Below are 57101 nucleotides of genomic sequence, written 5' to 3' on the forward strand. Positions count from 1 at the left end.
TCAAGATGAGATTTCCCATTGCGCAAGCAAGTAAGATCCCTCAAAGACGATGAGGTAGATAGGTTCGAGGTGGAAGCGTGGCGACACGTGCAGCTGACGAATACTAATCGATCGAGGACTTAACCAACAAATTGTACGGAATCCTTGCATGTTCCGGTGTCGTGTATCCAGTTTTGAACGAACAAGAAAAAAGTTTTTGACAAAAAGCTTGAAAAAACCAGTTATAATGGTATAATAAATCTTGTCTTTCAAAATAAAATCAGTCTGGTAATGATGGCAAAGAGGCCACACCCGTTCCCATCCCGAACACGGCAGTTAAGCTCTTTTGCGCCGATGGTAGTTGGGGGTCTCCCCCTGTGAGAGTAGGACGTTGCCAGTCTGATCAATTATTCCGAAGTAGCTCAGTGGTAGAGCACCGCACTGTTAATGCGATGGTCGTAGGTTCGAGTCCTACCTTCGGAGCCAATTTTGGAGAGCTGTCCGAGTGGCCGAAGGAGCATGATTGGAAATCATGTAGGCGGGCAACCGTCTCAAGGGTTCGAATCCCTTGCTCTCCGCCAGAAGATAAATTCCAAAAACATATGGCCCCTTGGTCAAGCGGTTAAGACACCGCCCTTTCACGGCGGTAACACGGGTTCGAATCCCGTAGGGGTCACCAATTTCATGGAGGATTAGCTCAGCTGGGAGAGCATCTGCCTTACAAGCAGAGGGTCGGCGGTTCGATCCCGTCATCCTCCACCATTTACTCTTACATAATCAAGGTTGTACAGTGCGAATGTGATTTGTAAATGATATATTATTATCGCGGGGTGGAGCAGTTCGGTAGCTCGTTGGGCTCATAACCCAAAGGTCGCAGGTTCAAATCCTGCCCCCGCAACCAAATGGTCCCGTGGTGTAGCGGTTAACATGCCTGCCTGTCACGCAGGAGATCGCCGGTTCGATCCCGGTCGGGACCGCCATTTTTATGTAACAAAGTGGGTCAGTAGCTCAGTCGGTAGAGCATTAGATTGAAGCTCTAAGTGTCGGCGGTTCGATTCCGTCCTGACCCACCATTTTTTTATGAAATATCTCCATGCCGGAGTAGCTCAACTGGTAGAGCAACTGACTTGTAATCAGTAGGTTGAGGGTTCAAGTCCTTTCTCCGGCACCATTTTAAGGTGGGGTAGCGAAGTGGCTAAACGCGGCGGACTGTAAATCCGCTCCTTCGGGTTCGGCAGTTCGAATCTGCCCCCCACCACCAGTTTTTAGGGGCATAGTTTAACGGTAGAACAGAGGTCTCCAACACCTCCGATGTGGGTTCGATTCCTACTGCCCCTGCCAATTTTAAAATTTTATGATGGCGGTCGTGGCGAAGTGGTTAACGCACCGGATTGTGATTCCGGCACTCGGGGGTTCAATTCCCCTCGTCCGCCCCATGTTTTCATTTCAATAAATGTACTTTATAAATAATAAAGTGGCGGTCGTGGCGAAGTGGTTAACGCACCGGATTGTGATTCCGGCACTCGGGGGTTCAATTCCCCTCGTCCGCCCCATCTTATATTAATGGGGTATAGCCAAGCGGTAAGGCAACGGGTTTTGATCCCGTCATGCCCTGGTTCGAATCCAGGTACCCCAGCTTTATGCGGAAGTAGTTCAGTGGTAGAACGCCACCTTGCCAAGGTGGAGGTCGCGAGTTCGAACCTCGTCTTCCGCTCCAATATTTGGCGGCATAGCCAAGTGGTAAGGCATGGGTCTGCAACACCCTTATCACCGGTTCGAGTCCGGTTGCCGCCTCCATAATGATTTGCCGGCGTGGCGGAATTGGCAGACGCGCGGGACTCAAAATCCCGTTCCTTCACGGGAGTGTCGGTTCGACCCCGACCGCCGGTATCATGAAAGGGCCTGCCTGCCCTTTCCAAAAACCCCTTAACTATGATTAATCATAGTTAAGGGGTTTTTTTGTTGTTTGCAGTATTTCCAGCATCCCGATCTCTGCTTGGCTGTAGGCGATGTCGATGTAGGCTTTGGGTATGACTTCGAGAACTTTCATATGGCAATTCAGGGAGAGACGAGTTGCCAATGGATTAGCAGCGGAGGATACAGCAGCAGTAGTTGTTGATGCTGTCAGATTCTCTCATTGCTCCCAGCCTATTATTTTGACTTCTATGATGGAAAGTGGGACAAAATGCCAGATGAAAGGTATGGAATGGGAACTGTTAATCCCTACTTATTACTTCACTAATCGAAATAGGGTTTTCAGCAGTATTGGCAGCTAAGTTCTATTTTCTTCTTAGCTTTTCCTGCAGTAAAGTGATAAACAGAATTAATTAAAAATTTTTCTGTTATATTAATAAAGTATTGGCGTATGAAATAAGATGTGCTATAATAATTCTTGTCCGCTAAATCATTACTTGCCGGCGTGGCGGAATTGGCAGACGCGCGGGACTCAAAATCCCGTTCCTTCACCGGAGTGTCGGTTCGACCCCGACCGCCGGTATATTGCAAGTTGAGAAGCAAGGCCCTGACATAATTGTCTGGGCCTTTTTCTTTTCCCGAAATATTTTTTTCAGCGAAAAGGGCATTGAAAAGCCGATGCAAAAGGTTCTTTTGCATCGGCTTTTTTACGGTTCAGATACACAGGGAATTTGTACAGTTATTCAGCGTATTTACAGCTTACGCGCTTGTTCTCCGGTGTGAACATTCCATCTGGGTTCTTTTTGAAGAGCCATGCGTGCAAGTCGTAGTGCTGGCCTTTAGATCCGTCGTGATTGTCCATTGGACCTTGGAATTTCTGGTTGAATAATTTTGGGGTTTTGTCCGTTTCTTCTGCCGGTACATACCATTCAGCAGCGACTAGCTTATAGCTTCCGTCTTTTCTCGGTTCATAAACCAATATTTCAGGTTTTTTGATGTTTAGTTTCGCGTCATCTGCTCGACTCGGTTTGACTAAGTGAATCCCCATATTCGGTACACAGGCTCCAGGTACTAATCCGACAAACCCTTCATCTAAAGCGACATCGATATCCCGGTACTTCTTAAGTGCTTTTTTACTGATAGCTAATTCCTCCCGGACACTGTAATCATCATCGTCGTGATGCGGATGGGCACTGACACTGGATAGAGAGGACAGACTGAGAAACGCGACCATGAGAGCGACAATAAACCTTTTCACTTTACTCCCTCCTTGATGTATTTTTGATATATGTATTAATAATATGTTTTTTCACCATCAATTATAAACCTATATTTTAAAAGTGCAACATAAAAAATGTATAATCTAATTAAATTTAAAGAAATAAACGTAGGGAACCAGTTGTTAAAATATGTGAAAATGTAAAGAAACATGAAGGTGAAAGACCTAATGTATACTTTATTAGGTGTGAAATAACATGTTATACTGTTCTGAATAAAAAAAGCCAACAGCATCATTCCAACAATTGAAAAGAGGGACAGTCATGCAGGAGAGAAATTGGTATGGAATTGATCTGGTTGAACTACTGAAAATTTTAGGGACAGATGCAGACAAGGGTTTGAATATGGAAGAAGTAGCCAGACGGCAAGCAGAATTTGGAGCGAACGAACTTCCGGAACCTAAGAAAGACCCTGCACTCATTAAATTTTTCAAGCACTTTAATGATGTGCTGATTTATGTGCTGCTTGCAGCAGCTGTCGTCACTTTATTTTTAGGACATTATATCGATACTGCGGTGATTTTAATGGTGGTTGTCATCAATGCAATCATCGGTTATATCCAGCAAAGCAAAGCGGAAAAGGCATTGGACAGCATTCGTAAAATGTTGTCATTAAAAGCAACAGCGCTTCGGAGCTCAGTTAGGAGAGAAGTGGCATCTTCCGAATTGGTGCCTGGAGATATTGTCGTGCTTAGCGCAGGCGACAGAATTCCAGCTGATATTCGGATTCTTGAAGCAGATAATTTGAATGTAGAAGAATCTTCGCTGACAGGTGAATCAACAGCAGTTGAAAAGAATCCTGCGCTGCTGCCGGATGATACGGGATTGGGTGACCGCTTGAATATGCTATTTGCTGGGACAACGATTGCCTCCGGTTCTGGGACGGGAATTGTTGTGGCGATCGGAGCAGCTACCGAGCTCGGAAAAATCAGCTCTTCAATAGAAGAAGTAGATCAGCTGCAGACACCGCTATTAAAGCAGACAGCGGCTTTTGGTAAAGTGATTTCGCTGATTATTGTCATTAGTGCTGTTTTAATGTTTGGCATCGGCTATGTGTTCCATGATTACGGAACAGCTGATTTGCTACTGGCCATTATCGGTCTGACTGTAGCGGCGATTCCCGAAGGGTTGCCGGCTGTGCTGTCCATCATCCTGGCCCTTGGTGTACAGCGAATGGCGAGGAAAAACGCTATTGTCCGTAATTTGCCATCTGTTGAGACTCTTGGAGCCGTCACTGTAATTTGTTCGGATAAAACCGGGACGTTAACAAAAAATGAAATGACCGTCACGTCTGTGATGCTGAAAGGTGAAGAGTTTACAGTGACGGGAACCGGCTATTCGCCAAAAGGGACGATTCTTTATGATAATAAATCAGCAAATCTTGAAGATTATCCAGATTTACAGGAATTTTTAACAGCTGTTAAAACGGTCAATGAAGCCCATTTGAGATGTGATGAACAAGGACATTGGGTGATTAGCGGAGATGCGACGGAAGGCTGCCTTATTACACTTGCTGAAAAAGCGGAGGATGCTGTAGAGCGGCTTCCGATTCTATCAAAAATCCCATTTGATTCCAGCTATAAATATATGGCAGCTTTAGTCGAAAATGACGACGGTAAATGGATCTATGTAAAAGGGGCGCCGGAGCGTTTAGTGAAAATGGCCGATTTGGAATTTTCTTCTGCAGAAGAGCGACACTGGCAGGACAAGATGTATCAGCATGCCAATAAAGGCGAGCGGCTGATAGGAGCTGCTGTCAAAAAAGTCAGCAGTTCCAAACTCTCCATTGATCAGGAAGATATGGAATCCGGATTCAATTTGATCGGAATGGCTGGAATCATCGATCCGCCACGAGAAGAAGTCATTGAAGCCATACAGCAATGCAAAAAGGCCGGAATCATCGTGAAAATGATTACGGGTGACCACAAAGATACAGCCGTGGCAATCGGGGCTCAGATGGGCATAGGAGACGGTGAACGCGTTCTCGAAGGCATAGAGTTGGACCGTATGGACGACCGGCAATTGACGCATGCTGCATTGAATTACGATGTCTTCGCGCGCACCAGCCCTAACAATAAGCTGCAGCTGGTCAAAGCACTGCAGGCTGAAAATCATGTTTGTGCGATGACCGGGGATGGCGTCAATGATGCACCGGCTTTAAAACGCGCAGACATTGGTGTGGCCATGGGGATAAAAGGGACGGAAGTGTCGAAGGAAGCAGCTGGAATGGTGCTGGTGGATGATAATTTCAGTACGATTGTCAATGCGGTGAAAGAAGGCAGGCGCGTCTACGATAACCTGAAGAAGACGATCCTTTTTATCTTGCCGACGAATGTGTCGGAAGGCGCTTTGATTTTTGTCAGCATCCTGTTCGGTACGACGTTACCTTTGACGGCGGTACAGATTTTGTGGGTGAATATGATTTCCGCTGTCACCATCTCTTTGGCGATTGCCTTCGAGAAATTAGAACACGGTGCCATGGAGCGCCCTCCTAGAAAATCGAATTCCAAATTGCTGAGCCCTTATTATATTTTCCGGGTCGCTTTTGTTTCATTTGTCATCTGTGGTGGGATTCTATTGATGAATAGGCTTTTGGACAATCAGCAGGTGGATCCGGCGATCATCAATACGATGACGCTGCAGGCATTGGTGATGTCGCAATTGATGTATTTATTCAATTGCCGAAGTGAAACAGAATTTGCGTTAAACCGTGATTTTTTCTCGAATAAAATTGCGTTTTTGGTATCGGGAATTCTGATTGCTGTGCAGCTATCGGTTACCTACGTGCCATTTATGAATATCCTGCTTGGAACAGTTCCGTTGGAGGCGCGGTTTTGGATCTGGCCGATTATAATCGGTATTTCAGTGTTTATCATCGTGGAACTGGAGAAATGGATCGTCCGCCAGTACAGGAAATCTGGAAAATTCCTTAAAACTGTTACATAGCCACTGCACTTTTAGAAATTGAATCCCATTGAATTGCGGCGCGCATACGAAGGGTGAAAAGTGAATGCAGTGGCTGGTCCTGTCCTATTTGTTTATAGGACAGGATTTTGTAGTGGGATTAATTGCAGAACGGAGTTTTTGAGTTTCGTACAGGAAATGTGTATGCTAAAACATAATTGATGATTCTGCAGTGCAAAGGAGAATTCGATGAGACACATACATAGTAATATTTTGGAATTTAGAGGGAGCCATTACGATTTCGGTTTCAGACAAGGCGAACTTTTAAAGGACAGCATCACCCTGGACAATCGGACAAAGCAATGGAAGGCGAAGAGGCCGAGGTTTGAAATCGACTTAGAAGACACGGAACAGGCTTACCGTAAATTTGCCCCTGGAATCTGGGAAGAGCTGATCGGTCTGCAGGAAAGCCTCAAATTACCGATGGAAGATGTATTGCGTGATTTTGGAGGCTACCGGATCGACGCGATGCCATCGGGCTGCTCGATTGTAACCGGCCAGGATTTTATGGTCCGGAACTACGACTTTCATCCACAGACCTACGAAGGGCGCTTCAGCCTGTTTCAGCCAGATAACCAGGGTTATGCCATCATCGGGCCGACTTCACGAATTACGGGACGAATGGACGGCATGAATGAAAAAGGGTTGGCGATGGGCTATAACTTCACGCACCGGAAAAAGCCCGGCGATGGGTTCGTCTGTTACCTGATTGGCCGCATCATTCTGGAAACTTGCGCGACGATCGAAGAAGCGGTGTCGCTGCTGAAGGAAATCCCACACCGGGGGTCGTTCAGCTATATCGTGACTGACCCAAGCGGTGAAACGCGGATTATCGAAGCGAGTCCGCGGGCGGTCGATGTCCGGGTCAGCAATGTCTGCACCAATCATTTTGAAATCCAGCAGCACGAAAATCGCAACTACCTGAAGGACTCGTTTGACCGGCTGGAAGCCATCCACACCCAGAAAAGCCAGACAGAGGATGCGCTGCAGGCGTTCCGCCTGTTCAACGATACGGACAAAGGAGTTTTTTCAGAACTGTATAAAAGTTGGGCAGGGACCATTCACACATCTCTTTATTTGCCAAAGGAAAAGAGTGTCTGGTTTGCGCTTGGCGGCAATCAACAACCGACAGTTTTTGATTTTGACAGCTGGCTGAAGGGAAAAGATTTAGATATTCAGAAAGTACATGGAGCGATCGATACAGAAATCGGTTTTGCCCATATGGATAAGCAGTTTTTACCTAAACAAGAAAAAGGCGCCAGCATTTAAGTTGCTGGCGCCTTTTGTCATTAGAGCTCGACCATATGGGCAAATGGCAGATGCGTATCGATTTTTCCGTTGATGCGTTTGGCGTATAGCCTTTCACCCTGCAGCCATTTCTCAAAATCAAGCATGAGCGGCAGGCGGTCCGGGCCGATGGCGAATCCGACTTCCAGGCTATGCTGGAAATAAGAAGCGGTGTGCAAGGTACCGGAAGCCGTGCTGTATTTTTTCGAGAAGACGCCTTTATCCGAGTCGTTCAAGAGCCGAAAAGCACTGTAGGCGTTGATCTGGTTTTGCTGCTGCGCAAGCATCGTTTGTTCTCTTCTGCGGGAATCGTCTGTTTGGTAGCGGTTTTCCTCCACCAGCAATTCAAAATGATTGGTGGAAACCGCCGATTCACGAACCACTACAGAACGAGGTGAAGCTTCGACGACTACGGATTTTCCGGTGCGATCCAGCAGCACATAGCTGAAAGAGCGGCGATGTGGAAGTTCTTCCAGCAATGCAACTGCGTCTTCGATGGTCGCACAGTTTTCCAAAATCAGGCGGCCGATCATATTGCAGATAAAACCGTCTTCCGAATTTCGGCGATTGATGAAATTGTAGCCCATCACAAGGCCTTTCTCATTCATCCCATCGGTCCGTCCGGTAATCTGCATGGTCGGTCCGATGGTGGCAAATCCGCCGTCTGTCGGCTGATACAAGGCAAATCGCCCTTCATAGCCCTCAGGCGAACTATCGTAATTGCGGACCATGAAATCAGATTCCGTATAGATGGAGCAGCCGCTCCGCGTATATTCCAAGTAATAGCCGCCAAACTCCCGGATAGCCTCATCCATGGGCCATTCCAGCGCATCGGCCAAGCCGTTGATTTCTTCCCATACTCTTGGGGCTAATGTCAATAAAATATTTCTGGCACGTTGTTCGTCTATGATCAAATGGCGGCTGGAAGCTTTTCGTTGCTTTTGGCGGTTGGGAAGAATCAAAGATTCCTTCAGCAGTTCTCCCTGCATCCGGCCAAAATCATAATGGCTTCCCCGAAACTGGACAATGTCGCTATGCACTCGTTTCACGTGTTGATCCCTCTTTTACTCATCAATGTAAGAAGAGTTTACTGCATCTGTTTGCGAATGAAAAAGAATATGCCTATAGCTGAAGTTTGTAGAAGTTTTGGGGAGAAAAGACATGTAAGTATGCGTCGCATCGAAAGCTTTTTGAAGCTAGACGGTACCGGTGGAATAAGTTAGGGGGAAGGGGGAGCAGGTCAAGTGGAAAAAAATATTCCGTGAAAATAAAAGCATGTATCAATAAATCAATAGAACAGCAAAAAGACCGGGCTTCTCTAAGTCGAGAGGCCGGTCTTTGGGTTCATGAAGTCAAACGACATAAAATTCGGCATCTCCACCGTTGATGCCGGTAAACATATTGGAAGCAGCAGTCAGAAGCTGTAGAGCAGTATCGCGGTCCATGGATGGCCGCAGGTAAAAGATATGGACAGCATTTGTTGTCTGTTCAGTTACAGCAGTCCGCTTAGAATCGACGTAGGGGCTGCCGAATGCGCCTTCAGCATCTTTGGATACCAGAATGCCAGTTAATGTATTGACACGATTATTCAAGCCTTCATAGCGGTCTGAGCTGGTGCCGACGGCGATGTTGATATCACCTTTAATTTTATCAGCATCATAGAGGCCAAGTGGAATTTCGTATTGCAGCGACAGAAAGCTGTTCATGTCGACGGCTGAATCCACTGTGGATAAGTAATTCTGTTTTTTGACGCGCCGGTACAGCGCTTCCGCTGATGGGCGGTAACGGCTGGGATCAGCTCCCAGGGCTTTCCAGATTAATTGCCATTCGAGAAGGCCGGGAAATTCGGTTAGATCCTTATCTTCCAAATCGAAGTACAACTGTTCCTGAAAAAGCTGGAGACGGCCTTTTAACATTTGAGGTGAATCGGAAACGGTGATATTGTTATAATGAATGACGCCGATTTTAAAATCGCTTAGAATTTCGTTTATTTGAGGATCGATTGTCAGTTTCATTGCAATCTTCCTTTCGCCTAGGGGTTTTTATTATCGTATCATAGAAATGAGTGAGGGGTTACAACATGAATCTTGACCAGTTCCAAAAAGAGCTTGTTGCGTATGCCTCGGAGATCGGGATTGATAAAATCGGCTTTGCTTCTGCAGAACCTTTTTATAGCTTAAAGCATCAATTGATTCGCCAGCAGCAGCTGAACTACCAGTCCGGTTTTGAAGAAGCGGATTTGGAAAAACGCACGCGGCCGGAGCTTTTGCTGAATGAAGCCGTCAGCATCATTGCCATCGCAATCGCCTACCCGTCGCGGATGGAAGCTGCTCCGCAGGGAGTCAAAGGCGCGAGGCGTGGTATATTCTCCCGTTCGTCATGGGGCAAGGATTACCATGCGGCGCTTAGGGAGAGGCTCACGCTGCTGGAAGCGTTCATCGCTGCGCATTACCCGGACGCACGGATGCGGTCGATGGTCGATACAGGCGAGCTTTCAGACCGGGCAGTGGCGGAACGTGCCGGCATCGGGTGGAGTGCCAAGAATACCAATATCATCACGCCGGAATTCGGTTCCTATGTCTATCTTGGCGAGATGATCACCAATATTCCATTCCGTTTCGATGAAGCGATGGAAGATCAATGCGGCGATTGCCGTTTGTGCATCGATACCTGTCCGACAGGAGCTATAGTCGAAGGCGGGCAGTTGAACGCCCAGCGCTGTATTTCATTTTTGACGCAGACCAAAGGGTTTCTGCCGGATGAATTCCGAAGCAAGATCGGAAACCGGTTATATGGCTGCGACACTTGCCAGACCGTTTGTCCGAAGAACAAACGCAAAGCCAATCAAATTCATGCGGAATTCGAACCAGACCCGGAAATCGCCAAGCCATTGCTCGAGCCATTGCTGACCATCTCCAACCGGGAATTCAAGGAGAAGTTTGGATATGTGTCCGGTTCATGGCGGGGCAAAAAACCGATTCAACGAAACGCGATCCTGGCATTGGCTCATTTCAAAGAAACATCCGCCGTGCCAGCGTTGATCAATTTACTAAAGAGTGATGAGCGGCCGGTGATCCGGGGTACTGCTGCATGGGCAATCGGAAAAATAGGTACTGATGAGGGCCTGGAAGCATTAAAACAGGCAGAGCAGAAAGAAAAGGATTTGGAAGTTCAAGAGGAAATTCAAAAAGGATTGGCATTTTTTGCTGAAGGATTGAAAGGATAAGTGACAGATTTGGCTATTCACATTGTGTTGTACCAACCGCTGATTCCAGCGAATACAGGAAATATCGCGCGTTCATGCGCAGGGACGGGAGTAAAGCTGCATCTGATCCGCCCACTCGGGTTCTCGACGGACGATAAGATGCTGAAACGCGCCGGACTGGATTATTGGGAGCATGTCGATATCCATTATTACGATAGTCTGCAGGAGCTGTTTGACAGTTATCCCGATGGAGAGTTTTACTATATTACGAAGTTTGGTGCACAGCCTCATACCTCATTCGACTTCTCAGACAGAGGCAAAGACCATTTCTTCGTGTTCGGTCAGGAAACAAAAGGCTTGCCGAAGGAATTGATCGAGCAGAATCCCGATCATTGTCTGCGCATTCCGATGAATGACAATATCCGTTCACTCAATTTATCAAACACAGCGGCCATATTAATGTATGAAGCTTTGCGCCAGCAGGATTATCCAGGCCTGGAATAGAAAAAAGGACAGCGAAATTCGCTGTCCTTTTGTACTATTCTCTTTCGTTTGTTCCAGGCTTGTCATCGTATCCAGCAGTGAAAATAGCTACTAGAAACGAAACACAAATACCCAAAATAAGGATTAAGTTCATAAATAATGACCTCCTTGAAATGTGCATCTTTGTTTAGTATAGCTTACAATCGGGAAAAATGAAATATACACATCAATTGAAATATGGATAATTTCTGACGGTCTGAAAAGGATGTGGACCTTAAGAAAAACGAAACCTTTGCCGTGTTCATCCGTATAGTATAGATAAGCTAGTTAAAGAAGGGATGATAACGAATGAAAATGAAAATTTCTGTCGCTTTGCTTTGGATTACGGGTTTAGCTGAAGCCTTTCTGGCAATTCCGTTGATCGGTGGCGGCTTTGTCATCAGCACGGGTTATTCCGTTTTAGGCGTCATGTTCGTACTCCATGCGATTACCTTGTTCTTCTGTTTCCGTGAATATTCACCGAAATCGGGATCGATTCTTGGAATCATCACAAGTGCGATTGCCTGGATCCCAGGAATCGGCTGGGTGTTCCATTTGATTACAGCAGCCGTCTTGCTGATTACAGCAGCAATGTCAGGTGCTAGAGCACGAATCTAAACAAAAAACCGCCAATGGGCGGTTTTTTTATGTTATTAATGAGGCGCAATCAGCAATTGAATCACAAACAAGACAGCGAATACGTAAAGAATTGGATGGACCGATCTGCCTTTGCCTTTAAAGATTTTCATCAAAGGATACGAGATGAATCCGAAAGCGATGCCGGTTGCGATGCTGGAAGTCAGCGGCATTGCCAGAACAATCAGGAATGCCGGGAACGCTTCGTCGAATTCTTCCCATTCAATGTGTTTGACCGCACCGATCATCAAGCTTCCGACGATGATCAATGCAGGAGCCGTAATCGCCGCCACATTCGATAAGGCGCCGACTAAAGGTCCGAAAAATGCAGCGATGATGAATAGGATGGCGACGGTCAAACTGGTCAAGCCGGTCCGTCCACCAGCTGCAACGCCTGCTGAAGATTCAACGTAAGCGGAAGTTGGGCTGGTTCCGACCATCGCACCTGCTGTGGCCGCGACAGAGTCAGCCAATAAGGCTTGACGCATTCTCGGCATTTTATTGCCTTTCATCAAGCCTGCCTGCTTGGCCACGCCGATCATGGTGCCGGTCGTATCGAACAACGTCACCAACAGGAACGAAAAGACGACGCCGTACAGGCCGAATTCAATCACCAATTGAAGAGCTTCAACCGGATTCCAGATAAGGATGCCTTCAGGCAATGAGGGCAGCTGCATCAAGCCGCCTTCAAACTTTAATTGGCCAGTAAAAAAGGCGACGACGCCAGTCACGATCATTCCGTAGAAAATGCCGCCATGAATGTTCAGCGACATGAAGATGACCGTCACCAGCAGCCCAAGTAAAGTCAATGCCACAGCTGGAGAAGTCAAATCACCCAAGCCGACCAGGTTGGCTTCATTAGCGACAATTAAACCGCTCAGCCTCATGCCGATAAAAGCGATAAAAAGGCCGATGCCTGCAGTGATGGCATGTTTCAAATTTTCAGGAATGGCCTGGATCAGCACTTTTCGCATAGAGGTCAATGACAGCAACACAAAAATGAGGCCGGCGACAAATACTGCCGCAAATGCGGTTACGTAGTCGATGGCGCCGTCCGAACCCAGTACCATTGAAGTGAAGTAAGCATTTAATCCCATGCCCGGGGCAATAGCGATCGGGTAATTGGCTGCTAACGCCATCCAAAGTGTACCGATGGCAGCCGCGATGATGGTTGCCAAAAATACCTGATCGAATGGTACGCCGGCAGCGCCGAGGATGACGGGGTTGACGATGACGATGTAGGCCATTGTCAGGAACGTCGTCATTCCAGCTGTGATTTCAGTCTTTATAGTAGTATTATTTTCTTTTAAATGAAACATAAAAAAAGCTCCTCCTAAAACACGAACAATTTTAAACGACAAGATATATATTATTCGTTTTACTGCTTAAGCGCAAGAGGTTTTGGGGAAATCTTTAAAGTCGAATTTGTAAATTATTATTTGTACAATGGAAAAAGAAAGGATGATGAATATGAAATTAGCGATCGGCTCGACAAAAACCTTACATAATGGAGTGGAAATGCCGCGCTTCGGTTTAGGTGTATACAAAATGACCGATAAAGAAGCGGCCGTGGAAGCCATGATCACGGCAATTGGCGAGGGCTATGGAGCGATCGACACAGCCACGATTTATGACAATGAAGCAGAAGTGGGCGAGGCGGTGCGGAATTCCGGTGTCAAGCGGGAAGAGTTGTTCATCACCTCGAAGGTGTGGAACACCGACCAGGGCTATGATGAAACGCTGCGCGCATTTGAAGCTTCTTTAAAACGGCTTGGCTTTGATTATTTGGACCTCTATTTGACGCATTGGGCGATCGAAGGGAAGTACGTGGATACATACCGCGCGATCCAGCGCCTGTATGATGAAAAGCTGGTCCGTTCGATCGGCGTTTCCAATCACCAGCAGCACCACTTGGAAAAGATTTTGGCAACCGCGAACACCCAACCGATGGTCAATCAAATTGAATTGCATCCCCAGTTGACACAGGAACCGCTGCGGAGCTATTGTGCTGGTCACGGCATCGCGATCACGTCATGGTCTCCACTGGCACGCGGGCGTCTGTTGGAAGATCCGGTACTATCGGAAATCGCCAAAACGCATGGCAAGTCGATTGCACAAGTCATCATCCGCTGGCATCTGCAGAGCGATCTGATTGTCATCCCGAAATCAGTGACGCCTTCGCGCATCAAAGAGAACGCGCAAGTTTTCGATTTTTCATTGTCTGAAGAAGAGATGACAATGATTGATGGGTTGAACCAGGATTGGCGCTCCGGAACCCATCCAGACGAAATTAAAGCATAAGAAAAAGCAAGTTCCCCGAAAAGGAACTTGCTTTTTTTATCTTGCCGAATCTTCAACAACGACTTTTTCATTTGTGAACGGGTGGATAAACGACATGCGGAACGCATGCAGATGATAGGCACCGTCTTGTGTCGGTGGTCCGTCGTATAGGGTATCTCCGACAATCGGATGGCCGATATGAGCAAGATGGGTACGGATTTGGTGCGTGCGTCCTGTTTCAAGCGTCAGGTGAAGCAAAGATTTGCCTTCCATCAACTTGAGGACGCGGTAATGCGTCACAGCGCTTTGGCCGGTTTGTGAAACCATACGGCGTGTCGGGTGGTGGCGGTCACGGCCGATCGGGAAATCGATGGTACCGGATTTGTTGTGGACTTTGCCTTTGACGACAGCTTCATAATCACGGACCAGTTGCTTTTGTTCCAACATGCGGTCCAGTACATTTTTTGCGACAGGGTGCTTCGCGACCATCAACAGGCCGGAAGTTCCCTGATCCAGGCGATGGACGTGCTCGCCGTACGATCCGCCGTTGCGGATGATATGGCCTAGGATGGCGTTGATGAACGTATCAGTTTGCCCGATTTCATTGGGATGCGTAGCCATGCCTTTTGGTTTGCGGGCCACGATAAAGTGGTCATCTTCGAAGAGGGCTGGAAGCTCCACATCGTGTTTTGGCTCATAAGGCGAGTCGGCAGGCGGCAAGTCGAACTGCAGGACAGTTCCAGCCGGCAATGGCTCTTTCCAGATCACTTCCTGGAACTTTTCGTTTTTGACGCTCTTGGCCATACGCATTTGATGGACCACTTTCTTGCCAAGGCCCCATTCGGTTCTCAGTAATTCTTCGACGGTCATGCCGTCGTCTTTGATTTCATAACTCCACGTCATTCGGTTTCCTCCATAAAAAAGGATCATGCGCAAGGCACATGATCCCTTTGTCAGTTATTTTTTAACTACATCGTTGAAAAATTGTTCGATATTCTCTTTCGGCTGTGCGCCGACCCAACGTGAAACTTCTTCGCCATTTTCGTAATGGATCAGTGTCGGTGTTGCTTCGATCAAGTATTGCTGCCAGCCTTGTTCATACTCTAACAGATTATACTGCAAAACGTCTATATCCATCTCTTCAGCAACCGGCATCAAAACAGGTGTGGTCTGCTGGCAGTACTGGCAAGTTGGGCTGAAGAAATAAACCGTAGTCGGATCGCCACTGGCAATCTGTTCTTCCAATTCAGCCGGTACGACAATGTTCTGGTAGTTTTCATCGTCCAATTGATCAATCGTTGCTTGTTCCAAGTCTTCTGTATCGTACGGGTTGTTCGCCAACTTTTCATTGTTTGCCTGATTGGTCAAAAAGATAATGCCGGCAAAAACGACAACGACAATTCCCGCGATGATCAATAACTTCTTCATTGTGATTTTTCCTCCTTAAGGGACTTCAGTAAATAAATGCTCATTCCAGCGATCAGGATGAACGCGGTCAACGCCAAAAACGGAATAGTGATGAATCCGAGCACGTTGATATACTCCCCGGTACACGGAACCTGACCGCAGGACGGCGCGGAATCTGCCAGAAAATCGAGCTTCTGCAGACCGTAATGGTAAAGGGAAATCCCTCCGCCGATGATAGAGAAAATCAGCGTGGTAGCTGCGATTCGAACATTTTTCTGGACATAGGCCACTCCGAGGACGATAACCAGCGGATACATGAAAATGCGTTGAATCCAGCACAGTTCGCACGGAGCATAGCCGCGGATTTCAGAAAAATAAAGCGAACCTGACGTGGCGATGAGCGCCACAACCCACATGGAAAGCAATACATTTTCCTGGCGTTTCGTCATCTGGTGTTCCCTCTTTTCAAAAATTACTTCCATAGAATTATAATTGTTATGGTGATACAAGTAAAATAATATCAACCTGAGTGACATTGCTATATAATAAAGTTTGAAACTTTTGTGAAGGAGAGCTGTACTGTGGCAGAACAATTCGATTTATCCCATTTCGAAAAAAGCATGATCATTCGTGAAATGAATTATGCAGATATAGATGCGATCCTTGAAATGCAGCGTTTATGCTTTCCTGGAATGGATCCTTGGAAAGAAGAACAATTAAGAAGCCATTTGGGTGTCTTTCCTCAAGGCCAGATGGTTGCTGAATTGGACGGCACAGTGATTGGCTCGTGTTCAAGTTTGCTGATTAACTTTGATGAATACGATGACCGCCATACGTGGGACGATGTGACAGACGCTGGCTACATCACTAACCACAATCCCGATGGCTATAATATGTACGGCATTGAAGTCATGGTACACCCGGAATACCGCCGGATGAAAGTCGGGCAGCGTCTTTACGAAGCCCGCAAGGAACTGGCGCGCGAATTGAACCTGAAGTCGATCATCATCGGCGGGCGCATTCCAAATTACCATAAACATGCGGATGAAATGTCACCGCGTGAGTACGTCGATTCTGTCTCACGCCATAAAATATATGATCCGGTTTTAACGTTCCAGTTGATGAACGGTTTCCAGTTGATGCGCATCAACCCGAATTACCTGCAGGATGATTTGGCATCCGGCAAATATGCCACGTTGATGGAATGGAATAATGTCGATTACAAACCGATATCCAAACGCCATTTCAAAACCAGTTTGCCGGTTCGGATTTGCGTCGTGCAGTACTTGATGCGCGCCATCACATCTTTCGATGACTTGGCCAATCAAGTTGAATATTTTGTGGACGTAGCTTCAGATGCACATTCGGATTTCGTGGTATTCCCTGAAATCTTTACAACGCAGCTGATGTCATTCCTAAACGAGCCATCGCCGAGCCAGGCAGTGCGCAAATTGACTGAATACACGCCTCAATATATTGAGCTGTTTACAGATCTTGCTGTGCGCTACAACATCAATATCATCGGAGGTTCACATTTCGTCAAAGAAGAAGACGATGAGATCTACAACATTGCCTACTTGTTCCGCCGGGACGGGTCCATCGACAAGCAGTATAAAATCCACATCACACCAAACGAACGTAAATGGTGGGGAATTTCTGCGGGTGATTCTGTTCGCGTCTTTGATACAGACTGCGGTAAAATCGCCATCCAGATCTGCTACGATATCGAGTTCCCTGAACTTGCACGCATCGCAACAGATATGGGAGCGAACATCATATTCACTCCATTCTGTACAGAAGATCGCCAAGGCTACTTGCGTGTCCGTTATTGTGCACAAGCCCGCGCAGTGGAAAATCAAATCTACACCGTTATTTCCGGGACTGTCGGCAACTTGCCGCAAACTGAAAATATGGATATCCAATACGCTCAATCGGGTATTTTTGCTCCATCCGATTTTGAGTTTGCACGTGATGGAATTGTCGGAGAAACCAATCCAAACCTTGAAATGGTGTTGATTGGAGATGTCGATTTGGAAATTCTGCGTCGCCAGCGCCAAAACGGCACAGTCAAGCAATTAAAGGACCGTCGCCACGATGTGTACCGTGTAGAATATAAAAAAGACTAAACACAGCCGCTTCCCGAAATGGGAGCGGCTTTTCTTCTGACTATTTGCTAAACTGAATAGTACAGAAAAGAATTTTCCTTTTATATGGTGCTCCAGACAGAGCTGCTGCAGGAATGCACAGTTAGTTTGTAGAATATCAACATATGAGGATCATTAGTTCAATTTATACCACTATGGATGGAGGACTTTATATGTCATGGAAAGAACGCATTAAACGTTGGATGGACCACGAAGCAATCGATGAAGAAACACGCCAGTCATTGACTGTACTGATGGAAGATGAAAAATCAGCGGAAGACGCTTTTTATCAGGACTTGGTTTTTGGGACCGGAGGGATGCGTGGCGAAATCGGACCGGGCACAAACCGGATGAACGTCTATACCGTACGGAAAGCTTCTCAGGGAATAGCGGATTACATAAAAGAAAATGGCGAGGAGGCGATGGCACGCGGAATGGCCATTGCCTACGACAGCCGTCGCATGTCTCCTGAATTTGCGGAAGAAGCAGCACGGACGTTTGCAGCGAATGGAATCCACACCTATTTATACAGCGGACCGCGGACAACGCCGCAATTGTCATTCAGTGTGCGTTATTTGAATGCCTTTATGGGCATCGTCATTACGGCCAGCCACAATCCGCCGGAGTACAACGGCTACAAAGTATATGGGGAAGATGGAGCCCAATTGAATCTGGAAGATGCTGACCGTGTCATCGATTACGTCAGCCGGGTTCAGGACGAGTTGTCCATAGCTAATGAAGGATTTGAAAAATCTTTGCTGGTGCGGATCGATGAAAAGATGGATGAAGCGTATCTATCCAATGCACTGACGGTGCAGGAACATTCGGCAAGCCCGATTCAAGCCGTCTTCACGCCGCTCCATGGGGCGTCAGGCGCGACTGTCAAGAAGTTATTAGACAAAGCCGGCTACAACGAAATTACGTATGTAGCGGAACAGATGGAGCCGGACGGTGAATTCCCGACGGTAACATCGCCGAATCCGGAAGAAGGTTCCGCGTTTGAACTAGCGGAGCAGTACGGCAAGAAATCCGGTGCAGATCTGTTGATTGCCGTCGATCCTGATGGAGACCGCGTCGGCATTGCTGTCTGGAGCGGCAGCCAGTACGAATTGATGAGCGGCAACCAGACGGGTGCTATTTTGATTGAATACCTGCTGAGCCAGAAAAAAGCCAAAGGTACTTTGCCGACGAACGGCCGCATCTTCAAAACCATTGTCACATCTGAGTTCGGCCGCGTTGTAGCCGATTCTTACGGCGTCAGCAGTGAAGATGTTTTGACCGGCTTTAAATTCATTGGAGAAAAATTAAAGCATAATGATGCCAACCCACAATTCGAGTTTTTATTCGGCTATGAAGAAAGTTACGGCTATCTGATCCGCGATTTTGCACGGGACAAAGACGCTGTTCAGTCGGTACTGCTGTTGGTTGAAGCGGCTGCCTTCTATAAGAAACAAGGGAAAAATCTCCATGATGTCCTGGTTGAACTGTATAATCGCTTTGGCTGGTACCGAGAATCACTGGTATCCGTCACCAAAAAAGGCATTGATGGTGCGCGTGAAATCAATGCATTGCTGGAAAATTTGCGCAAACAGCCAGTTCAGGCGATTGCCGGCATTCCTGTCGTTTCCATTGAAGATTACGAAACTCAGAACCGCATCTTTGTCGATTTAGGCACCGATGAAAAAATTGAGCTGCCGCAGTCGAATGTCATCAAGTATTTCCTGGAAGACGGCTCATGGGTATGTATACGCCCGAGCGGTACGGAACCGAAAGTAAAGTATTACTTTGGCATCACTGCTGAAACCCAGCAGGAAAGTGATGAAAAGCTGGAACTGCTGAAGGAATCGTTTTTAGAGGAAGTAAATAGCCGTTAAGCACCCAGCTCCCTGAAAAGGGGGCTTTTCCTTTCAGCTTTTCTCGTCCAAAAGTACGAGGGAGGAAGTTTTTAAAAAAGTGTATGGTTAAATCAGCAAGAATGAGGTGAATGGGTATGGTGATGAGCGAACCTTCCAATATAACGTTACTGAAAGAAATAGCCGAATTGCTTAATGAAGAAACGGATATGGCCCGTATGCTGGATGGCGCCATCCATAAACTTTTGAGTGCATCGACTTTCGAGACTGCCTGGATTTTCTTTATTAATGAAAAAGGGAAACATCAATTGGTGGCTCAGGCAAATTTACCAGCTCCTTTGGAAGACAATAATTGCCGTCATCTGCAAAAAGGCGGCTGTTGGTGCGTTAAGCGTTACCACGACGGGGATCTGGATAAAGCGTCCAATATTATCGCTTGCCAGCGCATCGAAAATGCTATGCCGGCAAAAGCACGGAAACAAGGCAGCATTACGCATCACGCAACGGTGCCGCTTCAGTCAGGGAAAGAAAAGTTCGGGCTGTTGAATATTGCGGCACCGGACACTGTCGGATTTTCAAAAGACGAGTTGGCTCTGTTGGAATCGGTGGCTTTTCAAATCGGTTCAGCGATCAAACGGATCGGATTGACGAAACAAGAGCAGGAATTGGCGCTCGTCAAAGAACGGAACCGTTTAGCCCGCGACCTTCACGATTCGGTCAATCAATTGCTGTTTTCAGTGACATTGACCGCTCGGGGAGGCGTGGAGATGTCGGAAGATCCTACTGTTCAGGAAACTTTCCGCGACATCCAACACCTGACGCAGGAAGCATTGAATGAAATGCGGGCGTTGATCTGGCAATTGCGGCCAAAAGGGCTGGAAAGCGGGTTGCTGGATGCCATTAAAGGCTATGGTGAAATGCTGGGTTTAACAGTTGAAACAAAAATGACCGGCGTCATCCAATTGCCATCGCGCATCGAGGAGACCTTATTCCGGATTGCGCAGGAATCGTTGAACAATGTACGGAAACATGCAGGTGTCAATAAAGTCGAATTGTATTTGTCGGTCACCGCGACTGATGTCTTATTGGTATTAAGAGATGAAGGGCGGGGGTTTGCGTTTGATCATAATGTCAACCTGCCGTCCATCGGTATCCAAAGCATACGCGACCGCGCTATTGCAGAGGGCGGAACGGCGGACTGGTCCAGTGAAATCGGCAAAGGAACGGAAATCCTCGTGAGGATACCGTATTAATAGAGGAGTGGAGAACATGGTGAAAGTATTGATAGCCGATGACCATCATGTGGTGCGGCGAGGCTTGCTGTTCTTTTTGAAAACACAAAAGGACATTGAAGTGGTGGGGGAAGCCGTAAATGGCAAAGAAGCGGTGGAAATGGCTGCGGCACTTCAACCGGATATCGTCCTGATGGATTTAGTGATGCCGATTATGGACGGGATTCAGGCAACCCGGCTGATTAAAGAGCAGTTTCCGGATATGATTGTTTTGATGCTGACCAGTTTTTCAGATCAGGATCATGTAGTGCCGGCGATTGAAGCGGGAGCGGCAGGTTATCAATTGAAAGATATCGAGCCCGATGAACTGGTGGCTTCGCTCCGCAGCTTGATGCGTGGAGAAAACACCCTCCATCCGAAAGCATCATCCGAGCTGATGAAGGCACCAGCTGAACCGGCGCCGCATACCGTAAATCAGTTGACGCCAAGGGAACAGGAAGTGCTGGCCGAACTGACAAAAGGAAAAAGCAACCGGGAAATTGCCTCAGCATTATTTGTCACCGAAAAGACAGTGAAGACCCATATCTCCAACATCTTCATAAAATTGGCTGTCCAGGACCGGACACAGGCAGCGCTCTACGCTGTCAAGCACGGCCTGACAGAACCCGGGAGAATTTAAAAAGAGTGCGACGGAGGAATCCGTCGCACTCTTTTTTTAACGTTTTTTCACTGGGCGTTTACGGTTGTCTTTGGTTACTTGCTTCCATTTGCTGCGCTCGGCTTTTTGGGCTGCTGCATCGCTTTTCCGTTCCATATGGGCAAGCTCGCGCTTCAGCTTCAAGTAGCTCTGGTAACGTCTGGCATCCAGCTCGCCGTTTCGGAGCGCTTCCTGAACCCGGCATCCGGGTTCGTCATTATGAGCGCAATCTCGGAACCGGCAAGCAAGTGCCAAACTTTCGACATCGCTGAAGCCTGCTTCGACACCTTCTGAGTAATCCCCGAGCTGGAATTCGCGCATGCCGGGAGTATCGATCATCAAGCCGCCTTCGGGCAGTAGAATCATTTCCCGGTGGGTGGTTGTATGCCGGCCTTTGCTGTCATCTTCCCGGATGTCCTGGACCATCATGCGCTCGCTGCCGGACAGGGCATTGATCAATGATGATTTTCCGACGCCCGATGAACCAAGCAAAGCACCGGTCTTTGAACCGGCCAATTGCTGCTGCAGCTCTTCAATTCCTTCACCGGTCAAGGCAGACACGGCAAAGACGGGAACGCCGAATGCCACCGCTTCAACCTGGCGCAGATAAGGTCCGATGTCGGAGCATTGGTCTTTCTTGGTCAAGACGATAACGGGGTTCGATCCTGAATCCCAAGCAGCCAACAAATAACGTTCGAGGCGCCGGACATTGAAGTCATGATTTAAGGACATTGCCAAAAAGACATAGTCCACGTTCACAGCAATCAATTGGATGTCGGATGTTTCTCCCGCCATTTTTCTTGAAAACTGTGAAGTGCGAGGCAGCACTTGATGGATGATGCCTTTTTCTTCTCCAGGCATCTGTTCGACCATGAGCCAATCGCCGACACACGGGAATTCTATGCGAGTATGCTGATGGCGGTATTTGCCGGACAATGAGCAGAGCCATTCTCCATGGTCTGTTACGACGCGGTATAAATTTTTATGTTCTAAAGTTACGCGGCCAGGGATTCCTGGCGCAGTTATTTTTTCCTGCCAGCTGGAGTTCCAGCCGTACTGTTCAATCTTCGTCAATGTTGTTTCCTCCTAATTATGCAAAATAAAAAACCACGGATGCGCGCAATTCGCAGTCCGTGGTCCCCGGGCATAATGGAAGAAGCGTATCGTCAGCGATACACATGGGGAGACACTATGGACTGGAATTGCGTATTCAAAAATAAAATAGCCATAATGCCTCACCTCTTTCTTCAAGTTAAATTAACCATACTGTATGGCCATTTGAACGTCAAGTAATTTTTCTGAAGATTTGATTCGTTTATTTAAAAAACATGCTTAAAGCAGAATGGCTACTATACAGAGATAGAAAACCAAGTATTTCTAACGTTAAATTACTTTGAAGTCTTGCATTTATAAAATGAAAACGTTAACATAATGGTAATATTCTGAACATACCGACTGGTTAGTATCGAGTCGTGTGTTGTAAGAATTTTTAATAGGATAAGGGGGACAGAAAATGACGATAGAACAAGTTTGGACGAGCCATTACCCGAAAGGTATTTCTGCTGAGATGGAATTTGCTGATAAGACAATGCCTCAATTGCTTTCGGAAACAGCCAAGAAAATTCCGGATCATATCGCGATCAAATTTTATCAGAAAGAAATGTCTTATAAGGAACTGGATCTTTTTTCAACTGTTTTTGCATCTTCTCTTCAGCAAACCGGAATCCAAAAAAATGACCGTGTCGCAATCATGCTGCCGAATTGTCCGCAGTACATCATCTCGTATTATGGGGTGTTAAAAGCAGGTGCCATTGTCACACAGATCAATCCCATGCTGCTGGAAAATGAGCTGCTATATCTACTGAATGACTCAGGTGCAGAAACCATCGTCGTATACGAGCCTTTATATCCGCGTATCCAAGCTATCGCAAAAGAAACTTCTTTAAAAAATATTATTGTTGTCAGTTTTGAAACGGAAAAGACGGTTCTTGATCAAGCTGTCCATTTCGAAGCGTTTGTCGAAAAAGGGACTGGCAAGGTCGCTACAGTTGCTATTGATCCGGCAGAAGATGTAGCCGTATTGCAGTATACAGGAGGGACGACAGGCCTTTCAAAAGGCGCGATGCTGACTCATCGGAATATTGCCGTCAACGCCTTGCAGTCGCAGGAGTTTTTCAAAGATGAAGTGACGTTCGGTGAAGAAAGCTGCCTGACGGTCATTCCGTTATTCCACGTATTTGCCATGAGCTCTGCAATGAATTTGTCGATTTTAAACGGCTCTAAAAATATTTTGCTGCCCCGTTTTGACCTTGAAGAAGTGCTCGAGACGATCAAACGTGAGCAGCCTACGACATTCCCCGGTGTGCCAACTATGTATATTGCCATTACCAACCATCCGAAAGCGAAAGAGTACGGCATTGACAGCATCAAGATATGCAATAGCGGCAGTGCGCCGATGCCGCTGGAAACCATGAAGGATTTCGAAAACCAGACAGGAGCCAAAATTTTAGAAGGCTACGGATTGTCGGAAGCATCACCGGTTACGCATTGCAATCCACCTTTCGACGAAAGAAAACCAGGAAGTATCGGTATCGGTCTGCCTTCAACAGAGTACAAGGTCGTCGATTTGGCTACCGGAGAAAAAGAAGTGCCGGCAGGAGAAATCGGGGAATTGATCATTCGCGGCCCTCAAGTGATGAAGGGATATTGGAATATGCCGGAAGAGACAGCAAACACATTGAGGAATGGCTGGCTTTTCACTGGGGATATCGCCAAGATGGACGAAAACGGCTACGCCTATATTGTCGACCGCAAAAAAGATTTAATCATTTCTAGCGGCTATAATGTCTATCCCCGTGATATCGAGGAAGTTTTATACGAACACCCAGCCGTTCAGGAAGCGGTGGCAATTGGCATCGCTGATCCATACCGTGGAGAAAGTGTTAAAGCCATAATCGTTAAAAAAGCGGACAAAGACATCAGCGAAGAACAATTGATTGCTTGGGCAAAAGACAAGATGGCTGCATATAAAGTGCCGCGCGTCATCGAATTCCGAGATGAATTGCCAAAAACCAATGTCGGAAAAATTTTAAGAAGGGCGCTTCGGGAAGAAAAAAACATAACAAATAAAATATCTGAGATTCTGTAGATTTTGTAGGGGGAAGTCAACATAGCAAAGAGGTGGAAGAAATGTCAAAGCAAGAAAAAACAACAATTCCAGTAAGAACTGGAGAAGAACTGGATCATCCGGCGCTTGAAGATTTTCTGCGTCACCACATTGAGGGGGTGCCGCAAGGAGAACTGAAAGTCCAGCAATTTAGTTCTGGCCATTCGAATTTAACGTATGCACTGCAAATCGGCGGTTGGGAAGCTGTTCTCAGAAGACCGCCGCTCGGACCGGTCGCACCAAAAGCGCATGATATGGAACGTGAATTTAACATCTTGTCCGCGCTTCATCCTATTTTTAAGATCGCTCCAAAACCTTTTGTCTTTTCAGACGATGCATCCATCATCGGCAGTCCTTTCTTTGTGATGGAAAGGCGGCATGGGGTCGTACTGGATACAGCGTTTCCAAAAGGAATTGAAGCGACAAAAGATCTGGGGCGAAAGATTTCGGAGAAGATGGTGGACACACTGGTTAAACTTCATGCTCTGGATTATACGAAAACACCGCTTGTCGACTTAGCGAAGCCTGAAGGATTCATGCAACGCCAAGTAGAAGGCTGGATTGGACGGTATGAACGTGCCCAAACTGAAGATATTGAAGGTGTAGAGCAATTGAAAGAATGGATGCTGACGAATATTCCGATTTCCCAGGAACCCACCATCATCCACTATGACTTTAAGTTGAATAATGCGTTGTTTTCAGAAGATTTTTCCGAAATGACGGGATTGTTTGATTGGGAAATGACGACGGTTGGGGATCCGCTGGCCGATTTGGGAGCAGCTATGAGTTATTGGATTCAAGCGGATGATCCTGATCTATTGAAACACGGGCTCGGCAAAGCGCCGGTGACGGTGCTGGATGGATTCTATAGCCGCGAAGAATTTATCGCAAGCTATGGAGAGAAAAGCGGACGGGACGTTTCAGGTATGAACTTTTATTTGACATTCGCTTATTTTAAATTGGCCGTGATTATTCAACAAATCTACTATCGCTATAAAAAAGGACAGACCCAGGACTCGCGCTTCTCCCACTTTGATCAATTTGTCAAAAGTTTAATGCAGCACGCGTTGACGACAGCGAAAAGGGAGTGAATCGGTGCCTAGACTTCATGTGTTATTGAAAAAAGAAGAAATTGATGATGCTAAAATGCAGGAAGACAAAACAGTGGTGGTGTTCGACGTCCTGCTGGCGACATCGACCATCACAGCCTGTTTTTGGCATGGAGCAAAAGAAGTAGTGCCGGTACTGAATAGTGATGAAGCACTCCGTGTAGCGGAAGGAAGGCCGGCCGACAGTTTTTGCTTGGTCGGAGAATACAATGGCAAGACGATCGAAGGTTTTTTGGATCCCAATCCACTGCAGTTGAAAGACCAGATCCGTGGCAAAACGGTCGTGCTGTCAACCACAAACGGAACTGTGGCAATCCGGAAATCCGCTGTGGCCAAAAAAGTGTATACCGCTTCTTTGCTGAACGGCAAAGCAGCGGCAAGCAAGATAGCAGCGGACCATCTTGAAGATACGATTGTTGCTGTCTGTTCAGGGTCAGGCGGGGAATTTTGCATGGAAGATCTATACGGCGCAGGTTATTTTGTGGATTGCCTGATGACCCTTACAGACAATTGGGATTTAACGGATTCGGCAAAAGCAGCACGTATTTTTTACCGTTCGAATACAGGACAAGCACAGACAATCTTAAAAGATTCACGTGTCGGGAAGATGCTGATGCGGAATGGATTTGAAGAGGAAATCGATTTTATTGCCAACCGTGGGTTGATCGATAGCGTGCCATGGCTGAAAGACGGGAAATTGGTCATCAAGTAAAATTAGAGGAGGAAACGGAATGGAAAACAAACATTTAATCGTCAATTTGCAAGGTGCCGTATTGTCCCTGCAATTGAATCGCCCAGACAGCTTGAATGCATTCAGTCCCGAAATGATCGAAGGCTTACATACGGAAATACAAAATGCAGGCAGCAACCCTGAGATTAGAACGGTCATCCTGTCAGGAGCAGGCAGGTCATTTTCAGCAGGTGGAGATGTAAAGACGATGGGGCAAGCGGGGGCTTCAGAAACCTATGAACATATCGGCAAGTTGAACGAATTGGTGTTGGCCATGCGGGCACTTGAAAAGCCGATCATCGCAGTGGTTCATGGGTTTGCAGCAGGAGCCGCTTTTAACCTGGCTTTGGCGAGTGACATCATTTTAGCGGCTGAAGACAGTAAATTCGTGATGAGCTTTTCTCAAGTGGGATTGATTTCAGATGGAGGCGGCCTGTATTTTCTTCCACGTTTGATCGGTCCTTACCGCGCTAAGGAATTATTTTTCAGTGCACAGCCGATTACTGCCGAAACTGCTCATGAATGGGGAATCGTCAATCATTTATATCCGCTGGAAAAGCTGGAGCAAGAAGCGATCCGCTTTGCTGAAAAACTGGCAAACGGACCGGCTAAAGCATTCGGATTGATGAAAAAGATCACCGATCAATCGTCGACGGCCGGATTGGCGGAAATCCTGGAACAGGAACGGATCACACAAGCGATGATGATCACTACCTACGATCATTTGGAAGGGGTCTCTGCTTTCAAGGAAAAACGCAAGCCGGTGTTCAATCAAAAACAGCAGGTTTTATGAATAGAAGCAATAAAATATAGGAGTATTTGGTAAATTTGAACGAGGTGAGTCTACTGGAGGAGGGGTATAGAAAAGAAAAAAGGAGGAGTGAAGATGACTTCAGATCGTGCCAATGAATACGGTTTGTTTACAGATCAATTTACGCAGAACCCTTATCCGACCTATGAAAAATTGAGGGAAGGGGATCCCGTTCATGCGGTGCGGTTTCCAGATGGCCAGAATGGCTGGATGGTGACACGCTATAAGGATGCTGAGGAAGTCTTGAAAGATCCCCGTTTCATTAAAGATATGTCGAAGATTTATGGAGGCAGCATGGACATGATGAGTGTCTTTACGCAGAACATGCTGTTTTCAGATCCACCTGACCATAAAAGACTGCGCGGCCTCGCCCAAAAAGCTTTTACGCCCAAAATGATTTCGGGTATGCGCGGCAGAATTCAGGAGATAACAGATGAGCTGTTGACGGGAATGGAAAGTCAAGATCAGGTCGATTTAATTGATGAATTCGCTTTTCCACTGCCAATTACCGTCATCTGTGAAATTTTGGGTGTACCATCGGCTGACCGCGATAAATTCCGCCTTTGGTCCAATTCACTCATTGAAGGGACCAGTGGGGAACTCGGCGCCACTGTTTATGAGCATATGAATGAGTTTGTCCAATACCTGGGGCAGTGGTTTGCGACAGTCCGTGAGCAGCCCGGAGATGATCTCATCAGCAGCTTGATTCAGGCGGAGGAGGAAGGAGACCGTCTGAGTGAACGGGAGCTTTATGGCGTGGTTACCTTATTGATCATTGCAGGCCATGAAACGACGGTGAACTTAATCGGCAATACGGTCTTATCCCTGCTCGAAAACCCGGAACAACGAAGGATTTTGGAGCAGCAGCCCGAACTCGTCAGTCAGGCCATCGAAGAATCTCTGCGGTTTAACGGCCCAGTCGAATTCAGTACATCCAGATGGGCAAGGGAGGATTTTGAGTTTCAGGGCAAACAAATGAAAAAAGGCGATTTGGTCGTAGTGTCGTTGAATTCCGCAAACCATGATGAAGCGCAATTCGAAGACCCAGACCTATTTAATATCGAGCGCGAGAAAAGTCCGCATTTGGCATTCGGAAAAGGAATCCATATGTGCCTTGGAGCTCCTCTTGCGCGTTTGGAAGGGGAAATTGCCATTGCCAGTCTGCTGAAGCGTTTTCCACAAATGGAATTAACGGTTGAGCAGAGCGAGTTGAATTGGCGGCCGGGCATGATTGTCCGCGGCGTCAAAGAACTTCCCTTGCTGCTTAAGTGAATAAGAGACATAGGGCTGGAGTGCATCCAGCCTTTTTTGTTTGTCCAAAAGCCATCAAGGGAAAGAGAATTAGAAAGCAAGTTACAAGAGAGGGGAATATATATGAAGTCACTATCATTTTGGCTGAAGGAAAAACTGTGGCTCACTCCTGCATTATACATTGTGATGGCGGTTCTCCTGTCGATCACTTTTTTCTACATCGATCTTTTATATATTGAAAGGCTCAAGCCTTATATCCCATCTATTCTTTTGACGAATGTCGATTTGGCCAAAACCATCATGGGAAGTTTATCGGGGGCTCTTTTGACCATGACTACGTTTACTTTTTCAACGATTCTGGTTGTCCTGACCATGTACTCATCTCAATTCTCTCCGAGAACCTTGAAAAACTTCATCCATGATAAAATCACCTGGCGTGTCCTGGGGATTTTTCTTAGCGGCTTTATTTATAACACACTGTCGCTGCTCTTTATGAGAGATGATTTGTATACCACCGACGTGATTTCCACGTTTGTCGGAATTCTCATCGCATTTTTCTGTCTTTCGACATTTGCTTATTTTATCCACTATATCGCTACGCACGTGCAAGTTGGCCAGCTGGTCAATGAATTGATTGGAGATACAGAAAAGGCCATTTCCAAACTCAAAGAGCTGCAGGAAAATGAAGATGGGAAAGAAACAGAATGGAATCCTGTCGGCATCAAAGAAACCCATCATGCTGAAAAAGAGGGCTATGTGCAGTATCTTTCGTTCGACAAGCTGGTGGATTATACGGAAAAACACGAACTGGAAGTGGAGATTCTTGTCCAAACGGGTGATTACATCTACGAAGGAAAACCGATTTTCCATGTTTTTAAAACTAGTGAAACAGAAGTTTCTGCCGCTGACTTCTACTCAATCGGCACCTCCAGAACCTCGGAACAGGATCTCGATTTCGCTATTCAAAAATTGGTGGAAGTAGCATTGCGGGCCATATCTCCGGGTATCAACGATCCGAATACGGCCAATGAAATCATTATCCGGCTGGGTCGCCTCCTCGGTCAGCTGGGCCAGTTGAAAACAGGGCCGTTCCTCTTAAGTGGAGAAGAAAAAGGAGAACGGGTACTGTATCGTTTTCCACCATACAAGAGTGTTTTATACAAAACCTTTTATCAAATAGCCCATTATGGAAAAGAAGATATTTCGGTTCTAATTTCAATTATTGAATCGTTGACTGTCGCTGCAGAACTTGTGCCGAAGCGCCATCATCAGGAACTATGGGATACGCATGGTTACGTATTGGAAGCTGTCGATACCCAGGGGTTAAAATCATTCGATCGGGAAACACTTCAGGAAAAGATTGACCAATTGGCTGTAGCAACTGGCCAGCATTCCTATAATATAGTATTGGCTGAGAAAAGCTGATGGCAATGCTACTGGAAGCGATAAAGGAGGGAAATGATGCAGAACAACCAGTTGTTTGAAGGAGTTGAGTTTTTGAGGAATTTGTCCGTAGGCGAATTTCTGATGTTCTTTATTTACTTGGCTTTAATCCTGCTTGGGAAATCCTTGGTCCTCTTTCTGCTGAGAAAGCTGGTTTCCTCAAAAGATTTCAAAGAACGGATTTATCCAGTGATTGAAGATGTCCTGAATTGGCTGGTCCTTTATGGCGGCATCCTTTTCTTCCTTTTTTATTTTTCCAGGGAGCAATGGCTGACTTTGGCTTTTTATGAGACAGAAGGGGTTGAAATCTCCATTCTGCTGATTGTGGTAGCAGTGATGATTGTGACTTTTGCCAGCCGCCTCATAAAGGCATTTAATCACTACGTCATGCCGTTCGTCTATGAACAGTTTAATGTGGATATCGGCATGGGATACACCATCAACCGATTACTGTATTATGTGGTGATGTTTCTGGCATTGGCCATAAGTTTTACGACAGTGGGCCTCGATTTGACGGCTCTCGGATTTGTATTCAGTGTCCTCGGGATCGGTATTGGATTTGGCGTACGCAATATTGCCGCCAATTTCGTCTCCGGAATCATCATTTTGTTTGAACGGCCGATGGAGGTCGGGGAAATGGTGGAAATCGATAAGAAAATCGGCCGGATTACGAAAATCAAACTCAGATCGACCGTTATAGAAACCTTGAAAGAAGGTACTTTAGTGGTGCCTAATCAGTATTTCATTGAACAGATCGTCAAAAATCGCTCCAGTGCCCAGTTATACGCAAGAGTCGTCGTCAGTGTGGATTATGGCAGTGATACGGAACGAGTCGAGCGGATTTTAAAAGCAGCAGCTCTAAAGGCAGCTCAGCTGATGAAAGGAATACCGGAAAAAGAACCGGATGTCCGGTTTATCGATTTTCGGAACTCGGCACTCGATTTCCAGGTGGAAGTTCAAGTCACCGATGTGGAAATGAAGGAAAGGCTGGAAAGTCGGATCCGCCATGCCATTGCGGAAGATTTTATCGAAAATGAAGTGAAATTGGCCCAGACAATGTATGAAAGGCAATAAAAAAGTCCATGGCTGTTGAAGGCCATGGACTTTAGGCTGTAGACAAAGCCTGACCAAAATGTATAGCGGTGCATAATCCCCAACCGGTCCAGCCACTTCGCTTTCCGTGGGCTCAGCTTCAGCCTCCTCGTCACTACGTTCCTGCGGGGTCTTCAGCTTTCGCTGTCCCACAGGAGTCTTCGTGGCCAGCCCGCTTGGGGTATGTTGCTTCAATCAAAGAGAGAAGCTGGCTAGTCTGTTCTAGAAAAAATAGTCCAAACAAATCTAGAAAACCCTTCACTCAAGGATCCGTAGCGCAAGGCGGCGACTCCTGCGGGAGCAGCGAAGCGACGAAGTGCCGAAATCCACTCGGGCGCGAGTCCGAGTTAGTTCGGCGCGAGCCCGTGGAAAGCGTCCGCCTGGAGCGCAGGATCCGGTTTAAACAGGATGAAATGTGCATTCATGCTTTAAATGACATCAATATTCTTTTGTCTACAAGCTCAAGTCCATGGCTGTTGAAGGCCATGGACTGTTTTATTGTTTTAACATACTATTCGTCGAACTCGTCTTCCTGAGCAACAGTAAAGGAATAATCCGGTTCGATATGGACCAGAATGACGCAATGGGGTTTGACTTTCTGGATTTTTCGTTCGATTTCTTCTGTAATCCAATGGCTTTCCACCACGTTCAGATTAGGGGCCACGCTGACGGTTAAATCGATGAACATGACATTGCCATGATTTCGGCCTTTAAAGTCCCGCAATGTGATAACCCCAGGCACTCTTCTGACCAAAACAGACAGTGTCTCCACTTCATCTTCGTCAAAGCCATCCGTCAATGTGATGACGGACTCTTTGAAAATATCCAACGCGGTCTTAATGATGATTACCCCGACAATGAAGGCTGTGATGACATCCAGAATCGGTGCACCGAAGATGGCGCCGATGATGCCGATGCCGGCGCCGATACTGACCAGCGCATCGGAACGGTTGTCATAAGCTGCTGCACGGACAGCTGTACTTTTGATTTCTCTGCTGAGTTTCAGGTTATAGCGATAAACTGCATACATCACGACTGCCGAGAAAAAAGCGACCCATGCCGTAACTAGAGAAGGTGCTTCAGCTGCAGGTTCAAAAAGTGAACGGATAGCATTGGTCAGAACCTGCAAACCAATGACTGCCATTATGAAGGAAGCTAAGAGCGAGGCGATGGTTTCTGCCCGCAAGTGGCCGTAGTGATGGTTTTCGTCCGGTGGTTTCTGGGAAATTCTGAGGCCGACGAGAACAGCGACAGAAGCGATTATATCTGTCAGGTTATTGAAGCCATCCGCTTTCAATGCTTCGGAAGAGCCCCAAAAGCCGAAGATCAGCTTGAGGGCACTTAGAAATACATAAGCCCCAATGCTAATCCAGGCTCCTTTTTCTCCTTTGCGTAAATTTGTATACAAGTCCATAAAGTTTCCCGCCTCCAAGTCTCTGGAACAAAGTGAAACGACCCTCATAGGAGGGCCGCTTCATGATTGTATCTATCTGTCGTAAGATGAATGGACTGTATTTTAATGTGCTTATCATTATTTTGCCGGATTCGGCCAATAAAGCGTCTTTAAATAGTATCAATGTCTTTTTAGGCATTGTCAATACCGAATAGTTCTATGTCATCTTCATTCATAAACTTTACATAAATTTAATGTTCACGTATATAAGCAAACCGTTATGCTTATAGATAGAATCTTTAATTTAAAGGAGAGGGCTATGGCTAAGAAAAGAAACAACTACGCAGAAATTTTAAAGGCATCGACGAAATTGGGGCTGACGTCCTTTGGGGGACCGGCGGCGCATATCGGTTATTTTAGGGATGAGTATGTCACTAAAAGAAAATGGTTGGACGATAAAGCATATGCTGATCTAGTGGCCCTTTGCCAATTCCTTCCGGGACCGGCAAGTTCTCAGGTGGGGATTTCCATCGGCATGTTGCGCGGCGGCATATTCGGCGGGTTTTTATCCTGGTTCGGATTTACGATGCCTTCGGTCATCCTGTTGCTGTTATTTGCACTCGTCATCACCAATGGCTCGTTTGACAGCGGATGGATACAAGGATTGAAAATTGTCGCCGTCGCAGTTGTCGCGCACGCTTTGTTGGGAATGGGGAAAAGTCTAGCGCCTGACCGACAAAGGATCGCGATTGCAGTAGGAGCGGCAATCATCATTTTGCTGATACCGACAACTTGGGCTCAAATTGGAGTTATTGTGCTGGCAGGTATCCTTGGGTATGCTATTTACCGAAAAGAGAAAGCGCCAGAGCCGGTAAAACTGGTGTTAAGCTTTGGCAAAAAGACCGGCATTGCAGCGTGGTCGATTTTTGCTGCATTATTGATCGGCTTGCCGTTGATCCGGCCGTTCATTGAATCCACTTCGTTTGCGATTTTTGATATTTTCTATCGGGTCGGTTCAATCGTCTTCGGCGGAGGGCATGTGGTGCTGCCGATGCTGGAGCGCGAAGTCGTGCCGGGGTGGATGACGCCCGATGCCTTCATTGCCGGCTATGGTGCTGCTCAGGCAGTTCCAGGACCGCTCTTCACCTTGTCCGCTTATTTGGGGCAATTGATGGACGGCGGATGGGGAGTCGTGATTGCCGTTATCGCGATGTTCCTGCCGTCATTTCTCCTGATCATCGGAACTTTGCCTTTTTGGAGCATTATCCGGACGAAATCCGGTGTCCAGGCAGCATTGAAAGGGGTCAATGCAAGCGTTGTCGGAATTTTGCTTGCAGCTTTATACGATCCTGTCTTCACCTCTGGAATTCGCGGGCCTGTCGACTTTGCAATTGCGATAACCGCCTTTACAATGTTAGTCTATTTTAAACTGGCTCCTTGGATCGTCGTCCTTGTGACGGCGGTTCTGGGTGCGATCGCTTATGCGATTTAATGGCTGAAGGAGGATGGCAATGGCAACGAGCAAAGAAAGAGATCAACAGGATCCATTAGCGGGTTTTAAACAGGAGTTTTTTGTCGAAAAAGAAACGGTATACATGGACGGCAATTCACTGGGCTTGATGTCCAGACGGTCTGAAGAAAAATTGAAGGTCTTGATGGATAGCTGGAAGACATTCGGAATCGATGGCTGGACAGAAGGGGAACATCCCTGGTTCACTTTAGCGGAAACGATGAGTGGACGCGTCGCACCTTTGGTCGGAGCTGGAGCGCATGAAGTGATGGTGACAGGATCGATTACATCGAATATCCACCAGATGCTGTCTACTGTATTTCAGCCGACGTCCGAGCGTTCTGCAATCGTTGTGGACAGTTTGAATTTTCCATCGGACATTTATGCGGTGGAAAGTCACCTGCGTCTGCGCGGATTGGATCCGGCTGAGTCGATGCGCAAAATCGAAAGCAGAGATGGCTATACGCTGGAGCTGGATGATATTGTCGAACAACTGACAGATGACGTCGCAGTCTTGTTGCTCCCCTCTGTCCTGTACCGGAGCGGCCAGTTATTGCCGATCCGTGAAATCACGGAAGAGGCCCACCAAAAAGGTATTCTGGTAGGTTTTGACCTGGCGCATTCGATTGGTGCTATGCCGCATAACTTGCACGATGACGGAGTGGATTTCGCTGTCTGGTGCCATTACAAATACATGAATTCCGGTCCGGGTGGAACAGGCGGCCTTTATTTGCATGAGCGGCATCATCACCTGCTGCCTGGCAATGCGGGCTGGTTTGGATCTGATAAGACCCGCCAATTCGATATGGACCATGAATTTTCGAAAGCAGAAGGGGCAGGCGCCTACCAGATCGGTACACCGCATATTTTCAGCATGGCCCCTCTTCTCGGCAGCCTGGACCTGTTTGAAGAAGCGGGCATTCATGCGGTCCGCCAAAAGTCGCTTGAGCTGACAAGTCTCTTAAGAGAATTGGTCGGACAACGGGTTCCTCAATTGGTCGATGTAACACCTCTAGAGGACGAGGCAAGAGGCGGGCATATCGCTTTTTCCCATCCCGAAGCTGCGCGGATCTGTAAAGCATTGAAAGAGGCCAAAATCATTCCGGATTTCCGGGCGCCGAATATCATCCGCCTGGCGCCTATCGCTTTTTACACATCGTTCAGCGATGTAGAGAAAGTAACAGAGAAATTGCAGAGCATCATGGACAATGAAACCTATAAAAATTTCAGCAATGAACGAAATGTGGTGGCTTGAATGGAACCAAAAAAAATAATTGATATTTCCATGGAATTGAGTGGAGGGACGCCTGAATGGCCGGGGGATATGCCGTTCAGCTATGAGCTGTCCGTCACAAAAGAGCAAAGCGGTTCCGTCAATGTCGGAAAACTGCAGTCCAGCACCCATATCGGCACGCATGTCGATGCCCCTTTTCATTACGATGACCAAGGAATCCAAATTCATGAACTTCCACTGGATATCTATTTATCGAAAGCACAGGTTGTGGATGTCAGCGGCTCTGACAAAGTCATTGCAGCGGATTTGGGTACGCTGGAAGAAGGGGTCACGACCGTACTGTTGAGAACTATGTCTTGGACAGACCGCAGCAAATTTCCGGAAAAGTGGCCGGTGTTTGAAGAGTCGATCGCGGAATGGATGGCTGCCAATGGCGTGAGGCTTCTTGGAGTCGATGTGCCGTCAGTGGATCCCGAAACCAGCAAAGAATTACCGATGCATCAGGCAATGAACCGCCATCAGCGATTTATTCTGGAAGGCATCGTATTGGATGATGTGGCAGAAGGAGTCTACCAATTAGCAGCCCTGCCCTTAAAGATCAAAGGCGCAGAAGGGAGCCCAGTGCGGGCAATACTATACTAGAAAAGCGTAAGCGCCCGTGTAGCTCTGCCGGGCATAAGACAGACCGGCAGTGTGGCGTTCTTTGTCACGCAGCTGGGTTGGCTTATGACCCAAAGAGCTGGGCGCTGGAGCTGGACAACAAGAAAAGTGAAAGTGCCTGTTCAGCTCTGACAGGTGTAAGACGCTCTGGCGAAGCGGCATCTCTTCAGCCGCACAGCCAGAGTGGCTTACATCCCGAAGAGCTAGGCACTTGCAACTGGACAAAGAAAAGCGAAAGCGCCCGTCGAATCTGCAAAAGTCCGAAGCCTAGAGAGTAAATTCAACATCAAAAATATAACATTCTCCTGAACGACAAATAAAACCTTCACCGGAAACTACGGTGAAGGTTTTTTATACGTAATCTGCACGGAAATAAGGCTCCATGTTTTTTATGTTCATGGCAATCTCATCGCAAATCTCCTGATAGAGTGCCCATTGTTCGATACTGTCGCTGCTGCGCAGTTCCGGATTGCGGATATCCCATCGCAACAGTTTCTGGCTTGGCAAATCCGTTGGGATGTCTCCATGCTCCAATTCTCCATCATGCAAAGCGATGATCAGGTCAGCTTCACCGACTTCTTCGGGATTATAGGTGCGTGCCTCAACAGGGGGTAAATCCATTATGACTTCTTTCATCACTTCCAAGGGGATTTCGTTGAAAGAAGATTGAGGGCTTTGGGTCCATGCGGCGCTGCGAATTTCCCAATCAGGAAGCATCAGCCGATTTGCCCAAATTTCAGCCATCAGACCTCGATCCTGGTGAGAAGATAAAAAATAAACAGTGTGTCTTGGCATGGGTGATCCCTTCTTCCTTTTGTACAAACCGATTTTTTCTACTAGTAATCTTTACCCATCTCATGGAGAAATAAACTATTAAATTTGTGATGAAATTGTGATATATCCACATATAAATGCTTAAGAATCCGGTCTAGGGCAAGTGAAATTTTGCCGCTGGACCGGATTCTTTATTTGACGACGAGTATGGAACTGGGAGATTCCTTTATCAATTTTTTGCTGACTGATCCTACGAAGAATTTTTGCAATCCTGATTTTCCGCTATTGCCGATGACCAAAAGATCGATTTTCTGTTCTTCGATAAATGCGGAAATGGTTTTCGCCGGATTTCCTTCAAGTGCAAGAACCGACGCTTTAATATTGTGGGAGTCCAGCTGTTGCTGGATTGAGTTGTGCATGTGCTTTGAGTATTCCGCTGTTGTATTATCATAATCCTTTGGAGGTACATAGCCCTCATCACCGATTCCAGGAGGCATAAACTGAGCGTAGTTACTATCGACGTTCGCTGAGATTACAGGAGCTGATGCACTGCCTGTATTCATATAGCCGACACTTTCACGATAGTCCTCATTGACGTAAATCACCGAAAGCTTAGCATCCGGCAATGCTTTGACAAATTCCACTGCTTTTTCGAATGCAATCCGACTCCCATCAGATCCGTCATACGCCACTGCGATATTTTTATACATTTCCTTCACCTCGCCCTATTCTCTTAGTTCTAAATTACCCTCGACCCCCAGAATGAAACATCCATTAAATTTTAGAATGAAAGTATTTTCGAAAAATGTTGACAATTCAAAAAAGACTTTGGTACTCTTGAATTAACAAATAAAAGGAAATGGAGGGTATGATAATGAAAAAACATAAAGTTAACATTTATATCAACTTAATATTGTCATCAGACCCTCCTGAAATTTTTTCCTAAGTTTATTTCGGAAATAGAACTATTCAGGACAGGTCTGTGAAATTGTCCTGTTTCCATGAGCGTACGCCCATAAACGAGGCGTGCGCTTTTTTGTGTGGTTTGATCAGTTTTGGACTGTTTAAATAAAAAACAATGGGGAGATGTTGAATATGAAGCAGCATCAAAAGGGAAAAATCATGATTAAGGAATCGTTGGAAGGCGATTAGCGGATTTGGAAAAAAGAAAGAAGGCGTAAACAATGTTTGACGTGTTATGGAAATTAAAATGGTTTTTTAAAGAAAACTGGCTGCGTTATACTACAGCCGTTGTTCTCCTGTTTATAGCAAATATCTTAGAAATTATTCCGCCTTGGCTGATCGGCGTTGCCATTGATGCCATTGCACAGGAGCAATTGACTTCAGAATTGATGTGGCAGTACATTGCGGTTCTGGCAGTAGCCTTGGTATTGGCTTATTTGATCAATTTCGTCTGGCAGTACCAATTATTCGGAGGGGCATATGTCATAGAACGCCAGCTTCGCTCCAGTCTCATGGGGCATTTCCTGAAAATGACTCCGACTTTTTACGAGAAAAACCGGACAGGCGACTTGATGGCACGTGCCACCAATGACCTGAAGGCGATTTCTGAGACTGCGGGATTCGGTATTTTGACGCTGGTGGATTCCACTTTGTATATGGCAACCATTATTATTGCCATGGGTATGCTGGTTTCCTGGGAATTGACGTTCCTGGCAATGATTCCATTGCCGATTCTGGCTATCATCGTTCAGATGCTGGGCAAGAAAATCCACGTCCGCTATATGGAAGCCCAGGAAGCGTTCGGTGATATGAATGATAGCGTGCTGGAATCGGTCGGAGGCGTTCGTGTAATCCGCGCCTATGTTCAGGAACGCGCGTCGGAACAGCGATTTGCGGATATGACGGATGATGTCTACGAAAAAAACATGGCGGTCGAACGAATCGACGCATTGTTTGCGCCCGTGACCAAAGTGCTGACATCCATCAGTTATATGATCGGCCTCGGCTATGGTGCATTTCTCGTGGCTGAAGGCACCATGTCACTGGGGGATCTGGTAGCTTTCAATGTCTATCTCGGCATGATTGTCTGGCCGATGTTCGCAATCGGGGAACTGATCAATATCCTGCAGCGTGGAAATGCTTCCCTGGACCGTGTCAATGAAACATTGGATTATCCAGAAGATGTCACTGATCCGAAAGAGCCTGCCAAAACCGGACGGCCGGAGAACATCGGCTTCAAGGATTTCAGTTTCACTTATCCACAGTCAAGTTCCATCAATCTGCAAGGCATCAACTTATCGATGAACAGTGGACAGACGCTCGGTATTGTCGGCAAGACAGGAAGTGGGAAATCGACTTTCGTCAAACAGCTGATGCGGGAGTATCCAACTGGGCAGGGCTCGATCCTGATGAATGGAATCGAATTGAAGAAATTGACGAAAGATCAATTGCGCAGTTGGGTTGGTTACGTGCCACAGGATCATGTCCTGTTTTCACGGACCATCCGGGAAAATATCCTCTTCGGCAAATCGGATGCCAGTGAAGAAGAGCTGATCGATGCACTTCGCCTGTCCTACTTTGAAAAAGATTTGGCGTTATTGCCTAGTGGACTGGATACGCTCGTCGGTGAAAAAGGCGTAGCATTATCCGGCGGCCAGAAACAGCGGATTTCAATAGCGCGTGCATTGATCAAGAATCCGGAAATCCTCATCCTCGATGACTCGCTTTCAGCGGTCGACGCGAAGACCGAAGCACGGATCATTGAGAATATCCAGGCAGAACGGTCTGGCAAGACGACGATCATCACGACGCACCGGCTGTCTGCTGTGAAGCACGCCGATTGGATCGTGGTGCTGGATGATGGGAAGATTATAGAAGAAGGAACTCATGAGGATTTGCTGAAGACAAACGGTTGGTATAATGAACAATTCCTCCGACAGCAAATCGAGGAGGTGTAAGCATGGGGACAGGAAAACGATTAGTACAATATGCAATGAATTTTAAAAGCGTCCTGATTTCCGGATTGGTGATGCTGGCGATTGCAGTGGCTGCGGATCTCGCAGCACCGCTGATCGCCAAAGAGATCATCGATAACCATATAGCAGTTTCAGACGGGACGGTGAACTTTGAACCGATTGCTTACCTGCTGGCTCTGTTCTTTGTATTGGCGATCGTCACCGCGATTTTCCGCTACTGGCAATCCATTCTCCTGCAGAAAGGGGCCAACCGGATTATCCGGAAGATGCGCAATGATGTATACGAACACACGCAGACCTTGCCGATCCGGTATTTTGATAATCTGCCGGCAGGAAAAGTGGTCGCACGCATCACCAACGACACAGAAGCGATCCGAGATTTGTTCGTGACAGTGTTGTCTCAATTTGCAACGAGCTTCATGTATATGGGCGGTATTTATATAGCGCTGTTTTATCTCGACTGGAAAATGGCGGCTATGACATTGGTGCTGATTCCGCTGCTGTATGTATGGATGCTGATCTACCGCAAATATGCGGCTCGCTACAATCACATCGTACGCGAAAAAGTCAGTGAAATGAATGCGATGATCAATGAGTCGATTCAGGGAATGACGATCATCCAGGCATTCCGCCGGGAACGCCAGATGAAGGATGAATTCGAGGAACTGAACGATGAGCATTACAAATACCAAAAGAAATTATTGGTGCTTGAAGGAGCGGCTTCCTATAACCTGGTCGGCGTGTTGCGGTCCATGACCTTCATCTTGTTCGTCTGGTATTTTGGAGGAGCTTCCCTGTCCGGAAACACAGTAGTGACGGTCGGAGTTCTGTATGCGTTCATCGACTACATCATCCGGCTGTTCAACCCGATCAACGGCATCGTCAATCAATTCGGCCGCCTGGAGCAGGCATTGGTGGCTGCTGAACGGGTATTCCGCTTGCTGGATCAAAGTGGAGAACCAGTAGTGGATAAAAAAATAGCGCGTTATCAGGGCAATGTCCGCTTTGAAAAAGTCTGGTTTGCCTATAAAGAGAAGGAATATGTGCTAAAGGATATAAGCTTTGAAGCGAAGCAAGGGGAGACGGTGGCATTGGTTGGCCATACCGGTTCGGGCAAAAGTTCCATCATGAACCTGTTGTTCCGCTTCTACGATGTCAGCGAAGGAGGCATAACCATCGACGGCATCAACGTCAATGACATGCCAAGACAATCGGTAAGGGAGCATATGGGCATCGTGCTGCAGGATCCTTATCTGTTCAGTGGAACGATCGAGTCGAATGTCACGCTCGGAGATGAGCGGATTACCAGGCAAATGGTCATCGATGCTTTGGCAGCAGTGGGCGGCGAGCGGGTATTGAACCACCTGCCGAAAGGAATCGATGAGCCGGTCGTAGAAAAAGGCAGCACGCTTTCTTCCGGACAGCGTCAATTGGTGTCCTTTGCGAGAGCATTGGCATTCGATCCCGCCATCTTGATACTGGATGAGGCAACTTCGAATATCGATACGGAGACGGAAGAAATCATCCAGCATGCCATGGATGTATTGAAAAAAGGCAGAACGACGTTTATCATTGCGCATCGTCTGTCGACCATCAAGAATGCAGACCGCATAATGGTGCTGGAAAAAGGAGAAATTGCTGAAGCCGGTTCCCATGAGGAATTGATGAAGCTTGGCGGCACCTATTTCCAGATGTACAAAATTCAATCAGGAATGTCCCAAACCCAATCAGTTGGGTAAAGGGGCGTTCCCTTTTTTTGAGTTCACGGAGCTATCGCTGTTAAATTCAGCTGGCCTTCCCTATAATTGAAAGAGCGGACGAAAAAAAGCGCAGGAACTTTCCCGCGCTTTAATCGTATACATGGTAGAGCATCAGCTCGTGAATCATGGTTTTGATGGTGTCTTCGTCCTGTGGTGCTTTCGAGCGCCACAGGATGCTGCCATCCGGATGATACTCTCCGGAAATCCGTTCATTTTTATAAAAGAAGGAAATGTCCCATCCCGGCAGTTGACGATTTTCGAACATCGGCTTGAATTTAAAATGCTGAAGCATGCAGATTCCCCCTTACCTTGCACCTTCCATTATAGGGGATTTCACCGAATACACAAAGCAGAAAAAGAAATGAGTGACAAAAGTGAATATTATATGGACTTTAGCTTTTATGGCAGTCGTAGGCGCATTGATTGGTGGGGTCACAAACCATTTAGCGATTAAAATGCTTTTTTGGCCTTACGAGGCAAAATATATCGGCAAGTGGCGTGTTCCGTTGACACCCGGGCTCATCCCGAAACGGCGCGATGAATTATCCCGTCAATTGGGAAGAACCGTCGTTGAGCATCTATTAACCCCGGAAACGTTCAAAAAGCGTTTCTTCAATAAAGAAATGCATATGAAAACAGAGAAATGGATCAATCGTCAATTGAACAAGCATGTGTTTGATTCGCCGAAAACATTCAATGACTGGCTGCTGGCAGCCGGGCAAACGGAAATGGATCGTAAAATCGAGGCAAAGCTGGATGAATTGGTCGAACTTCAGAAGGATTCGCTGCAAGCCTATATTGCGGGCAAGACCATCCGAGAACTCATGCCCGAAAACTGGAAAGCGGAAACTGAGACAAAACTTTTTGAAGGTGTGCAGTACGCAATCGATCAAGGTACGACCTATTTCGAATCGCCGCATGGCAGGCAGACCATCAAGTCGTTGTTGGACGAATTTCTGGAATCGCGCGGGCGTTTCGGCCATATGCTGCATTCGTTGCTGGGTGAGTCAAAGCCTTTGGTTGACCGCATCCAACCGGAAATCATCAAATTCCTCAACTCACCAAGAACGTTCGAACTCATTGGAACCTTGGCGTTCAGTGAATGGGAAAAGGTGCAAGACCGCAGAGTCGATGAATTGCTGAAGGAATTTGATTTTGACACGGCTTTGGCAGCAGTGAAGCAGTATGTCCGTGAAAAAGCAGCAGTATCCACGCGTTTAAACGCAACACTTGCAGAGACTTGGCCTGGAGGGTTAGAATGGACAAGTGTCAATATAACTCCACTTGTGACAGACTTTGTCTTCGAGCAAGGGGAGCATAAACTGGAAGAAACCATATTGAAGATCGATATGGAAGGTATGGTGAAAGAGCAAGTCGATTCTCTGCCGCTCAGCCGCCTGGAAGAATTGGTGCTTGGGATTTCACGGAGAGAATTTAAGATGATTACCGTACTGGGCGCTTTTCTGGGAGGATTCATCGGAATCTTCCAAGGGATTTTCGTCATGGTACTAAACTGACTACAGAAGGAGATTGATGAAAATGGCAGTAAACATTTACGACGACATCAACAAATTGGAAAGCACGTTCCGTGCGACAGATGAGTTCAAGAAATTGGAAGAGGCTGTGGCGCAAGTGACTGCAGACAACGAAGCGAACGAATTGTTCAAGACTTTCCGCGACTTACAGATCTCTCTTCAGCAAAAACAGACACAAGGTGAAGAAATCACTGAAGAAGAAATGATGAACGCGCAGAGCACTGCACAAGCAGCTCAGCAGAACGAAAAGATTTTGGCAATGCTTGAAGCCGAAATGGGATTGAGCCAAATGATCGAAGAAGTGAACCGTGTCTTGATCAAACCGGTGCAGTCGTTATACGAAAGCATGTAATTTTACAGAAATAAAGGGTTTTAAAAGAGAGACACCGAATACGTAAAGGTGAATGAAAATTCATTTTTACGAAGGGGTGTCTTTTTTTATGTATGAGACAATTGAATTAACGAAACAAGGGCGTATCGGCCAACTGGTTCTGAATCGGCCGAAATCAATGAATGCGATGAATGGCACGATGATGAAAGAATTGGCGGATTGCTTTGAATCACTGCTGCAGGACAGCACGGTTCAGGTGTTGATCATCCGTGGTGAAGGAAGAGCATTCTCAGCCGGCGGTGACATCAAGGAGATGATGGATCCGGAAAATCCCATGGATATCGACTTGGTCATGAAAGACGTTAGCCGGTTGGCAAAAGCGCTTTACACACTGCCGCAGATTACAATTGCTGTGATACACGGTGCATCTGCAGGGCTCGGTTTCAGTATGGCATTGGCTTGTGATCATGTGATTGCGGAAGAAAACAGCAAATTGGCCATGAACTTTATCGGCATCGGCCTCGTGCCTGATGGCGGCGGCCATTTCTTTATGAAAGAACGCGTCGGCGTACCGAAAGCGAAGCAGATCATTTGGGCAGGGCAGACTTTAAAAGCGCATGATGCCTTAGCAAAAGGCCTGATTGAGGAAGTGACAGCCGAAGGGCGTGGTATTGAACAGGCTGAAAGCTATGCAGCTGAAGCGATTGCTTCCCCGCTAAGTGCCAAATTGGCATCCAAGCATATCCTTCATCATTTGAAAGTGGATGAGTTGGAGAACGTGCTGGAAATGGAAGCGAAGGCACAGTCAGCCATGCGGAAATCAGCGGATCATCTGGAAGGCATCCAGGCATTCGTCGAAAAACGCAAACCCGAATTTAAGGGCAATTGAAGAAAGCTATCGACTAGCGGGGGTTTTATAGCTCCTTTATTGAATAGCAGAAAAAAGCATGGCGGAAAATCCCCGTCATGCTTTTTGTATTTCTATGAATGGAAAAGAAGAAGTTTACCAGCAGGTGATGCCAGTCGGTGCGTTTGTTTGGTCAGCCCCTTTTCTTCCAGGATGGCTTTTCCTTTGTCACGCGCTTCCTCATCCGTTTCGGCCGTAAATGTTTCGTCCATTATCTGTTTGCCTGTTTGTTCGAATGCAGTCAATTTGTAGGTTCTCAAGCGGAATCAATCCTTTCTGAATGGATATTCATTTTAAGTATAAAGGGTTTCTTTTGAAAAGTCCTGCAATTTTTGAAACATTTCGTCAGATGTTTCGTAATAAGTAGAAAGAGAGGGGCGACCGGAAATGGCTTTACATGTAAAACAAGTAACAAAAAAATTCGGTGATTTTACAGCGGTGGACGATCTTTCGTTGTCGATTGAAGAAGGAGGGATGCACGGATTCCTCGGGGCCAACGGAGCGGGTAAGACGACAACGTTCCGAATGATTTTGGGGCTCTTGGATCCTACACACGGAACAGTACGCTGGAAAGGGAAGCCCATTACATATGCGAGCAGTCCGGATATCGGCTATCTGCCGGAAGAACGCGGCCTGTATCCGAAGATGAAAGTTGAAGAGCAGCTGATTTACTTGGCACAGCTGCGCAAGATGACGAAAGTGGACGCGAAGCGCGAAACGGCTGCCTGGCTGGAGCGATTTGAAGTACCGCACTATAGCCAGAAAAAAGTAGAAGAATTGTCGAAAGGCAATCAACAAAAAATCCAATTGATTGCGTCGCTTTTGCATAAACCTTCGTTATTGATATTGGATGAACCTTTTTCAGGGCTCGATCCGGTCAATGTGGAAATGCTAAAAAAAGCCATCCTGGATTTTCAGAAGCAGGGAGCAACCATCGTCTTTTCCAGCCACCGGATGGATCATGTTGAGGAATTATGTGATGAGATGAGCATATTGGATCGCGGAAAAGTAGTTGCTGGAGGCTCAATTCGGGAAGTGAAACGGTCATTCGGCAAGCTGAAAGTGCGGTTGAATATGGACGCTGACCTCAGCCGCTTAAGCGAAATTGAGGGAGTCGATCATTTCACTAAAACAAAAGAGGGCGCCTTGTTTCAGATTACAGAAGAAAATGCAGCCCAAGTTCTCCTGAAGAAAGCCATGGAGTTGGGAACCTTACGCCATTTTGCGGTAGAAGAACCTTCTCTGGAGGAAATTTTCATTGCGAAGGTGGGGAAAACCCATGCATAGTTTTTGGATTATCTTTAAACAGGCGTTTATGACCAAAGCAAGAACAAAATCCTTTATCATCACGACATTGATTGTCGTCGCCTCCTTTTTTCTTTTGGCGAATATACCGAACATCATCTCCCTTTTCGATAATGAGGAATCCGAGGAGAATGTGCTGCACGTGCTTGATGAAACTTCAGAACTCGTACCTGAGCTGCAGAACCAGCTTGATTTGATGGACAGTGGCATCGAAGCTGTCCCTACCTTTCTGACGGAAGAAGAACTGCAGCAAAGCATTGAAGAAGGCACCATCGATGATTATTTGGTTTTGACGCAGAATAGCCAGTTGGGCGCCCGCTATGTTTCGGAATCCGCCAACGAAATGGGCAGTGGCATGGAAATTGAAAATGCAGTTCAAGCCATACATACATCTTTGACTGCTGAATCGCTTGGTTTGGACGATAATCAGGTGGGTCAATTGTTCATGCCGGTCGAATTTGAACGACAAGCTATTTCGGAATCCTCCAAATCGCAGGAAGAACTGAGTCAGGCAAGAGGGCTTGTCTACGTTCTGATCATGCTGATTTACGTAGCAGTCATCTACTATCCGAATATGATTGCTATGGAAGTGGCAACAGAAAAATCTTCCCGTGTTATGGAGATTCTGATTTCTAGTGTGTCGCCGGTTAAGCATATGTTCGCAAAAATCGCTGGCATCGGCAGCTTGGGAATATTACAGATGATGATTTTCGGATTGGCCGGCTATTTCGCTATAAAAACGGCCGGCACTGATCTGACGGAAGGCTTCTTTAGCGTCATGGGCTTTTCAGAAGTCAAAATCAGTACTTTCCTGTTCGCCATCCTCTTTTTCCTGCTGGGCTATTTCCTGTATGCGGTGCTTGCCGCATTGCTGGGGTCATTGGTCAGCCGGACCGAAGATGTGCAGCAATTGATGCTGCCGATGATGATTTTGATCATCATCGGCTCACTTATCGCGTTTTCGGGAATTTCGATACCGGAAGCCGGTTACGTGACCGTTGCTTCCTTTATTCCTTTCTTTGCGCCTTTGGTGATGTTCCTGCGTGTCGGCATGTTGGATCTGCCATTATGGGAGCCGCTGTTGTCCATCGCGATCATGCTGGTGACTATCGGGATCCTCGGCTGGTTCGGTGCCCGTGTCTACCGCGGCGGCGTCCTGATGTACGGCTCGTCCCAATCGCTGAAGGACATCCGTAAAGCCATCCGATTAGGGAATAATAAATAATCGGGAATTAGCGGCGTTAGTTAAAAGCCATTCTTTTATAAAAGTAGACTTCTTATATAAGTTGAACTAAAGAATTTACTTTTTTTACTCAATAGGCGTGAAGAACCGGAGAAAGTGCTCCAGGCGGATGCTTTCCGCGGACGAAGCTAGCGCAGCGATGCAGGAGCACCGGTTTTTTAGGAGCTGGTTTGTGGAATATCTTTCACAAAATTGTTTCTGTGATAAATGGTTAGTTCAATTTAAAGAAACCATAAGATAGCTGTTGCAGGAAGTTTCTTGCAAACAGTTTTTTTTATGAGATTTCCATGGTAAAATAGGAACAAATATTCGGTCTATAAAAGGGGTTAATTATGGAGTCCATTCGTTTTATCCACACAGCAGATCTGCATTTGGGAAGTCCGTTTGTCGGTATGAAAGGTTTGCGGAAAGAGCAGTGGAAAAAGCTGAAAGACAGCACTTTGGATGCTTTCGATCGGCTTATTCAGCATGCCCTCAAAACAAAGCCTGATTTCATCTTGATTGTTGGAGATATCTATGACGGTGAAGACCGCAGCATCCGTGCACAAGCCCGTTTTCAACAGGGGATGCATCAGTTGGCGGAGCAGAAGATTCCAGTAATCATCAGTTATGGCAACCATGATCATCTCAGCGGCAATTGGACGCGTTTCAATCTCCCGGAAAATGTCCATGCATTCGATGATTCAGTGTCCCAATTTAAACTGCAAACTGCAGGAGGACCCGTGGTCTTGACCGGATTCAGCTATGGCAAACGCCATGTCAGTGAATCGATGGTCGAGCATTATCCCCAAGCGACACCGGACAGCTACCAGATCGGTATGTTGCATGGCAGCCTCGAGGGTGATGCTACCCATGCTGTTTACGCACCTTTCAAAAAAGAACAGCTGCTCAGCAAACACTACGATTATTGGGCACTTGGTCATATCCATAAACGCCAGGAACTTCACAGGGAGCCTTCCATCATTTACCCGGGCAACATTCAAGGACGCCACCGCAAGGAATCCGGCGTAAAAGGCTTCTACGATGTAACACTGTCGAAAAGGGATACTGCCCTGGAGTTCATCCCCACGTCAGTCGTTCAATTCGAGCAGGTGGCCATTCCGGTCAAAGAACTCCTCCATATGAATGAATTGATCGATGCCTGCCGACAGGAGCTGAGCCTATTGGGGGAAGCAGCGGGTACGGCGATTGTGGATATCGTGTTTACTGAGCTGGATCGGGAAAGTTTTCAGCTGTTGGCCGAAATTCCAGAGAGCGAATTGCTGGAAACATTACAGGAATCGATGGACGCACTGGATTATTTTATTTGGATCCAAGGGATTCAGTTTCAACAGGCAGAGAGTGAAACAGAACTGTCACCGCTCGGGGCTACACTGGTTCAGACAATCGAAGGGTGGAGTACAGAAGAATGGAAAACGGTGTTGAAGGATTTATACAGGCATCCGAAAAGCAGTCGTTTTTTAGAGCCATTGGCAGATCAATCCGTCGGGGATCTTCAACAAGCAGCCGCACAAAAAATTCGGCGCAGTATGCTGGCAGGAGAGTGACGGGATGAAAATCGAGAAACTGATCATTTATGGCTTCGGCAGGCATGAGAACCGGACAATTGATCTGACCGATCAAATGGCGTTGTTCTATGGGCCCAATGAAGCCGGAAAAACAACCATGCAGCAATTCATCATCCAGATTCTATTTGGTTTTCCTGCACGCAACGGGACGCAATTACGCTATGAACCGAAAGACGGGGGGAAACACGGGGGGCAGCTCCATATTTCCGATCCGCAATATGGAAGACTGGTGATTGAGCGGATAAAAGGAAAATCTGCTGGAGATGTCACGATCTGGTTTGAAGATGGCAGACGAGGAGCAGAAGCGGAGCTCAAACAACTGCTGCGCAATTATGACCGTGCTTCGTTTGAAGCGGTTTTTTCATTTTCCATCCATGAATTGCAGGGCCTCGAAGGGCTCAGTGAGACAGAATTGAGCCGTACCCTGCTGGCTTCAGGAACCACAGGCATCGATGCGGTGACGCGCCTGGAAGGCCAGTTGGAAAAAGAAATGGCGCAGCTGTTCAAGAAGGGTGGACGTACCCCGGCGATGAATAGACTGGCTGATGAGCTCCGCAGTATTGAAGGTGAGCTGAAGGAGTACCGGGAACGGACAGAGCTTTATGGCCCTTCTATCGAGCGTCTGCGGGAAATCGAACGTCGGCTGTTAACTAGTGAAAGCGAAGAAGCGCAAATAGACCAGGAACTGAAAAAACTTGGGAAATGGCAGCAGGCATCTCCATTGCTTGCTGATAAAAAGAGGTTAACAGAACAGATTCAAGCTTTGGAGTTTGTACAGTTTCCAGCGGATGGCAAAAGACAGATGGATCGCCTGATGGACAAGCTATCGGAAACAAAAGCCGATGTGGATCACGCGGTGAACCAGCAGAACAGTTTGCCTGCTGTCGAAGCAGGAGAACCTGTCTCTATCCTGGAAAACCTGTTGAACCGTGAATCGGATTGGCATCAACTGCGGCTACAGCTGGAACAACAGCGCCAGGAGCATACGGAACTGTCAGAAGACTGCGAGATCACCTTGTCACTGCTTGGCCTGTCGAAACAGCAAGCATTGGCTGTGGAGGTCTCTTTGAGCAATGAAGAACAAATGCTTGGCAAGCTGAAGGATGTGGACGTGGAAGAAGAGGACCAGCGTTTCCGGTTGCGCAATCTGCAGGAAGAGAAAAACAAATTGGCTCAAACAGAGCATGAGCTGACATCTTTTTTGGCGGGGGAGCCTCCTGGAAAAGAACGGCTCGCTGCCGAACAATGGCCAGCCATCTCAGCAGAATTGGCAGAAGCCAAAGCCGCATCAAAATTTCAACAGGCCAGCAGCGGAAATGGACCCCTAATCAACTATATGATGATTGTATTGGGGTTAATTCTAGCGGCATATGGATTTATCCAAACTTCAGCGGTATTGATGGTATTGGGTGCAGCGGCAATCGGAGTGGGTATCTGGCTGTTTCTCAAAACGCAGAAGCCGGGCGAGCTATCGGCAGAATACGAGGCGGTACTCAACGAGTACGCCGGCAAAGAAAGCGAATATGAAGCTGTTGCGAAAAAAGTTGCGGAATTTGATCGTCACCTGGATCATTTGATGGCTCAACGGGATGCCATTAAAAAGAAAATTGTCAGCTATTCAACAGCAGAACCTGATTATTCAGCAAAAGTTGCTTATCGCCACTATCTGTCGCAGATCGGCCTACAGCCGGAAGTAAGCCGTACGATGATCCTGGAATTGTTCGGAAAAATCCGCAAGGTGCATCATGTGCATTCTCGGCTGAAGCGGATCGAAGATGAAATCCGTGTACTGGAAGAGCGGCAGAAGGAATGGCTGGAGAAAGCAGAAGCGGCATGCGGTAAAGAGCTGGCAGCAGGTGAACTGATGCCGGCTTTGCGTTCAGAGTTGGCACATCGAAAGCAGCAGCAGGCAGAATGGCTAAAAATAAAAGAAAAGCAAGCGGGGGTGGAGCAGGAAATCAGTCGCTTGACTGTTTACCGGGAGCAGCTTGAAAAAGAACAGCAGAATTTGCTGGAATATGCCCAAGCAGAAAATGTTCCCGCTTTCTATCATGCTGCAGATGCGTGGGAGCGGAAACAGCAGTTGGAAAGAGAGCTTGCGCTTATCGATGGCCAATTGCAGTCCATCGGAGACAATGAATTGCCGGATGGCTGGCAGCTTGCTGATGTTGAATTGGCTATGGAGAGATGTCAGATCCAGTTGGCCAAACTGAAAGCAGAGCGACATGAGTTGCTGGCTGAACAGGCGGATAAACAGCAATTGACGCGTTTGTTGTTGTCGGATACCTCCTACGAAGAAAAACAGCAGGAATTTGAGGGGAAAAAAGCGGAGTTCACTGAGTTGGCGCAGCAATGGTCCATCAATAAAGCAGTTGTGGAAGCGATCAACCAAACGATGGAAGAGTTGAAGGAAAAGAAACTGCCGGCCGTGCTGAACAATGCACAGCTTTACTTCGATAGGTTGACCAATGGTGCCTATAAAGGATTGGCGATGAACATGGATGGGTATTTCGAAGCGGAACGTCAGGACGGTACGTATTTCCGTATTGCTGAGCTCAGCCAGGCGACCAAAGAGCAGGCTTATCTGGCATTGAGGCTGTCTTTAGCCATATCGATGAAGAACAGCCATCCATTTCCGATTATTATGGACGATGCTTTTGTCCATTTTGATCGCAGTCGTCTGCAGCAAATGATAAACTTAGTGACAGAGCTGCAAAAAGAGCATCAGTTCATTTATTTCACTTGCCACGAAGGCATGCAACAGGCTTGGCCTAACGCGCAGATCATCAAAGTGGCCAATACCGAAAGGAGCGTTCATTCATGACTAAAGGCATTACACAGCGTGCAGTTGGCGAGACCGTCGACGAATTCCTGCTGATCAAGCAGTCTGTCAAGGGAGTCACAACTACGGGGAACCCATTTATTTCGTTGGTGTTGCAAGACAAAAGCGGCGATATTGAAGCAAAGTTATGGGATACAAAAGATGAACAGGAAAAAATATTCGCAGCAGAAACGATTGTCCGTGTAGGTGGAGAAATCCATAATTACAGAGGAAAGAATCAACTGCGCATTAAAAGCATCCGCCCGGCAAAGCCTGAGGAAAACCAATCGATTGCAGATTTGATGCCGTCATCGGAAAAATCAACAGAAGAATTGCTGGAAGAAGTGATGAAGTATCTATTTGAAATGGAAAACCCGCAAATTCAGCGGATTACCCGTTTTATGCTGAAAAAATATCAGCAGCAATTTTTGACATATCCAGCAGCGACGCGCAATCATCATGATTACGTTTCCGGATTGGCGGATCATGTCGTTTCAATGCTGAAACTGGGCAAGTCATTGGTCGATATCTATCCAGGCTTGAATAAGGATCTGTTGTACGCGGGAATTATTCTGCATGACATCGGCAAAGTAATTGAGCTTTCGGGTCCGATTGCCACAACCTATACGGTGGAAGGCAATTTAATCGGCCATATTTCCATCATGGTGACGGAAGTGGCGAAAGCCGCAGAAGAGCTGGAGATTGAAGGGGAAGAAGTCATGCTCTTGCAGCATATCATTCTCTCTCACCACGGCAAGGAAGAATGGGGCAGTCCGAAAAAGCCGATGCTCAAAGAAGCGGAAATCCTGCATTATATAGACAATATCGATGCCAAGATGATGATGATGGATCGGGTTCTTGGAAAAACCAAGGAAGGCGAATTTTCCGAACGTGTCTTTGCATTGGATAACCGCTCATTCTATAAACCGAAAATCTAAAGAAAAACTCCCGTTTCCTATACTGGAAACGGGAGTTCAGACTGTAGACAAACTCTGAACAAAATGTATAGCGGTGCATACTCCCCAACCGGTCCGGCCACTTCGCTTTCCGTGGGCTCAGCTTCAGCCTGTATTGAACACCATGCTCCTGCATCGCTGCGCTAGCTTCGTCGCAAAGGCTTGACCTCACAAGTTTCGGCCAATGCCTTTCCTGCGGGGTCTTCAGCTTTCGTCGCTGCGCTGCTCCCACAGGAGTCTTCGTGGCCAGCCCGGTTGGGGGCATGTTGCTTCAATCAAAGAGAGAAGCTTGCTAGTCTGCTCTAGAAAAAATAGTCCTAACAAATCTAGAAAACCCTTCACTCAAGGATCCGGAGCACAAGGCGGCGACTCCTGCGGGAGCGACGAAGTGCCGAAATCCACTCGGGCGCCAGTCCGAGTTAGTTCGGCGCGAGCCCGTGGAAAGCGTCCGCCTGAAGCGCAGGATCCGGTATAAACATGATGAAATGTAGATTCATTCTTTAAATGACATCAATATTCTTTTCTCTACAAGCTCAAACTCCCGTTTCCTATACTGGAAACGGGAGTTTTTAGATCTTCAGTTATTATTCTGCAGGAGCGGCTTCAGGAGCAGGCTGTGGATTTAAGATATCATCCAGTGCACCTTCAAGATCTTCGTCTTGGATCTCGACATTTGCTTCTTTCATCAATTCAGCAACTTTTGGAAGCAGGGTTGCTTGGTCTGCTTTTGAAAGTGCGATTTCAGAACGGATCTCTTCTTTTTGATCTTCCAATGCCGGCTGGTCTTCCACCTGGCGTTTCTCAAGAACTTGGATGATATGGAATCCGAATTCAGAGGCTACCGGCTCACTGATTTCATCAACTTCAAGGCCATAAGCGACTTCTTCGAATTCAGGAACCATAGCTCCTGGGCCGAACCAGTCGAGGTTGCCCCCATTAGCACCAGAAGCTGTATCAGTTGAGTTTTCTTCTGCTAAAGCAGCGAAATCGCCGCCTTCATCCAATTCCTTTTTAAGGGAGTTGGCAGTTTCTTCATCAGCCACTAGAATATGGCGTGCGTTCAACTCAGTGCCTTGGCGGTCATATTGCGCTTGGATTTCTTCGTCGGTCACTTCAACATCTTCAGTCAATGCTTTTTCCTGCAATATGTTCAAACGGATGACTTTTTTGTAGCTTTCTTCTGTTTGGTTGTTTTGAGCAAGAAACTGATCGAAGCTTTCGCCAAGTTCTTCTTTATTGCTTTCGTATTCAGCATTCACTTCTTCGTCGCTCACTTCGTAGTTTTCAGCAAGCACTTTTTCAATCATAAGAATCTGTACTGCCTGTTCACCGATTGAGGTTTTCATTTCCTGGTAAAGCTCATCTTTGGTGACATCTCCAGCATCAGAAGTTACGATGACTTCGCTTTCACCGTTGTCGCTGCAAGCAGCTAAAGCCAGTACAGATGCTGCCAGGGTAATGGTTAAAAAGGATTTTTTCATTGAATTTCGCTCCCAACTTTCTATCTGTATAAGTTGAACTAAAATAACTACAGTAGCCGATATTCCGCAAAACAGCTCCGCTTTCCTGGGGGCTCGCGCTGAACTAACTCGGGCTCTTCGCCCGAGTGGATTTCAGCACTTCGCTTGGTCCCCATGGAGTCTTCGCTGTTTTGCTCCATATCTCTAGAGATTTCTCTAGCGCCGACGCGGCTCAGGACTCGGCGGAGCAATAAGACGAGTGGTCTTCTTGGCTTATTGCGGGAGCCTTGTCCAAAGCGCCGAAGTGGCTTATTTATGATGATTCTTTAGTTCAACTTATATAGTTGCAGTAATTACTATACTATAAACGATTCGCAGTATGCAAAGTTCCTAAAAAAAGACACTTGCCAGGAGGCAAGTGATTTAAGGTGTAAATTCTACGCCTACATACAACGATACCAGTAGTATTGTGATCAATATATTAATGGTACGGAATATTTTTTGGTGATTTTCTTCCGGGATTTCCCGAGAAGTGACTAATGCCAATGTCATCCGGTTGATCTGGAAAAGATAAAACACGGAGAACATAACAATGAATGCGATAATCATGGATTTCCTCCCCTCTGACTTTACTTCCTAGTATAACAAAGACGGGAAGAAAAAGCAGGAATCAGCTGACTACTGGAGGTACTAAAATCTCAAAACCAGTCTCTGTTTCTTCTATTAATGCATACTTTGGAGAACGCGCTAAATTGCGAAGATAGATGATATCCGTCAAACATAGCGCACAGTGATAGGCCAAAAGCATAGCGAAATAATGGCTGAAGGCAGGCATCAGTATACTTAAGGTGACAATGGCTGTGTTTAAGAAAAGAAAAGGTGTGGCCAATGACAAAAGAAAACGCAATTTTGGAACCGGTTCATTGATATGAAGTAAAATAGCCGGACAAACTTTCAATTGTTTTCGAATGATAAGCTTCAAGGACTTGTGGCATCCGATCATCGGCAAAAAATGCAGAATTTTGTGGATCGGATAGATGGCCAGCAAAGCCAGGATGAAAAGCAGGAAATACTGATCGGATAGAGGTGTGGCATAAGCAATCGCAAGCCCAATGTAGGAGGCCATAAAAACAGCAATTCCGAAAAGCGCTGATATCATGAAAAGCCGGTCAAATCCATATTGTTTTTTTACATTAATTGTTTTCCAGCAGTGCATGTGTGCATCCCCTATTTATAAATTCATTTTTGATTCGATACATACATTACAATGATTTATAAGGAAATGCAACCATAAATTAAATTTGGGGAATTACTGATTATTGCTGGCTTTCCTGGTGCATAATGACATGGTTTTCTTCACTGAATCTGTTCTCGATATTTTTGAAGGAAGCTTCGAATATCTCCATGAAATCATCTCCGTAAATGTTTCGGATGACGGCCATGATATCCATGAATTCAGGGAACTTTCCATACAGTTCACGCAATGGAAGAGAGCCGTCGATAACGGCGTGCGGAGTTTCATGATAATTCTCAATCATTTCCTGCATCAGTTTCTCGCCTTTTTCAGTCAGTTGTACATAGGTATTGCGCTTATCCGTATCGCGTTTCGAAAAAGATAGCAGTTCACGCTCTTCCAGTTTTTTTGAGAAATTAAAAGCGGTTGAAACATGCATGACGCCGAATTTAGCAACATCTGAGATGGAAGCTCCTTTTAAGTGGTAGGAGATCCAAAGAATGTGATGCTCATTAATATTCAAATCATAAGGTTTTATCCACAACTGCCAATCTTTTTCCACCGCTTTCCACAAAGCTTTCGACAATTGCCCGATGCGCTGGCTAAACAGCATAGCCTCTTTCATGGTATATTCCTTTTCATTCACACAAGCACCAACTTTCCTCCGAAATATTTTCTTTATTATAGCAGTAAAGCAAACGTAATTAAAGTAAGAATAGTAAAATAATTTACAAAAGCAATAGGGAAGTACTGTAAAACATACTCGATCAGGAAAGAACGGTTGTAATCAGCTATTCAAAAAGCTGGATACAGCAAAGCAGAGCAGCAAACACTGACCTGACATTGAATAGTTATTTTCACAGATTGAAGGTTCCGAAAACTGCGTTTTTAGTTTTGAATGGGGGAATAAGATATCCCACAAAAAAAACAGCTGCCCGAAGGCTGCTGTTTTAAGCGGTTTGTGTATCGTCATCGACTTTTTCCTTTTTAGGCTTATCATCGTCATTGTCTTTTTTATCTTTACTGATGGTATTCTGCAATTCTTCGATTGCGTTTTGGATTGCCATGATCTCAAGCTGGAGATGCTCTTTCGCAGGAGCAGTGCTCTCTGTCCATGTTTCGAGAGAAGCTTTCAATCCGTCGACTGCTTCAGGCAGCTGTGATTTGGCTTCCTCAGTCAGATGGTTGATTGAGTCTTTTATGCCATTCACTTTTTCCTTCAGTTCATTTAAGTATTCTTTCCATTCAGTTGATGATGACTTCATTGTCGTACGGAATTCCTGTCCTGATTGTGGTGCAGAGAATAAGGCCGTTGCAGCTCCTGCTGCCAACCCTGTAGCAAGTCCTAAGAAAAACCTTGATGCTTTCATGTATAAAACGCCCCTTTCTTCCTATAAGCTTCTTTTCCTTTATTTTACCTAATTAAAACATAAAGATGAATGACTATTCAATAAAAAAAGCTTTTCGCCAAAAATAATGGCGAAAAGCTCTGGTATTTAGGCCGCTTGTGAAACAGCCGTTTCGAATTTTGAACGCTTGACTAATGTGATGACAATCGGATAAATAAAGGCGAAAGCGACTCCGTTCATCAATACTGCAGGCAAGACCACCGTAACAACCAAAAGGCTGAACGGAATATTGGCGCCGATTACAAAAATGGCTGCAGACAGGAAAATCGTTCCGGACAATAAAGTTCCAACTGCACAAAGGGCAATAGTCACTGGTAGTTTAGAAATGAATTTCTTCAAGATCATCACCAAAGCAAGAAAAACAAAAGCCGTGATAAACTTATCGATGATATTCGGGAAGAATCCACCTGGGAATGTAGAAAACAGTCCAGACAGGACACCCGTCGTTACCGCCAATAAAAACACGTTTTTAACATTCGGGAATAAAAGAATGCCGACAAACATCATCGTCAACATGAAATCGGGCTTCATTCCGCCATTGATGCCTGGAATCACCACATAAAGAGTGGCTCCGACGCTGACCAGCAACGCCATTAAAACTAGGTTTTTCGTATTCATTTCTCATCTCTCCTCAGCTCTGTGCTAGTTTCTTTTTCCCGGTCGTGTCCTCATGACCGCCGGCGAAAAACTTATACTGATTCTATCCTGTCCACTTCAGAAAATCAAGCGTCAGCGGCTAATTTTTCTTTTACGCTTTCCGCAAGTTCCTGGATGCGTTCAGAAGTGAATTCCTTTTCTTTCGTCATCCACTTTGCGCCAAATCCGTCGCTTTCGCCGTAGCGGGGAATAAAGTGCAGGTGAAAATGGAAAACGCTTTGTCCGGCTTTCGCACCATTGTTGTTCAACAAGTTCATGCCCTCAGGCTGGAAGGTTTCGTTGATGGCTTTTGCAATTTTAGGTGCTACGGAAAACAGATTGGCTGCCTCTTCCGGCGCAAGGTCATAGACGAATTCGCGATGTGTTTTGGGGATAAGCAAGGTATGCCCTTTAGACAATGGCATGA

General features: G+C 46.5%; 51 protein-coding genes, 17 tRNA genes and 2 rRNA genes (1 of these 70 running past the window's edge). 50 read left to right on the forward strand and 20 right to left on the reverse strand.

The genetic code is table 11. The annotated features are described in order from the left end of the window. The 19 genes from ACRC6Q_RS15710 to ACRC6Q_RS15800 form a co-directional block, all read left to right on the forward strand. Nucleotides 1–127: ribosomal RNA gene (locus tag ACRC6Q_RS15710) — 23S ribosomal RNA — on the forward strand; the annotation flags it as partial. Between the two features lie 136 nt (nt 128–263). Then, nucleotides 264–379 (forward strand): 5S ribosomal RNA (gene rrf / locus ACRC6Q_RS15715). Nucleotides 380–390: 11 nt separating this feature from the next. After that, a tRNA-Asn gene (locus ACRC6Q_RS15720) sits at nt 391–465 on the forward strand. A gap of 5 nt (nt 466–470) precedes the next feature. Further along, nucleotides 471–560: transfer RNA gene (locus ACRC6Q_RS15725), tRNA-Ser, on the forward strand. A gap of 23 nt (nt 561–583) precedes the next feature. Next, nucleotides 584–658 (forward strand) — tRNA-Glu (locus ACRC6Q_RS15730). A gap of 7 nt (nt 659–665) precedes the next feature. Further along, nucleotides 666–741 (forward strand) — tRNA-Val (locus tag ACRC6Q_RS15735). A 62-nt stretch (nt 742–803) separates the two neighbouring features. Further along, nucleotides 804–880: transfer RNA gene (locus tag ACRC6Q_RS15740), tRNA-Met, on the forward strand. Nucleotides 881–883: 3 nt separating this feature from the next. Continuing rightward, a tRNA-Asp gene (locus ACRC6Q_RS15745) sits at nt 884–959 on the forward strand. A 17-nt stretch (nt 960–976) separates the two neighbouring features. Further along, nucleotides 977–1052, forward strand: a tRNA-Phe gene (locus ACRC6Q_RS15750). A 22-nt stretch (nt 1053–1074) separates the two neighbouring features. Further along, nucleotides 1075–1150 (forward strand) — tRNA-Thr (locus ACRC6Q_RS15755). A gap of 6 nt (nt 1151–1156) precedes the next feature. Further along, nucleotides 1157–1240, forward strand: a tRNA-Tyr gene (locus ACRC6Q_RS15760). Nucleotides 1241–1246: 6 nt separating this feature from the next. Next, a tRNA-Trp gene (locus ACRC6Q_RS15765) sits at nt 1247–1320 on the forward strand. Between the two features lie 19 nt (nt 1321–1339). Then, nucleotides 1340–1415, forward strand: a tRNA-His gene (locus tag ACRC6Q_RS15770). Nucleotides 1416–1456: 41 nt separating this feature from the next. Beyond that, nucleotides 1457–1532 (forward strand) — tRNA-His (locus ACRC6Q_RS15775). A gap of 11 nt (nt 1533–1543) precedes the next feature. Continuing rightward, nucleotides 1544–1615: transfer RNA gene (locus ACRC6Q_RS15780), tRNA-Gln, on the forward strand. A gap of 6 nt (nt 1616–1621) precedes the next feature. Then, nucleotides 1622–1696 (forward strand) — tRNA-Gly (locus ACRC6Q_RS15785). A 6-nt stretch (nt 1697–1702) separates the two neighbouring features. Continuing rightward, a tRNA-Cys gene (locus ACRC6Q_RS15790) sits at nt 1703–1776 on the forward strand. 9 nt (nt 1777–1785) lie between these two features. After that, nucleotides 1786–1869: transfer RNA gene (locus tag ACRC6Q_RS15795), tRNA-Leu, on the forward strand. Nucleotides 1870–2392: 523 nt separating this feature from the next. Next, nucleotides 2393–2476, forward strand: a tRNA-Leu gene (locus ACRC6Q_RS15800). 156 nt (nt 2477–2632) lie between these two features. Here the strand turns inward: ACRC6Q_RS15800 and ACRC6Q_RS15805 are convergent. Then, nucleotides 2633–3151, reverse strand: a complete 519-nt coding sequence (locus ACRC6Q_RS15805; protein WP_223641417.1) for a hypothetical protein — start codon at nt 3149–3151, stop codon at nt 2633–2635. Between the two features lie 283 nt (nt 3152–3434). Between ACRC6Q_RS15805 and ACRC6Q_RS15810 the strand changes: the two genes are divergently transcribed. Both ACRC6Q_RS15810 and ACRC6Q_RS15815 read left to right on the forward strand, forming a co-directional pair. Next, a complete protein-coding gene (locus ACRC6Q_RS15810; protein ID WP_431467005.1) occupies nt 3435–6116 on the forward strand; it encodes a cation-transporting P-type ATPase in 2682 nt (893 codons plus the stop codon). 207 nt (nt 6117–6323) lie between these two features. Then, nucleotides 6324–7403 carry a C45 family autoproteolytic acyltransferase/hydolase gene (locus ACRC6Q_RS15815; RefSeq protein ID WP_223641455.1) on the forward strand — a complete coding sequence of 360 codons (1080 nt, stop codon included), beginning with the start codon at nt 6324–6326 and terminating at the stop codon, nt 7401–7403. Nucleotides 7404–7423: 20 nt separating this feature from the next. On the opposite strand, the gene ACRC6Q_RS15820 is transcribed toward ACRC6Q_RS15815, so the two are convergent. Together ACRC6Q_RS15820 and ACRC6Q_RS15825 are read right to left on the reverse strand one after the other, a co-directional pair. Next, nucleotides 7424–8470 (reverse strand): C45 family autoproteolytic acyltransferase/hydolase, encoded by a 1047-nt coding sequence (locus tag ACRC6Q_RS15820; RefSeq protein ID WP_431467006.1) that lies wholly within the window; start codon nt 8468–8470, stop codon nt 7424–7426. Between the two features lie 303 nt (nt 8471–8773). Continuing rightward, the gene (locus tag ACRC6Q_RS15825; RefSeq protein WP_431467007.1) at nt 8774–9436 is read right to left on the reverse strand and encodes a B3/B4 domain-containing protein; all 663 of its coding nucleotides are present in this window, start codon (nt 9434–9436) and stop codon (nt 8774–8776) included. 65 nt (nt 9437–9501) lie between these two features. Here ACRC6Q_RS15825 and queG point away from each other — a divergent pair, with 65 nt between their 5' ends. From queG to ACRC6Q_RS15840, 3 genes are all read left to right on the forward strand, one after another. After that, nucleotides 9502–10647, forward strand: a complete 1146-nt coding sequence (gene queG / locus ACRC6Q_RS15830; RefSeq protein ID WP_223641495.1) for a tRNA epoxyqueuosine(34) reductase QueG — start codon at nt 9502–9504, stop codon at nt 10645–10647. A gap of 9 nt (nt 10648–10656) precedes the next feature. Then, nucleotides 10657–11130 carry a tRNA (uridine(34)/cytosine(34)/5-carboxymethylaminomethyluridine(34)-2'-O)-methyltransferase TrmL gene (gene trmL, locus ACRC6Q_RS15835; protein ID WP_223642003.1) on the forward strand — a complete coding sequence of 158 codons (474 nt, stop codon included), beginning with the start codon at nt 10657–10659 and terminating at the stop codon, nt 11128–11130. Between the two features lie 327 nt (nt 11131–11457). Next, a complete protein-coding gene (locus tag ACRC6Q_RS15840; protein WP_223641498.1) occupies nt 11458–11766 on the forward strand; it encodes a hypothetical protein in 309 nt (102 codons plus the stop codon). 35 nt (nt 11767–11801) lie between these two features. Here the strand turns inward: ACRC6Q_RS15840 and ACRC6Q_RS15845 are convergent, their stop codons facing one another. Next, nucleotides 11802–13103 carry an NCS2 family permease gene (locus ACRC6Q_RS15845; RefSeq protein WP_223641500.1) on the reverse strand — a complete coding sequence of 434 codons (1302 nt, stop codon included), beginning with the start codon at nt 13101–13103 and terminating at the stop codon, nt 11802–11804. 151 nt (nt 13104–13254) lie between these two features. Between ACRC6Q_RS15845 and ACRC6Q_RS15850 the strand changes: the two genes are divergently transcribed. After that, a complete protein-coding gene (locus ACRC6Q_RS15850) occupies nt 13255–14085 on the forward strand; it encodes an aldo/keto reductase (protein ID WP_431467008.1) in 831 nt (276 codons plus the stop codon). A 36-nt stretch (nt 14086–14121) separates the two neighbouring features. On the opposite strand, the gene ACRC6Q_RS15855 is transcribed toward ACRC6Q_RS15850, so the two are convergent. From ACRC6Q_RS15855 to ACRC6Q_RS15865, 3 genes are read right to left on the reverse strand one after another with little or no spacing between them, the layout of a single operon-like run. Further along, on the reverse strand, nt 14122–14967 hold the full coding sequence (locus ACRC6Q_RS15855) for an RluA family pseudouridine synthase (protein ID WP_431467009.1): 846 nt from the start codon (nt 14965–14967) through the stop codon (nt 14122–14124). Nucleotides 14968–15021: 54 nt separating this feature from the next. Continuing rightward, a complete protein-coding gene (locus ACRC6Q_RS15860; RefSeq protein WP_223641509.1) occupies nt 15022–15492 on the reverse strand; it encodes a thioredoxin family protein in 471 nt (156 codons plus the stop codon). Further along, a complete protein-coding gene (locus ACRC6Q_RS15865) occupies nt 15489–15920 on the reverse strand; it encodes a disulfide oxidoreductase (protein WP_223641539.1) in 432 nt (143 codons plus the stop codon). The genes ACRC6Q_RS15860 and ACRC6Q_RS15865 overlap by 4 nt, the downstream gene beginning before the upstream one ends. Before the next feature lie 132 nt (nt 15921–16052). Between ACRC6Q_RS15865 and ACRC6Q_RS15870 the strand changes: the two genes are divergently transcribed. The 4 genes from ACRC6Q_RS15870 (at nt 16053) to ACRC6Q_RS15885 (ending at nt 21379) form a co-directional block, all read left to right on the forward strand. Continuing rightward, entirely contained in the window at nt 16053–17597 is a 1545-nt protein-coding gene (locus tag ACRC6Q_RS15870) for a carbon-nitrogen hydrolase family protein (RefSeq protein ID WP_223641542.1), read from the forward strand. Nucleotides 17598–17788: 191 nt separating this feature from the next. After that, on the forward strand, nt 17789–19489 hold the full coding sequence (locus ACRC6Q_RS15875) for a phospho-sugar mutase (RefSeq protein WP_223641545.1): 1701 nt from the start codon (nt 17789–17791) through the stop codon (nt 19487–19489). Nucleotides 19490–19605: 116 nt separating this feature from the next. Continuing rightward, nucleotides 19606–20721 carry a GAF domain-containing sensor histidine kinase gene (locus ACRC6Q_RS15880; protein WP_223641547.1) on the forward strand — a complete coding sequence of 372 codons (1116 nt, stop codon included), beginning with the start codon at nt 19606–19608 and terminating at the stop codon, nt 20719–20721. A 16-nt stretch (nt 20722–20737) separates the two neighbouring features. Then, the gene (locus ACRC6Q_RS15885; RefSeq protein WP_223641550.1) at nt 20738–21379 is read left to right on the forward strand and encodes a response regulator; all 642 of its coding nucleotides are present in this window, start codon (nt 20738–20740) and stop codon (nt 21377–21379) included. A gap of 36 nt (nt 21380–21415) precedes the next feature. On the opposite strand, the gene rsgA is transcribed toward ACRC6Q_RS15885, so the two are convergent. Next, nucleotides 21416–22471, reverse strand: coding sequence for a ribosome small subunit-dependent GTPase A (gene rsgA, locus ACRC6Q_RS15890; RefSeq protein ID WP_223641554.1), 1056 nt, complete (start codon nt 22469–22471; stop codon nt 21416–21418). Between the two features lie 439 nt (nt 22472–22910). On the opposite strand from rsgA, the gene ACRC6Q_RS15895 reads away from it, so the two are divergent. From ACRC6Q_RS15895 to ACRC6Q_RS15925, 7 genes are all read left to right on the forward strand, one after another. Further along, nucleotides 22911–24545, forward strand: a complete 1635-nt coding sequence (locus tag ACRC6Q_RS15895; protein ID WP_431467010.1) for a long-chain-fatty-acid--CoA ligase — start codon at nt 22911–22913, stop codon at nt 24543–24545. Nucleotides 24546–24586: 41 nt separating this feature from the next. Further along, the gene (locus tag ACRC6Q_RS15900) at nt 24587–25654 is read left to right on the forward strand and encodes a phosphotransferase family protein (protein WP_223641573.1); all 1068 of its coding nucleotides are present in this window, start codon (nt 24587–24589) and stop codon (nt 25652–25654) included. A gap of 4 nt (nt 25655–25658) precedes the next feature. Then, on the forward strand, nt 25659–26384 hold the full coding sequence (locus ACRC6Q_RS15905) for a 2-phosphosulfolactate phosphatase (RefSeq protein ID WP_223641576.1): 726 nt from the start codon (nt 25659–25661) through the stop codon (nt 26382–26384). A gap of 19 nt (nt 26385–26403) precedes the next feature. After that, entirely contained in the window at nt 26404–27195 is a 792-nt protein-coding gene (locus ACRC6Q_RS15910) for an enoyl-CoA hydratase/isomerase family protein (RefSeq protein WP_431467011.1), read from the forward strand. Nucleotides 27196–27288: 93 nt separating this feature from the next. Then, nucleotides 27289–28485 carry a cytochrome P450 family protein gene (locus tag ACRC6Q_RS15915; RefSeq protein ID WP_431467012.1) on the forward strand — a complete coding sequence of 399 codons (1197 nt, stop codon included), beginning with the start codon at nt 27289–27291 and terminating at the stop codon, nt 28483–28485. Nucleotides 28486–28587: 102 nt separating this feature from the next. After that, nucleotides 28588–29889: a DUF2254 domain-containing protein gene (locus ACRC6Q_RS15920; protein ID WP_223641585.1), complete on the forward strand. Its 1302-nt coding sequence runs from the start codon at nt 28588–28590 to the stop codon at nt 29887–29889. Nucleotides 29890–29925: 36 nt separating this feature from the next. After that, nucleotides 29926–30981 carry a mechanosensitive ion channel family protein gene (locus ACRC6Q_RS15925; protein WP_223641587.1) on the forward strand — a complete coding sequence of 352 codons (1056 nt, stop codon included), beginning with the start codon at nt 29926–29928 and terminating at the stop codon, nt 30979–30981. A 529-nt stretch (nt 30982–31510) separates the two neighbouring features. Here the strand turns inward: ACRC6Q_RS15925 and ACRC6Q_RS15930 are convergent. After that, nucleotides 31511–32413 (reverse strand): cation diffusion facilitator family transporter, encoded by a 903-nt coding sequence (locus tag ACRC6Q_RS15930; protein WP_223641590.1) that lies wholly within the window; start codon nt 32411–32413, stop codon nt 31511–31513. 62 nt (nt 32414–32475) lie between these two features. On the opposite strand from ACRC6Q_RS15930, the gene ACRC6Q_RS15935 reads away from it, so the two are divergent. From ACRC6Q_RS15935 to kynB, 4 genes are all read left to right on the forward strand, one after another. Next, on the forward strand, nt 32476–32607 hold the full coding sequence (locus ACRC6Q_RS15935) for a hypothetical protein (protein ID WP_431467013.1): 132 nt from the start codon (nt 32476–32478) through the stop codon (nt 32605–32607). Between the two features lie 104 nt (nt 32608–32711). Continuing rightward, nucleotides 32712–33884, forward strand: a complete 1173-nt coding sequence (gene chrA / locus ACRC6Q_RS15940; RefSeq protein WP_223641593.1) for a chromate efflux transporter — start codon at nt 32712–32714, stop codon at nt 33882–33884. A 19-nt stretch (nt 33885–33903) separates the two neighbouring features. Next, nucleotides 33904–35157, forward strand: coding sequence for a kynureninase (gene kynU / locus ACRC6Q_RS15945; RefSeq protein WP_431467014.1), 1254 nt, complete (start codon nt 33904–33906; stop codon nt 35155–35157). Next, nucleotides 35158–35778: an arylformamidase gene (kynB, locus tag ACRC6Q_RS15950; RefSeq protein WP_431467015.1), complete on the forward strand. Its 621-nt coding sequence runs from the start codon at nt 35158–35160 to the stop codon at nt 35776–35778. 369 nt (nt 35779–36147) lie between these two features. On the opposite strand, the gene ACRC6Q_RS15955 is transcribed toward kynB, so the two are convergent. Then, entirely contained in the window at nt 36148–36540 is a 393-nt protein-coding gene (locus tag ACRC6Q_RS15955) for a low molecular weight phosphatase family protein (RefSeq protein ID WP_263298697.1), read from the reverse strand. Between the two features lie 221 nt (nt 36541–36761). Next, nucleotides 36762–37280, reverse strand: a complete 519-nt coding sequence (locus ACRC6Q_RS15960; protein WP_223641600.1) for a universal stress protein — start codon at nt 37278–37280, stop codon at nt 36762–36764. A gap of 474 nt (nt 37281–37754) precedes the next feature. Between ACRC6Q_RS15960 and ACRC6Q_RS15965 the strand changes: the two genes are divergently transcribed. Both ACRC6Q_RS15965 and ACRC6Q_RS15970 read left to right on the forward strand, forming a co-directional pair. Next, nucleotides 37755–39491 (forward strand): ABC transporter ATP-binding protein, encoded by a 1737-nt coding sequence (locus tag ACRC6Q_RS15965; protein ID WP_223641602.1) that lies wholly within the window; start codon nt 37755–37757, stop codon nt 39489–39491. Between the two features lie 2 nt (nt 39492–39493). Further along, nucleotides 39494–41248, forward strand: a complete 1755-nt coding sequence (locus ACRC6Q_RS15970; protein ID WP_431467016.1) for an ABC transporter ATP-binding protein — start codon at nt 39494–39496, stop codon at nt 41246–41248. A gap of 109 nt (nt 41249–41357) precedes the next feature. Here the strand turns inward: ACRC6Q_RS15970 and ACRC6Q_RS15975 are convergent, their stop codons facing one another. Next, nucleotides 41358–41561 carry a YheE family protein gene (locus tag ACRC6Q_RS15975; RefSeq protein WP_223641613.1) on the reverse strand — a complete coding sequence of 68 codons (204 nt, stop codon included), beginning with the start codon at nt 41559–41561 and terminating at the stop codon, nt 41358–41360. Nucleotides 41562–41643: 82 nt separating this feature from the next. Between ACRC6Q_RS15975 and ACRC6Q_RS15980 the strand changes: the two genes are divergently transcribed. The 3 genes from ACRC6Q_RS15980 (at nt 41644) to ACRC6Q_RS15990 (ending at nt 44024) form a co-directional block, all read left to right on the forward strand. Then, on the forward strand, nt 41644–42786 hold the full coding sequence (locus ACRC6Q_RS15980; RefSeq protein ID WP_223641615.1) for a DUF445 domain-containing protein: 1143 nt from the start codon (nt 41644–41646) through the stop codon (nt 42784–42786). A 22-nt stretch (nt 42787–42808) separates the two neighbouring features. Further along, nucleotides 42809–43156 (forward strand): YlbF family regulator, encoded by a 348-nt coding sequence (locus tag ACRC6Q_RS15985; protein ID WP_223641617.1) that lies wholly within the window; start codon nt 42809–42811, stop codon nt 43154–43156. A gap of 88 nt (nt 43157–43244) precedes the next feature. Beyond that, the gene (locus ACRC6Q_RS15990; protein WP_223641619.1) at nt 43245–44024 is read left to right on the forward strand and encodes an enoyl-CoA hydratase; all 780 of its coding nucleotides are present in this window, start codon (nt 43245–43247) and stop codon (nt 44022–44024) included. Nucleotides 44025–44116: 92 nt separating this feature from the next. On the opposite strand, the gene ACRC6Q_RS15995 is transcribed toward ACRC6Q_RS15990, so the two are convergent. After that, on the reverse strand, nt 44117–44302 hold the full coding sequence (locus ACRC6Q_RS15995) for a YhzD family protein (RefSeq protein ID WP_191716611.1): 186 nt from the start codon (nt 44300–44302) through the stop codon (nt 44117–44119). Between the two features lie 127 nt (nt 44303–44429). Here ACRC6Q_RS15995 and ACRC6Q_RS16000 point away from each other — a divergent pair, with 127 nt between their 5' ends. From ACRC6Q_RS16000 to yhaM, 5 genes are all read left to right on the forward strand, one after another. Beyond that, on the forward strand, nt 44430–45329 hold the full coding sequence (locus ACRC6Q_RS16000) for an ABC transporter ATP-binding protein (protein ID WP_223641621.1): 900 nt from the start codon (nt 44430–44432) through the stop codon (nt 45327–45329). Then, on the forward strand, nt 45322–46572 hold the full coding sequence (locus tag ACRC6Q_RS16005) for an ABC transporter permease (RefSeq protein ID WP_223641623.1): 1251 nt from the start codon (nt 45322–45324) through the stop codon (nt 46570–46572). The genes ACRC6Q_RS16000 and ACRC6Q_RS16005 overlap by 8 nt, the downstream gene beginning before the upstream one ends. A gap of 350 nt (nt 46573–46922) precedes the next feature. Continuing rightward, the gene (locus tag ACRC6Q_RS16010; RefSeq protein WP_223641625.1) at nt 46923–48137 is read left to right on the forward strand and encodes a metallophosphoesterase family protein; all 1215 of its coding nucleotides are present in this window, start codon (nt 46923–46925) and stop codon (nt 48135–48137) included. A 4-nt stretch (nt 48138–48141) separates the two neighbouring features. Beyond that, on the forward strand, nt 48142–50982 hold the full coding sequence (locus tag ACRC6Q_RS16015) for an AAA family ATPase (RefSeq protein WP_431467017.1): 2841 nt from the start codon (nt 48142–48144) through the stop codon (nt 50980–50982). Further along, nucleotides 50979–51917: a 3'-5' exoribonuclease YhaM gene (yhaM, locus tag ACRC6Q_RS16020; protein WP_223641629.1), complete on the forward strand. Its 939-nt coding sequence runs from the start codon at nt 50979–50981 to the stop codon at nt 51915–51917. Before ACRC6Q_RS16015 ends, yhaM begins: the two co-directional genes overlap by 4 nt. A gap of 602 nt (nt 51918–52519) precedes the next feature. Here yhaM and ACRC6Q_RS16025 read toward each other — a convergent pair. The 7 genes from ACRC6Q_RS16025 to ACRC6Q_RS16055 form a co-directional block, all read right to left on the reverse strand. Beyond that, nucleotides 52520–53416 (reverse strand): peptidylprolyl isomerase, encoded by an 897-nt coding sequence (locus tag ACRC6Q_RS16025; RefSeq protein ID WP_431467018.1) that lies wholly within the window; start codon nt 53414–53416, stop codon nt 52520–52522. Between the two features lie 402 nt (nt 53417–53818). Next, on the reverse strand, nt 53819–54004 hold the full coding sequence (locus tag ACRC6Q_RS16030) for a hypothetical protein (protein WP_006828367.1): 186 nt from the start codon (nt 54002–54004) through the stop codon (nt 53819–53821). Nucleotides 54005–54065: 61 nt separating this feature from the next. Continuing rightward, entirely contained in the window at nt 54066–54611 is a 546-nt protein-coding gene (locus ACRC6Q_RS16035; protein WP_223641639.1) for a DUF3267 domain-containing protein, read from the reverse strand. Nucleotides 54612–54711: 100 nt separating this feature from the next. Beyond that, nucleotides 54712–55275: an HTH-type transcriptional regulator Hpr gene (locus tag ACRC6Q_RS16040; protein WP_223641641.1), complete on the reverse strand. Its 564-nt coding sequence runs from the start codon at nt 55273–55275 to the stop codon at nt 54712–54714. 304 nt (nt 55276–55579) lie between these two features. Continuing rightward, entirely contained in the window at nt 55580–55999 is a 420-nt protein-coding gene (locus ACRC6Q_RS16045) for a YtxH domain-containing protein (protein WP_431467019.1), read from the reverse strand. 126 nt (nt 56000–56125) lie between these two features. Next, nucleotides 56126–56656: a tryptophan transporter gene (locus ACRC6Q_RS16050; RefSeq protein WP_223641645.1), complete on the reverse strand. Its 531-nt coding sequence runs from the start codon at nt 56654–56656 to the stop codon at nt 56126–56128. 104 nt (nt 56657–56760) lie between these two features. Then, on the reverse strand, nt 56761–57101 hold the 3' portion of the coding sequence (locus ACRC6Q_RS16055) for an HIT family protein (protein ID WP_223641647.1). 91 nt of this gene lie beyond the right edge of the window; 341 of the gene's 432 nt are visible here — the last part of the coding sequence; its start codon lies off the right edge, out of view; the stop codon is at nt 56761–56763.

Origin of the sequence: Planococcus sp. SE5232, assembly GCF_050686535.1 — a bacterium.
Taxonomy (GTDB): Bacteria; Bacillota; Bacilli; order Bacillales_A; family Planococcaceae; genus Planococcus.

Coding starts and splice junctions, on each gene's coding strand:
- ACRC6Q_RS16030 (WP_006828367.1), bottom strand. CDS start 54,004: ATGATTATCGCATTCATTGTTATGTTCTCCGTGTTTTATCTTTTCCAG.
- ACRC6Q_RS15990 (WP_223641619.1), top strand. CDS start 43,245: ATGTATGAGACAATTGAATTAACGAAACAAGGGCGTATCGGCCAACTG.
- kynB (WP_431467015.1), top strand. CDS start 35,158: ATGGAACCAAAAAAAATAATTGATATTTCCATGGAATTGAGTGGAGGG.
- ACRC6Q_RS15915 (WP_431467012.1), top strand. CDS start 27,289: ATGACTTCAGATCGTGCCAATGAATACGGTTTGTTTACAGATCAATTT.
- ACRC6Q_RS15975 (WP_223641613.1), bottom strand. CDS start 41,561: ATGCTTCAGCATTTTAAATTCAAGCCGATGTTCGAAAATCGTCAACTG.
- ACRC6Q_RS15955 (WP_263298697.1), bottom strand. CDS start 36,540: ATGGCTGAAATTTGGGCAAATCGGCTGATGCTTCCTGATTGGGAAATT.
- ACRC6Q_RS15960 (WP_223641600.1), bottom strand. CDS start 37,280: ATGTATAAAAATATCGCAGTGGCGTATGACGGATCTGATGGGAGTCGG.
- ACRC6Q_RS15920 (WP_223641585.1), top strand. CDS start 28,588: ATGAAGTCACTATCATTTTGGCTGAAGGAAAAACTGTGGCTCACTCCT.
- ACRC6Q_RS15970 (WP_431467016.1), top strand. CDS start 39,494: ATGGGGACAGGAAAACGATTAGTACAATATGCAATGAATTTTAAAAGC.
- ACRC6Q_RS16000 (WP_223641621.1), top strand. CDS start 44,430: ATGGCTTTACATGTAAAACAAGTAACAAAAAAATTCGGTGATTTTACA.
- ACRC6Q_RS15875 (WP_223641545.1), top strand. CDS start 17,789: ATGTCATGGAAAGAACGCATTAAACGTTGGATGGACCACGAAGCAATC.
- ACRC6Q_RS16045 (WP_431467019.1), bottom strand. CDS start 55,999: ATGAAAGCATCAAGGTTTTTCTTAGGACTTGCTACAGGGTTGGCAGCA.
- ACRC6Q_RS16010 (WP_223641625.1), top strand. CDS start 46,923: ATGGAGTCCATTCGTTTTATCCACACAGCAGATCTGCATTTGGGAAGT.
- ACRC6Q_RS15900 (WP_223641573.1), top strand. CDS start 24,587: ATGTCAAAGCAAGAAAAAACAACAATTCCAGTAAGAACTGGAGAAGAA.
- ACRC6Q_RS15850 (WP_431467008.1), top strand. CDS start 13,255: ATGAAATTAGCGATCGGCTCGACAAAAACCTTACATAATGGAGTGGAA.
- ACRC6Q_RS15855 (WP_431467009.1), bottom strand. CDS start 14,967: ATGACGTGGAGTTATGAAATCAAAGACGACGGCATGACCGTCGAAGAA.
- ACRC6Q_RS16050 (WP_223641645.1), bottom strand. CDS start 56,656: ATGAATACGAAAAACCTAGTTTTAATGGCGTTGCTGGTCAGCGTCGGA.
- ACRC6Q_RS15895 (WP_431467010.1), top strand. CDS start 22,911: ATGACGATAGAACAAGTTTGGACGAGCCATTACCCGAAAGGTATTTCT.
- ACRC6Q_RS15935 (WP_431467013.1), top strand. CDS start 32,476: ATGATTGTATCTATCTGTCGTAAGATGAATGGACTGTATTTTAATGTG.
- ACRC6Q_RS15825 (WP_431467007.1), bottom strand. CDS start 9,436: ATGAAACTGACAATCGATCCTCAAATAAACGAAATTCTAAGCGATTTT.
- ACRC6Q_RS15860 (WP_223641509.1), bottom strand. CDS start 15,492: ATGAAGAAGTTATTGATCATCGCGGGAATTGTCGTTGTCGTTTTTGCC.
- ACRC6Q_RS15925 (WP_223641587.1), top strand. CDS start 29,926: ATGCAGAACAACCAGTTGTTTGAAGGAGTTGAGTTTTTGAGGAATTTG.
- ACRC6Q_RS15965 (WP_223641602.1), top strand. CDS start 37,755: ATGTTTGACGTGTTATGGAAATTAAAATGGTTTTTTAAAGAAAACTGG.
- ACRC6Q_RS16005 (WP_223641623.1), top strand. CDS start 45,322: ATGCATAGTTTTTGGATTATCTTTAAACAGGCGTTTATGACCAAAGCA.
- ACRC6Q_RS15815 (WP_223641455.1), top strand. CDS start 6,324: ATGAGACACATACATAGTAATATTTTGGAATTTAGAGGGAGCCATTAC.
- ACRC6Q_RS15845 (WP_223641500.1), bottom strand. CDS start 13,103: ATGTTTCATTTAAAAGAAAATAATACTACTATAAAGACTGAAATCACA.
- ACRC6Q_RS15910 (WP_431467011.1), top strand. CDS start 26,404: ATGGAAAACAAACATTTAATCGTCAATTTGCAAGGTGCCGTATTGTCC.
- ACRC6Q_RS16035 (WP_223641639.1), bottom strand. CDS start 54,611: ATGCACTGCTGGAAAACAATTAATGTAAAAAAACAATATGGATTTGAC.
- ACRC6Q_RS15865 (WP_223641539.1), bottom strand. CDS start 15,920: ATGACGAAACGCCAGGAAAATGTATTGCTTTCCATGTGGGTTGTGGCG.
- ACRC6Q_RS15885 (WP_223641550.1), top strand. CDS start 20,738: ATGGTGAAAGTATTGATAGCCGATGACCATCATGTGGTGCGGCGAGGC.
- kynU (WP_431467014.1), top strand. CDS start 33,904: ATGGCAACGAGCAAAGAAAGAGATCAACAGGATCCATTAGCGGGTTTT.
- queG (WP_223641495.1), top strand. CDS start 9,502: ATGAATCTTGACCAGTTCCAAAAAGAGCTTGTTGCGTATGCCTCGGAG.
- ACRC6Q_RS15840 (WP_223641498.1), top strand. CDS start 11,458: ATGAAAATGAAAATTTCTGTCGCTTTGCTTTGGATTACGGGTTTAGCT.
- ACRC6Q_RS15985 (WP_223641617.1), top strand. CDS start 42,809: ATGGCAGTAAACATTTACGACGACATCAACAAATTGGAAAGCACGTTC.
- chrA (WP_223641593.1), top strand. CDS start 32,712: ATGGCTAAGAAAAGAAACAACTACGCAGAAATTTTAAAGGCATCGACG.
- ACRC6Q_RS16025 (WP_431467018.1), bottom strand. CDS start 53,416: ATGAAAAAATCCTTTTTAACCATTACCCTGGCAGCATCTGTACTGGCT.
- yhaM (WP_223641629.1), top strand. CDS start 50,979: ATGACTAAAGGCATTACACAGCGTGCAGTTGGCGAGACCGTCGACGAA.
- ACRC6Q_RS16015 (WP_431467017.1), top strand. CDS start 48,142: ATGAAAATCGAGAAACTGATCATTTATGGCTTCGGCAGGCATGAGAAC.
- ACRC6Q_RS15930 (WP_223641590.1), bottom strand. CDS start 32,413: ATGGACTTGTATACAAATTTACGCAAAGGAGAAAAAGGAGCCTGGATT.
- ACRC6Q_RS15880 (WP_223641547.1), top strand. CDS start 19,606: ATGGTGATGAGCGAACCTTCCAATATAACGTTACTGAAAGAAATAGCC.
- ACRC6Q_RS15810 (WP_431467005.1), top strand. CDS start 3,435: ATGCAGGAGAGAAATTGGTATGGAATTGATCTGGTTGAACTACTGAAA.